The 53063-nt window shown below is 71.2% G+C and carries 45 protein-coding genes (1 of these 45 cut by a window edge); 33 read left to right on the top strand and 12 right to left on the bottom strand.

The window, feature by feature from the left end:
* Nucleotides 1-135: 135 nt before the first annotated feature.
* Entirely contained in the window at nt 136-786 is a 651-nt protein-coding gene (locus ACFY36_RS50240) for a hypothetical protein (protein WP_499753028.1), read from the bottom strand.
* Nucleotides 787-864: 78 nt separating this feature from the next.
* Here ACFY36_RS50240 and ACFY36_RS50235 point away from each other — a divergent pair, with 78 nt between their 5' ends.
* Genes ACFY36_RS50235 through ACFY36_RS50225 form a run of 3 tightly spaced genes read left to right on the top strand, consistent with a single transcriptional unit; the run spans nt 865 to nt 5185 of the window.
* Complete coding sequence (locus ACFY36_RS50235) at nt 865-3495, top strand: valine--tRNA ligase (RefSeq protein WP_499753027.1); 2631 nt, start codon at nt 865-867, stop codon at nt 3493-3495.
* Complete coding sequence (locus ACFY36_RS50230; protein ID WP_499753026.1) at nt 3492-4817, top strand: bifunctional folylpolyglutamate synthase/dihydrofolate synthase; 1326 nt, start codon at nt 3492-3494, stop codon at nt 4815-4817. Before ACFY36_RS50235 ends, ACFY36_RS50230 begins: the two co-directional genes overlap by 4 nt.
* Entirely contained in the window at nt 4814-5185 is a 372-nt protein-coding gene (locus ACFY36_RS50225; RefSeq protein WP_499753025.1) for a DUF4233 domain-containing protein, read from the top strand. The genes ACFY36_RS50230 and ACFY36_RS50225 overlap by 4 nt, the downstream gene beginning before the upstream one ends.
* An 18-nt stretch (nt 5186-5203) precedes the next feature.
* On the opposite strand, the gene ACFY36_RS50220 is transcribed toward ACFY36_RS50225, so the two are convergent.
* The gene (locus tag ACFY36_RS50220; RefSeq protein ID WP_499753024.1) at nt 5204-8053 is read right to left on the bottom strand and encodes a VOC family protein; all 2850 of its coding nucleotides are present in this window, start codon (nt 8051-8053) and stop codon (nt 5204-5206) included.
* Nucleotides 8054-8246: 193 nt separating this feature from the next.
* Here ACFY36_RS50220 and ndk point away from each other — a divergent pair, with 193 nt between their 5' ends.
* Entirely contained in the window at nt 8247-8663 is a 417-nt protein-coding gene (gene ndk / locus ACFY36_RS50215) for a nucleoside-diphosphate kinase (RefSeq protein WP_499753023.1), read from the top strand.
* A gap of 68 nt (nt 8664-8731) precedes the next feature.
* Here the strand turns inward: ndk and ACFY36_RS50210 are convergent, their stop codons facing one another.
* Genes ACFY36_RS50210 through ACFY36_RS50195 form a run of 4 tightly spaced genes read right to left on the bottom strand, consistent with a single transcriptional unit; the run spans nt 8732 to nt 12305 of the window.
* Entirely contained in the window at nt 8732-9517 is a 786-nt protein-coding gene (locus ACFY36_RS50210) for an ABC transporter permease (protein WP_499753022.1), read from the bottom strand.
* Nucleotides 9514-10284: an ABC transporter permease gene (locus ACFY36_RS50205; protein ID WP_499753021.1), complete on the bottom strand. Its 771-nt coding sequence runs from the start codon at nt 10282-10284 to the stop codon at nt 9514-9516. Before ACFY36_RS50205 ends, ACFY36_RS50210 begins: the two co-directional genes overlap by 4 nt.
* A complete protein-coding gene (locus ACFY36_RS50200) occupies nt 10281-11258 on the bottom strand; it encodes an ABC transporter ATP-binding protein (protein WP_498695232.1) in 978 nt (325 codons plus the stop codon). Before ACFY36_RS50200 ends, ACFY36_RS50205 begins: the two co-directional genes overlap by 4 nt.
* A gap of 30 nt (nt 11259-11288) precedes the next feature.
* Nucleotides 11289-12305: an ArsR/SmtB family transcription factor gene (locus tag ACFY36_RS50195; protein ID WP_499753020.1), complete on the bottom strand. Its 1017-nt coding sequence runs from the start codon at nt 12303-12305 to the stop codon at nt 11289-11291.
* 60 nt (nt 12306-12365) lie between these two features.
* Here ACFY36_RS50195 and ACFY36_RS50190 point away from each other — a divergent pair, with 60 nt between their 5' ends.
* From ACFY36_RS50190 to ACFY36_RS50180, 3 genes are all read left to right on the top strand, one after another.
* Entirely contained in the window at nt 12366-13892 is a 1527-nt protein-coding gene (locus ACFY36_RS50190) for an alkaline phosphatase D family protein (RefSeq protein WP_499753019.1), read from the top strand.
* A 206-nt stretch (nt 13893-14098) separates the two neighbouring features.
* Nucleotides 14099-17215, top strand: a complete 3117-nt coding sequence (gene ileS, locus ACFY36_RS50185) for an isoleucine--tRNA ligase (RefSeq protein WP_499753018.1) — start codon at nt 14099-14101, stop codon at nt 17213-17215.
* A 157-nt stretch (nt 17216-17372) separates the two neighbouring features.
* Nucleotides 17373-18044, top strand: a complete 672-nt coding sequence (locus tag ACFY36_RS50180) for a lysophospholipid acyltransferase family protein (protein WP_498657653.1) — start codon at nt 17373-17375, stop codon at nt 18042-18044.
* Here ACFY36_RS50180 and ACFY36_RS50175 read toward each other — a convergent pair.
* The gene (locus ACFY36_RS50175; protein WP_499753017.1) at nt 18041-19261 is read right to left on the bottom strand and encodes a hypothetical protein; all 1221 of its coding nucleotides are present in this window, start codon (nt 19259-19261) and stop codon (nt 18041-18043) included. The genes ACFY36_RS50180 and ACFY36_RS50175 overlap by 4 nt on opposite strands.
* A gap of 166 nt (nt 19262-19427) precedes the next feature.
* On the opposite strand from ACFY36_RS50175, the gene ACFY36_RS50170 reads away from it, so the two are divergent.
* From ACFY36_RS50170 to ACFY36_RS50120, 11 genes are all read left to right on the top strand, one after another.
* Nucleotides 19428-20225 carry an alpha/beta fold hydrolase gene (locus ACFY36_RS50170; RefSeq protein ID WP_499753016.1) on the top strand — a complete coding sequence of 266 codons (798 nt, stop codon included), beginning with the start codon at nt 19428-19430 and terminating at the stop codon, nt 20223-20225.
* Nucleotides 20226-20235: 10 nt separating this feature from the next.
* Entirely contained in the window at nt 20236-22740 is a 2505-nt protein-coding gene (locus ACFY36_RS50165; RefSeq protein WP_499753015.1) for a SpoIIE family protein phosphatase, read from the top strand.
* Nucleotides 22737-23081, top strand: a complete 345-nt coding sequence (locus ACFY36_RS50160; RefSeq protein ID WP_499753014.1) for an STAS domain-containing protein — start codon at nt 22737-22739, stop codon at nt 23079-23081. The genes ACFY36_RS50165 and ACFY36_RS50160 overlap by 4 nt, the downstream gene beginning before the upstream one ends.
* A gap of 19 nt (nt 23082-23100) precedes the next feature.
* On the top strand, nt 23101-25047 hold the full coding sequence (locus ACFY36_RS50155) for a TIGR03960 family B12-binding radical SAM protein (RefSeq protein WP_499753013.1): 1947 nt from the start codon (nt 23101-23103) through the stop codon (nt 25045-25047).
* On the top strand, nt 25047-25826 hold the full coding sequence (locus tag ACFY36_RS50150) for a TIGR03936 family radical SAM-associated protein (RefSeq protein WP_499753012.1): 780 nt from the start codon (nt 25047-25049) through the stop codon (nt 25824-25826). The genes ACFY36_RS50155 and ACFY36_RS50150 overlap by 1 nt, the downstream gene beginning before the upstream one ends.
* Before the next feature lie 153 nt (nt 25827-25979).
* Nucleotides 25980-29489, top strand: coding sequence for an Rne/Rng family ribonuclease (locus ACFY36_RS50145; protein WP_499753011.1), 3510 nt, complete (start codon nt 25980-25982; stop codon nt 29487-29489).
* A 117-nt stretch (nt 29490-29606) separates the two neighbouring features.
* Entirely contained in the window at nt 29607-30134 is a 528-nt protein-coding gene (locus tag ACFY36_RS50140) for a hypothetical protein (RefSeq protein WP_499753010.1), read from the top strand.
* Between the two features lie 167 nt (nt 30135-30301).
* The gene (rplU, locus tag ACFY36_RS50135) at nt 30302-30616 is read left to right on the top strand and encodes a 50S ribosomal protein L21 (protein ID WP_360251737.1); all 315 of its coding nucleotides are present in this window, start codon (nt 30302-30304) and stop codon (nt 30614-30616) included.
* A 13-nt stretch (nt 30617-30629) separates the two neighbouring features.
* Nucleotides 30630-30887 carry a 50S ribosomal protein L27 gene (gene rpmA / locus ACFY36_RS50130; RefSeq protein ID WP_499753009.1) on the top strand — a complete coding sequence of 86 codons (258 nt, stop codon included), beginning with the start codon at nt 30630-30632 and terminating at the stop codon, nt 30885-30887.
* Between the two features lie 77 nt (nt 30888-30964).
* Nucleotides 30965-32470: a GTPase ObgE gene (obgE, locus tag ACFY36_RS50125; RefSeq protein ID WP_499753008.1), complete on the top strand. Its 1506-nt coding sequence runs from the start codon at nt 30965-30967 to the stop codon at nt 32468-32470.
* A gap of 60 nt (nt 32471-32530) precedes the next feature.
* Nucleotides 32531-32929, top strand: coding sequence for a GNAT family N-acetyltransferase (locus ACFY36_RS50120; RefSeq protein WP_499753032.1), 399 nt, complete (start codon nt 32531-32533; stop codon nt 32927-32929).
* On the opposite strand, the gene trpS is transcribed toward ACFY36_RS50120, so the two are convergent.
* Nucleotides 32918-33892 (bottom strand): tryptophan--tRNA ligase, encoded by a 975-nt coding sequence (trpS, locus tag ACFY36_RS50115; RefSeq protein ID WP_499753007.1) that lies wholly within the window; start codon nt 33890-33892, stop codon nt 32918-32920. The two genes, ACFY36_RS50120 and trpS, sit on opposite strands and share 12 nt — an antisense overlap.
* Before the next feature lie 202 nt (nt 33893-34094).
* On the opposite strand from trpS, the gene pepN reads away from it, so the two are divergent.
* The 7 genes from pepN (at nt 34095) to ACFY36_RS50080 (ending at nt 41147) form a co-directional block, all read left to right on the top strand.
* Nucleotides 34095-36590, top strand: coding sequence for an aminopeptidase N (gene pepN / locus ACFY36_RS50110; protein ID WP_499753006.1), 2496 nt, complete (start codon nt 34095-34097; stop codon nt 36588-36590).
* 52 nt (nt 36591-36642) lie between these two features.
* On the top strand, nt 36643-38148 hold the full coding sequence (locus ACFY36_RS50105; protein WP_499753005.1) for an ATP-binding protein: 1506 nt from the start codon (nt 36643-36645) through the stop codon (nt 38146-38148).
* A gap of 14 nt (nt 38149-38162) precedes the next feature.
* The gene (gene nadD / locus ACFY36_RS50100) at nt 38163-38750 is read left to right on the top strand and encodes a nicotinate-nicotinamide nucleotide adenylyltransferase (protein WP_498695253.1); all 588 of its coding nucleotides are present in this window, start codon (nt 38163-38165) and stop codon (nt 38748-38750) included.
* Between the two features lie 62 nt (nt 38751-38812).
* The gene (rsfS, locus tag ACFY36_RS50095; RefSeq protein ID WP_498657666.1) at nt 38813-39202 is read left to right on the top strand and encodes an RsfS/YbeB/iojap family protein; all 390 of its coding nucleotides are present in this window, start codon (nt 38813-38815) and stop codon (nt 39200-39202) included.
* The gene (locus ACFY36_RS50090; RefSeq protein ID WP_499753004.1) at nt 39199-39828 is read left to right on the top strand and encodes a histidine phosphatase family protein; all 630 of its coding nucleotides are present in this window, start codon (nt 39199-39201) and stop codon (nt 39826-39828) included. The genes rsfS and ACFY36_RS50090 overlap by 4 nt, the downstream gene beginning before the upstream one ends.
* Nucleotides 39829-39862: 34 nt before the next feature.
* Nucleotides 39863-40273 (top strand): hypothetical protein, encoded by a 411-nt coding sequence (locus ACFY36_RS50085; protein WP_499753003.1) that lies wholly within the window; start codon nt 39863-39865, stop codon nt 40271-40273.
* 28 nt (nt 40274-40301) lie between these two features.
* Nucleotides 40302-41147 (top strand): DegV family protein, encoded by an 846-nt coding sequence (locus ACFY36_RS50080; protein ID WP_499753002.1) that lies wholly within the window; start codon nt 40302-40304, stop codon nt 41145-41147.
* On the opposite strand, the gene ACFY36_RS50075 is transcribed toward ACFY36_RS50080, so the two are convergent.
* Together ACFY36_RS50075 and ACFY36_RS50070 are read right to left on the bottom strand one after the other, a co-directional pair.
* Entirely contained in the window at nt 41144-42286 is a 1143-nt protein-coding gene (locus ACFY36_RS50075) for a DUF1444 domain-containing protein (RefSeq protein WP_499753001.1), read from the bottom strand. The two genes, ACFY36_RS50080 and ACFY36_RS50075, sit on opposite strands and share 4 nt — an antisense overlap.
* A gap of 4 nt (nt 42287-42290) precedes the next feature.
* Complete coding sequence (locus tag ACFY36_RS50070) at nt 42291-43052, bottom strand: putative protein N(5)-glutamine methyltransferase (RefSeq protein ID WP_499753000.1); 762 nt, start codon at nt 43050-43052, stop codon at nt 42291-42293.
* A 406-nt stretch (nt 43053-43458) separates the two neighbouring features.
* Between ACFY36_RS50070 and ACFY36_RS50065 the strand changes: the two genes are divergently transcribed.
* From ACFY36_RS50065 to ACFY36_RS50045, 5 genes are all read left to right on the top strand, one after another.
* Nucleotides 43459-44277, top strand: coding sequence for a ComEA family DNA-binding protein (locus ACFY36_RS50065; RefSeq protein ID WP_499753031.1), 819 nt, complete (start codon nt 43459-43461; stop codon nt 44275-44277).
* Nucleotides 44274-46601 carry a ComEC/Rec2 family competence protein gene (locus ACFY36_RS50060; RefSeq protein WP_499752999.1) on the top strand — a complete coding sequence of 776 codons (2328 nt, stop codon included), beginning with the start codon at nt 44274-44276 and terminating at the stop codon, nt 46599-46601. The genes ACFY36_RS50065 and ACFY36_RS50060 overlap by 4 nt, the downstream gene beginning before the upstream one ends.
* 7 nt (nt 46602-46608) lie before the next feature.
* The gene (locus ACFY36_RS50055; RefSeq protein ID WP_499752998.1) at nt 46609-47145 is read left to right on the top strand and encodes a GNAT family N-acetyltransferase; all 537 of its coding nucleotides are present in this window, start codon (nt 46609-46611) and stop codon (nt 47143-47145) included.
* A 240-nt stretch (nt 47146-47385) separates the two neighbouring features.
* Nucleotides 47386-48363 (top strand): DNA polymerase III subunit delta, encoded by a 978-nt coding sequence (gene holA, locus ACFY36_RS50050; protein WP_499753030.1) that lies wholly within the window; start codon nt 47386-47388, stop codon nt 48361-48363.
* Nucleotides 48360-48848, top strand: a complete 489-nt coding sequence (locus ACFY36_RS50045; protein ID WP_499752997.1) for a hypothetical protein — start codon at nt 48360-48362, stop codon at nt 48846-48848. Before holA ends, ACFY36_RS50045 begins: the two co-directional genes overlap by 4 nt.
* A gap of 118 nt (nt 48849-48966) precedes the next feature.
* On the opposite strand, the gene rpsT is transcribed toward ACFY36_RS50045, so the two are convergent.
* Nucleotides 48967-49233 carry a 30S ribosomal protein S20 gene (gene rpsT / locus ACFY36_RS50040; RefSeq protein WP_097320282.1) on the bottom strand — a complete coding sequence of 89 codons (267 nt, stop codon included), beginning with the start codon at nt 49231-49233 and terminating at the stop codon, nt 48967-48969.
* Between the two features lie 147 nt (nt 49234-49380).
* Nucleotides 49381-50355, bottom strand: a complete 975-nt coding sequence (locus ACFY36_RS50035) for a phosphotransferase family protein (protein ID WP_499752996.1) — start codon at nt 50353-50355, stop codon at nt 49381-49383.
* A gap of 54 nt (nt 50356-50409) precedes the next feature.
* Here ACFY36_RS50035 and ACFY36_RS50030 point away from each other — a divergent pair, with 54 nt between their 5' ends.
* The 3 genes from ACFY36_RS50030 to lepA all read left to right on the top strand — a co-directional run.
* The gene (locus ACFY36_RS50030; RefSeq protein ID WP_499752995.1) at nt 50410-50943 is read left to right on the top strand and encodes a DUF4240 domain-containing protein; all 534 of its coding nucleotides are present in this window, start codon (nt 50410-50412) and stop codon (nt 50941-50943) included.
* A gap of 378 nt (nt 50944-51321) precedes the next feature.
* Nucleotides 51322-52128: an MOSC domain-containing protein gene (locus ACFY36_RS50025; protein WP_499752994.1), complete on the top strand. Its 807-nt coding sequence runs from the start codon at nt 51322-51324 to the stop codon at nt 52126-52128.
* Between the two features lie 186 nt (nt 52129-52314).
* Nucleotides 52315-53063, top strand: partial view of a translation elongation factor 4 gene (gene lepA, locus ACFY36_RS50020; protein ID WP_499752993.1) — the 5' end (the start) only. It continues 1132 nt past the right edge of the window; only the first 749 of its 1881 coding nucleotides appear in the window; its start codon is at nt 52315-52317; the stop codon falls past the right edge of the window.

The raw sequence follows: 53063 nt of genomic DNA, 5'->3' as shown, positions 1-53063 counted from the left end.
ACTGCACTCGGGAGGGTGTGGGAGAGTAGGACGCCGCCGGACTCAACGTGAAACAGTAGGCCCACCCTTCGGGGTGGGCCTACTGTCGTTTCCGGGTCTTTTTGAATGAGCCGGCCCAGAAAGGGCCGGCCGAGTTCAGCGTTTCTGGACGGTGGAGCGGATCTCGCGGAGAAGCGGGGCGGCTTCCGGCTCCGTACGGCTGGGGAACATCGCCATGGCCAAGCTGCCGTGGTCGGCCCAGCCGCAGACGGTCAGCTCTCCCTCGTCGGTCTTCGTCGAGCCGCACTTCATGGTGCCGCCCAGCGGGCCGGCGTCGACGTCGTGCAGGCCGGTCACGGCGCCCTCGGCGTCGGAGATCAAGCCGAAGGCCGTCTCCAGGTCGTTCGACGGGGTCCAGAACAGGCCGGTGCCGCCCAGGAAGAGCACGTTCTTCTCGGTGGTGTCGCGGTAGACCGCGCCCACCGCCTTGTCCAGCTCGACGTCCGCGGACAGGGCCGTCGACAGGTATTCGGCCGTCTCCTTGCCCGAGGCGCTGTCGTCCAGGCGGAGCTCGCCGATCTGGGCGGGCGTGGAGAGGGTGGCGTCCTTCTCCGTGTAGATCTGCCAGCCCGTACGGCCGAAAGCAACCGCACCCGCCAAACCCACCGCAAGCACCGCGCCGATGGCGATGCGGCGTACCGGCAGACGCCGGCGCGGGGGATCGGCCTCCTCGGCGAGAGAAGCAGGAGGGCGGTCGACAGTGCCGATGTCGATCGGGTGAGACTCGGCGGAGCCGGAATCGGACATCCGGCGAGCCTAGCAATCCCGGTCGCCAGTGGGTGGTGCGAATTCGGAGTTGCTCTGCGACATCCGTAGACTTGTCGGGTGACCGATGCGACCGAGACCCGCACCCCCGACAGCCGGCCCACTGGTGGCCTCTCAGCCCAGTACCAGCCGGGCGAGGTAGAGCAGCGGCGGTACGAGAAGTGGGTATCGGAGGGCTACTTCACCGCGGACCCCAAGAGCGACAAGCCGCCGTTCTCCATCGTCATCCCGCCGCCCAACGTGACCGGATCGCTGCATGTCGGGCACGCGCTCGACCACACCATCCAGGACACGCTGGCCCGCCTCAAGCGCATGCGCGGCTACGAGGTTCTGTGGCTGCCCGGCATGGACCACGCCGGCATCGCCACGCAGAACGTCGTCGAGCGTCAGCTCGCCTCGCAGCAGCTGTCCCGGCACGACCTCGGGCGCGAGAAGTTCGTGGAGAAGGTCTGGGAGTGGAAGGCGCAGTCCGGTGGCGCGATCCTCGGGCAGATGCGCCGGCTCGGCGACTCCGTCGACTGGTCGCGTGAGCGGTTCACCATGGACGAGGGCCTGTCGCGGGCCGTGCAGACGATCTTCAAGCGGTTGTACGACGACGGGCTCATCTACCGGGCCAACCGCATCATCAACTGGTGTCCGCGCTGTCTCACCGCGCTCAGCGACATCGAGGTCGAGCACACCGACGACGAGGGCGAGCTCGTCTCGATCCGGTACGGCGAGGGCGAGAACGCGATCGTCGTGGCCACCACCCGGGCCGAGACCATGCTCGGTGACACCGCCGTGGCCGTCCACCCGGACGACGAGCGGTACAAACACCTGATCGGCACCGAGGTCGAGCTGCCGCTCACCGGGCGGCGCATCCCGATCGTGGCCGACGAGCACGTCGACCCCTCGTTCGGCACCGGCGCGGTCAAGGTGACCCCGGCCCACGACCCGAACGACTTCGAGATCGGCCAGCGGCACAACCTGCCCAGCATCACCATGATGGACGAGCGCGCGGTCGTCACCGTGCACGGCCCGTTCGAGGGGCTCGACCGTTACGAGGCCCGGCCCGCCATCGTCGCCGCGCTGCGCGAAGAGGGCCGGATCGTCGCCGAGAAGCGGCCCTACCTGCACTCGGTCGGCCACTGCTCGCGCTGCAAGACCACCGTCGAGCCGCGGCTGTCGCTCCAGTGGTTCGTCAACACCACGCCGCTGGCCCAGGCGGCCGGCGACGCGGTGCGCGACGGCCGGGTCACCATCGAGCCGGCCGAGCTGTCCAAGCGCTACTTCGCGTGGGTCGACAACATGCACGACTGGTGCATCTCGCGTCAGCTGTGGTGGGGTCACCGCATCCCGGTCTGGTACGGGCCCGACGGTGAGGTCGTCTGCGTCGGCCCCGACGACGAGGCGCCGACCGGTGAGGGCTGGAAGCAGGACGAGGACGTGCTCGACACGTGGTTCTCGTCGGCGCTGTGGCCCTTCTCGACCATGGGCTGGCCCGAGCGTACGGCCGAACTCGAGAAGTTCTATCCGACCAGCGTCCTGGTCACCGGCTACGACATCCTCTTCTTCTGGGTCGCCCGGATGATGATGTTCGGGTTGTACGCCATGGACGGCGTCCAGCCGTTCGACGTGGTCAACCTGCACGGCATGGTCCGCGACGGCCACGGCAAGAAGATGTCGAAGAGCTTCGGCAACGTGGTCGACCCGCTCGACTGGATCGAGCGGTACGGCGCCGACGCCACCCGCTTCACGCTGGCCCGCGGCGCCAACCCCGGCTCCGACGTGCCGATCAGCGAGGAGTGGTGCCAGGGTTCGCGCAACTTCTGCAACAAGCTGTGGAACGCGACCCGCTTCGCCCTGATGAACGGGGCCACGGTCGAGGGGCCGCTGCCTGAGCAGTCGGAGCTGTCGGCGATCGACAAGTGGATCCTGTCGCGCCTGCAGCACGTCATCGGCGAGGTCGACCAGTACTTCGAGACGTACGAGTACGCGAAGATCTGCGACACGCTCTACCACTTCGCCTGGGACGACGTCTGCGACTGGTACCTGGAGCTCTCGAAGCCGGTCCTCGCCGAGGGCGGCGAGACGACCAAGCGGGTGCTCGGCCACGTGCTCGACCAGCTGCTGCGCCTGCTGCACCCGGTCATCCCGTTCGTCACCGAGGAGCTGTGGATCGCGCTCACCAACGGCGAGACGGTCACCCGGGCCGAGTGGCCGGTGGCCGATCCGGCGCGGATCGACGACGCCGCCGAGGAGGAGCTGGCCGCCCTGCAGAAGGTGGTCACCGAGGTCCGGCGGTTCCGTTCCGACCAGGGGCTCAAGCCGAGCCAGCGGGTCAGCGCGGCGCTCACCGGCCTGGGCAACGTCGGCATCGACACGCACGAGCCGCTGATCCGCTCGCTGGCCCGGCTCGACCGGCCGGCGGCCGACTTCACGGCGACGGCGACGCTCGCGGTGTCCGGCGCGATCACGGTCGACCTGGACACGCGGGGCGCGATCGACGTCGCGGCCGAGCGGGCCCGGCTCGAGAAGGACCGCGCGGCGGCCGAGAAGGAGGCGGCGCAGTGCCGGGCCAAGCTCGGCAACGAGTCGTTCGTCGGCAAGGCGCCGGAACAGGTCGTGGCGAAGATCAAAGACCGCTTGAGTACGGCTGAGGCCGACCTCACGCGAATTGCGGCCGCCCTCTCAGCGTTGCCTACATCATGAGCACGTACGAAGAGGTGGTGGCCGCGCTCGACGGGCGCGGCTTCACCCGCATGGCGTTCGACATGCAGAAGATCCGGGACCTCATGGACGTGCTGGGCAGCCCTCAGCGCGCCTTTCCGGCGATCCACCTGACCGGCACCAACGGCAAGACCAGCACGGCCCGCATGATCGACGCGGTGCTGCGGGCGCACGGCCTGCACACCGGCCGGTACACGAGCCCGCATCTGGAGACGGTTCGCGAGCGGATCAGCCTCGACGGAGAGCCGATCTCCGAGGAGCGACTGGCCGCGACGTACGACGAAATCAGCCCTTTGTCTGATCTCATCGACGCGCGGAACTCGGAGCCGCTGACCTACTTCGACATGACCACCGCCATGGCGTACGCCGCGTTCGCGGACGCGCCGGTCGACATCGCGGTCGTCGAGGTCGGGCTCGGCGGTGAGGAGGACGCGACCAACGTCATCGACGCCGGCATCTGCGTGATGACACCGATCGGGCTCGACCACACCGAGTGGCTGGGCGACACCATCGAGGACATCGCCTGGGCCAAGGCCGGCATCATCCACAAGGGCGCGACCGTGATCACGGCGGTGCAGACCGAGGAGGCCATGCGGCCCATCCTCGAGCGCACGGCCGAGATGGGCGCGACCCTGGCCCGCGAGGGCCGCGAGTTCGGCGTGGTCGAGCGGACCCAGGCCGTCGGCGGCCAGGTGCTCACCCTTCAGGGGCTGGGCGGGGTGTACGACGAGATCTTCCTGCCGCTGTTCGGCGCCCACCAGGCGCAGAACGCGGCGATGGCCCTGGCCGCGGTCGAGGCGTTCCTCGGCGCCGGCAAGGGCAAGCAGCTCGAGCTCGAACTGGTCCGTGAGGGCTTCGCCCAGGTCGACTCCCCGGGCCGGCTGGAGCGGGTCCGGAGCGCGCCGGCGATCCTGCTGGACGGGGCACACAACCCGCACGGCATGGCGGCGACGGTGACCGCGCTGGAGGAGGAGTTCGCCTTCCGGCACCTGGTGGCGGTGGTCGCGGTCTTCGCCGACAAGGACGTCTCGGGCCTGCTCGACCTGCTGGAGCCGGCGGCGGCGCGGATCGTGGTGACGCAGAACAGCTCGCCCCGGTCGATGCCGGTCGACGAGCTGGCGCAGATCGCGTCGGAGATCTTCGGCGAGGACAGGGTCACCGTGGCGCAGAACATGCCGGACGCGATCGAGGAGGCCGTGGTGCTGGCCGAGGAGGACACGTCGGGCGAGCTGAGCGGCGTCGGGGTGCTGGTCACCGGCTCGGTGGTCACGGTCGCGGACGCCCGGAAGCTGCTGAAGCGATGACCTCTGAGCAGACCCCTAGGTCGGGGCTCAAGAATCCCCAGGCGGCCGTACGGGGCATGGGCGCCGGCACGCTCGTCATGGAGGCCATCATCCTGTTGCTGGCCATCCAGCCGATCCGCATCATGGGCGGCAACCTGACCGGCTGGGGCATCGCGTCGGTGATCGGCCTGGCCGTGCTGGCCATCGCCCTGTCCGGAATGATGAAGCGCTCGTGGGCCTGGCCGGCCGGCCTGGTCCTGCAGATCCTGCTGGCGGCCAGCGGCTTCTTCCACTACTCGCTGGCCATCCTCGGCCTGATCTTCGGTGCGGCCTGGATCTACGCCCTCACCGTCCGCCGCACGATCCTCGGCCGGCCCGGTCTGCTCTGACCGGGCCGACCCGGGCACTCAGTGGATGGCCCGCCACTGGGTGATGGCGATGTTGTGGTCGTCCGGGTCGCGGAAGGACGCCGACCACAGCTCCAGCCGGTCACCCCGGTTGACCGGCCGGGGAGCGTGCACGAACTCGACGCCTTTGGCGCGTAGCTCCTCGTAGACGGCCTCGACATCACCGACCTCGAGGTTCAGGTAGATCAGCCGCCCTGCCTCGGCCGACAGCCCGTGCACGGTGCGCAGCACCAGCCGGGTGTCACCGGAGGCCAGCACGGCGCTGCCCTCCCCATGGTCGATCTCGTAGAACCCGAGCGTGTCCCGGTAGAACCCGATCGACCGCCCCAGATCGGTGACCAGCACGGTGATCCCCACGCCGTGAATGGCCCCGGCGGGCCCGGGCCGAGCACTCGGATAGGCGGTGATGAGGTCGGCCGCGCTCTCGTCGGGCTCGCGGGTACCACCCAGCCCGGCCCAGGGGCTCTTGCCGGCCCCACCGGCGGCCGCAGCGGCGGCCGCGGCTTCGGCCAGAGCGGCTGCCGCGGGACTCGGGGCATGGGGCCGGGGCGCCGAAGTCTCCTCGACATCCACGCTCGTCCGAGCGCCGTGCTGCTCGGAAGCGCCGCCGAACGACACGGGAACGGCGGCGGGCCGGTCCGCCGGGTCTTCTGGGCCGTCCGGGATCGTGGCCGCGGCCGCCGCGGCGGGAGCGGGCGGGCGGGCGCCCGGCGGCTCGGGAACGGTAGCCGCACCCACAGCAGCGGTCGCCGCGGCAGGCGCGCCGGCGGTGGTGCTGCTTGTGGCGCGTTCCCCGGCTGGGCCTGCGGCGGTATGTGGTGTGGCGGGTTCGCCGGCTGGGCCTGCGGCGCTGTGCGCTGTGGCGGGTTCGCTGGTAGGGCCTGCGGCGGTATGTGGTGTGGCGGGTTCGCCGGTTGGGTCTGCGGCGCTGTGCGCTGTGGCGGGTTCGTCGGTGGGACGGTCGCCGGTGGGCTGGTCGTCGCGGTCCTGGTCGTGTTTGCCGGCCTTCTTCACGGCCGCCACGGCGGCTGCGGCCACGGCGCCGACGGCGGTGGCCAGTAGGCCGTGCTTCGGCTCGGGCTGGGGCGGGGCTTCCGGCGTTCGGGCTTCGGCGGTCCCGGTCTCGTCGGCCACGGGAACGGCGGCGATTCGAGCGGAGCCTGGCTCGGGGTCCTGGTCGGGGTCCCGCTCGGGGCCGGGCTCCGGCTCCCAGGGGACCGCGGCGACGCCCTCGTCCGTCATGCCGGAGGACGCCGTGGGACCGGAGAAAGCCGAGGTGTCCGAGGTTGGGGACGGCTTTTCGGTGGGGGAAGGTGCGCTGGCGTCGTGGGCCGCGTTCGAGACGAAGCGGGTCGAGGCGTGGATCGGGGCGGTCCGGGGCTCGGCCGACGGGTCCGGGACGGTCTCGCCGGACACCGGCTGGGCCTGGGCCGGCGCTTCAGACTGTGCCGCGACGGGATAGGCGGCGGCGCGGTCGGCAGTGGCAGCGCCGGCAGTGGCAGCGCCGGCAGTGGCAGCGCCAGCGGCGGCGGCGCCAGCGGCGTCAGGGCCAGCGGCGTCAGGGCCAGCGGCGTCAGGGCCAGCGGCGTCAGGGCCAGCGGCGTCAGGGCCAGTGGTGGCAGGGCCGGTGGTGGCGGGCTCGGCGGTGGCGCTGGTGGTGGGGCGATTGGGGATTGTCTCGGCCGGTGGGGCTATCAAGTCGTCTTGTAGCGCGGCGGCGGCGTGCGGGGTCGTCTCCGGGGCCGGTTCGGGGTTGGCGTCCAGCGGGAGGTCGATCTCGTCGTCGACGGATGGGCGCGGGGTCGACGGTGAGGGCGCCGTGGGTGGTGGGGTCGACGGCGGCGGCGCGGTGGGGAACGAACCCACCGGTGACGGTGTGGCCGGGGCCGACGTCGGCACCGGCTCGGGGCGCTGGGGCTGTGCGGGCGGCTCGTCCAGCGGGATGTCGGTGGGGAGCTCGTCGTCGGGGTGTGGTTCGCGCTGCGTGGGGGTGGTGGTCGTGCGGGTCTCGGGGTCGGCGGTGGCCGTGGCCGTGCTGCTGCGGTGGGGGTGTGGGCTGGGGCGGCGCGTGCCCGGCGTGGAGGCCGCTCCGGCCGCGGCGCCCGCGGCGGCGGCGCCGGCTGTGGCGGCGACCGTGGGGGTGTCGGACTCTGCCTTCTGGGCTCGGCGGGGCAACGTCTGCGGGGTGTCGTCGTGGTCGACGAACTCGCCCTCGACCACCGGGCCGGCTGGGGTGTCGCGGACCACGACCTGGGTGTCGTCCAGGGCCGGCGGGGGCGGTGAGGCCGACGGCGGCGGCGGGGGCGGTGGCTCGTCGGGGCCCCGGCCCCACTGGCGGTCGCGGGTCTTCCACGGCGGGGGCTCGAAGTCGTCGAGCAGGCCGGTGTCGTCGTCGGCCTGGGCCTCGTAGTCGTCGTAGTCGGGCATGGCCGGCGGGGGCGGATCTTCGCCGCGGGCGCCGGGCACGGCGTCGTCCCAGTTGATCCGGACGCGGCGCATGTCGTCGACGTCGACCGTGATGGGCAGCGTGTCGCCGGGGGCGGGCCACTTGACGACCGGGACCTTCGACTCGTTGATCTCCACCTCGGAGGTGGGCAGGCCGGGGGCGACCACCACCGCCATGATGCGGGCCCGGCCGTACACCGCGGCCGACGCGGGCGGCGGCGAGATCGACCGGACCTCGGCCGTGCCCGTCACCCAGGCCCGGGCGCCGCGGCGCACCACATTGACGGAGCCGAGCGCGACCGCGAGGACGAGCAGGACGATGCCGAATATGACGACGCCCATGCTCGGCATGCCGAGCCCCAGCGCCACCACGAAGACCGCGATCGTTCCCGCTACCGCCGCCACCAGCTTCCGTGCCGGTGCGATCGGACGGCCGGTCTGGTTTGCCAATGTGGACCTCCCGCTCGTTACCGTCAGGTTATTGCCCGGCGCCACCGGAGGGAAAGTGCGGCAGGTCCGGCGTTGTCGCTTGCCGGATTCCCGGTACCGATAGGCTGAACCTCCCGCGTGTCGCGCTTTGCTTCAAAGGAGAAACACCGTGTCCAGCAACACCGAGCGTTCGCTCGTGCTCATCAAGCCCGACGCCGTCCGTCGCGGACTGCTCGGCGAGGTGCTCTCCCGCTTCGAGCGCAAGGGCTTGGTCATCGAGGCGCTGGAGCTGCGCACCATGGACGCGGCCCTGGCCGACCAGCATTACGCCGACCACGTGGACAAGGCGTTCTACCCGCCGCTCAAGGAGTTCATGACCTCGGGCCCGCTGGCCGCGCTGATCCTCAGCGGCGACGAGGTCATCGACGTGGTCCGGGCCATGATCGGCGCGACCGACGGCCGCAAGGCGGCCGCCGGCACGGTCCGTGGTGACTTCTCGCTCTCCAACCGGGAAAACCTCGTGCACGCCTCCGACTCACCGGAGAGCGCGAAGCGCGAGATCGACCTCTGGTTCCCCAGCCGCTGAGCGAGACCAGCCGCTGAGCGAGACCAGCCGCTGAGCGAGACCAGCCGCTGAGCGAGACCAGCCGCTGGTCAGAGCGTGTCGAGGCTGGCGCGCCGACGCGACTCGGTCTCGAAGATCTTCAGCAGGATGACGGCCGCGGCCGCGTAGACGGCGCCGACCAGCAGTTCCCGGCCCAGCGCGGGCGCGGCCGCCGCGAATCCGTCCCCGGCCGCGAACGAGCGGGCCGCGGACGCCGCGTGCGTGATCGGCAGCCACTGGCCGACCGCCACCATCCAGCCGGGCAGGCCCGAGGCGGGCACGTTGACGCCGGTGAGCAGCAGCAACAGCGCCACGGCGACGTTCGACACCACCCACACGTCGCGGAACCGCAGCCCGAGCGCGCCCAGCGTCAACCCGAAGAACCCGCAGGCCAGCGACCCGACCGCCATGGACAGGAACAGCCCCGGCAGCGCCGACACGGGGATGCGCAGCCCGAGGAGCAGCGCGCCGACCGAGAGCGTCACGACGGCGATCAGAAGACCGTTTCCGGCGTACGGCAGAACGCGCCCCCAGAAGATCGCGGTCCGGCTTCGAGGCGAGAGCAGCACATGCCCGAGCGTGCCGAAGCGCCGCTCGTTCGCCACCGCCATCGTCCCGCCGAACACGCAGGCCAGCGACGCCGTCAGCACCGCGTTCCCGACGATGTAGAAGCGGTCGTCGGCCACCTGCAACTGGCGGCCCAGATAGGCGAAGAACAGCAGCTGGAACAGCGGCCCGACCAGCAGCGTGCCGACGAACATGCCCGGCGTGGTCCAGTTGAACAGCGCGCGATAGGCGATCGTCCCGCCCACGGTCATCAGTCTGATCGTCTTCATGCGAGCGCCAGGGTCGCGGCCGCGCGAGCGCGGCGTTCGACGTGTCCCATGACGAAAAAGCCGATCAGCAGGCAGGCGAGGCTGATCGCGAGGCAGAGCGCCACCGACGGCCAGACCGGCCCGCCACTGGTGGCCTCGCGCAGCGCCCGGGCGCCCCACGTGGTCGGCAGGATCGCCGCGACCGGCACGGTCCAGGCCGGCAGCACGGTGATCGGCACGAGCATGCCGGAGACCAGCCAGACCGGATATTCGAGCGTGTTGGCGAGCGCGTTGGCGTTGCGCATGAGCACGAACGTCGCGGCCAGGAGCAGGCCGAACATGCCGAGCCCGATCACGCACACCACCGCCGCCACCACGAAGGCGACCGGATGGGCGAAGTCGAGCCTGATGCCGTACAGCAACCGGCCCCAGGCGAGCGTCGCGAGCAGAGCGTAGGTCCCGGTGACGCCGGTGGCGATGGTGATCGGCAGGACGACCAGGGCCGGCCGGCGCGGCGCCAACATGATCATTTCGAGGGTGCCCTGCCAGCGCTGGTTCTGGATGGCGCCGCCGGAGCCGAAGAGCACCGACGACCAGACGCCCATCACGCCGGCGCCGACCGCGGCCTCGAGCAGGCGGTGCTGCTCGCCGCCGGAGCGGAACAGGTAGACCGCGAGCGTGGCCTGCACGACCGGCACGACCAGGGCGATCGCCACCTCGAAGGGTGACCGGCTGATCTGCTTGGCGTGCAGCAGCGTCCCCACCGTGAGCAGACGGAGAGTGTTCATGCCGCGCTCACGATCGCCACGTACGCGTCCTCGAGCGTGGGTTCGCGGCTGTTCACGCGGCCGAGGCGGATGCCGGCCAGCTCGCGCAGCACGTCGCCCTGCACGTCCACGTGGGCGTCCGAGTGCACGGTCAGCAACTGCAAGGAGCCTTTGACTTCAACTGCGGTTTCCCGTACGCCCGGAAGACCGCGCAACGTGTCGACCGCGGTGTCCGGGACGCCGTACGCCTCGACCTCCACCACCCGGAAACCGTCCGCGTGTTTCCGCAGCTCGGCCGGGGTGCCCAGGGCCTGGATGCGCCCGTCCGAGATGACCGCGATCCGGTCGCAGAGCTCGTCCGCCTCGGCCATGTAGTGCGTGGTCAGCAGCACCGTGGTGCCGGTCGCGGCGAGGTCGCCGACCGTGCGGCGCAGCTCGCGCGCGGCCACCGGGTCGACGCCGATCGACGGCTCGTCCAGGAACAGCACGTCGGGCGAGTGCAGCAGCCCCCGGGCGATGTGCAGCCGCTGGCGCATGCCGCGCGAGTATCCCTCGACCCGCTCGCGCTCGCGCCCGGCCAGGCCGACCAGGTCGAGCAGCTCGGCGATGCGGCGCTTCTGCTCGCGGGGCGCCACCCCGTACAGCTCGGCGAAGTACCGCAGGTTGTCCAGGGCGGACAGCCGGTCGTAGAGACCGCGGTCGCCGCCGAAGACGTAGCCGATGCGCCGGCGTACCTCCCTGGTCTGCTTGACCACGTCGAACCCGCCCACCCGGGCCGTGCCCGAGCTCGGGATGAGCAGGGTGTTGAGCATCTTGATGGTGGTGGTCTTGCCGGCGCCGTTCGGCCCGAGCAGGCCGAACAGCTCGCCGCGGCCGACCTCGAAGGTCACACCGCGGACGGCCTCGACCTGCGTGCGCTTGGGCTTGAGCCAGCCCGTCCGCGCCCGGTAGGTCCGGCGTAGATCGTCCGCCTCGATGGCGTAGTCGCTCCCCATGTCCCGAGACGGTAGGGAAGCGCGGGCGGTCTAGGAAACGAATTCGGTCGCGGCCGAATCCCCGCCAAGGAGATTGACGAGCGCCACTCCGGCCGGCTCGAGCTCGTAGAGCACCCGGCGCCCGGCCCGGCGGCGGTGGACGACCCCGGCCGCCAGCAGGTTCGACAGGTGCTCGGAGACCGTGCTCGGAGCCAGGCCGAGCGCGGTCGCGAGGCCAGTGGTCGTCGCCGGGGTCGTCAAAGCACGCAGAACGACCGCTCGACCTCGGCCCAGCAGCACCGCCAGTCGATCTTCGGCGGCGCCGGCCAGAGGGCCGGGACTGTCGGCCAGCACCGCCGCGCCCCGCGACTGGTAGGTGACCATCTGGATCGAAGGGTGGTCGCCCGAGCAGAGCAGCGCGCCCCGCGAGAAGATCAGCGGGACCAGCAGCAGACGCTGGTTGACCGCCTCCATCTCCTGGTCGAGCGGCTTGATCAGGGTGAGCACGGGCCGTTCCCAGCGGATCCGCTCGTGCAGCCGGGACAGCAGCGCGTCCGGCCCGTCGGCGGCCAGCGCCCGGGCCCGCAGCAGCACCTCCTCGTCGAGCGCGGCCCGCATGGCCGGCCAGTAGGGCGCGATCGCGGCGTCCCAGTACGCCTGCATGCCGTCGGCCAGCCGGGCCAGCGCGGCCCGCCGGTCGTCGCGGAACGGCCGGAGGAGCGGAGGCAGCTCGCCGTCCGGATAGTGCTTGGCCAGCTCGAAGTCGATCACGTCATCGGGAGTGGCCCGAAGCTCGTCGAGCTGCTCCTCGATCGTCGGCAGCGGTGACGTGGGCAGCGGCGCCAGAAAGTCGGGCGACACCGAGGGCAGCCGCATGTGCAGCGTGGCCGGCGCGGTGGCCGGATCGGTCCGCAGGATCTCGCGGGCGCGGCGGGCCCACCCCTCGTACGGCCACGGCGGAGAAGGGTGGCGCTGGAGCAGGTAGAGGCTGACCACGGCCTCGGTCAGCGGGCTGATCGCGATCCGGGTGCGGGCCAGCGTGGGTTCATCGATCTCGATGCGGATCACGTACCCGATTTTAGGAGACGGCCACCCGTGGGCCATGTCCGATCGATAGGCATCGTGGTTATGACGAGTCTGTCCCGACGGAACCTCCTGCGCGCCGGCGTCGCCGGCGGCGTGGCCGGGGTTCTGTTCGAAGCGCCCGCGTTCTCCTCGGCCGGCACCCGCCCGGTCCTCACCCACGGCGTGCAGAGCGGCGACGCCACCGCGAGCTCGGCCGTCGTCTGGAGCCGGGCCGACCGGCCCGGGCGGCTCTGGGTCCAGGTCAGCCGCCGTACCGACTTCCGCGGCTCCCGGGTGGTCCGCGGCCCGATCCTCACCCCGGACACCGGCCTGACCGGCAAGCTGAGGCTGGGCCACCTGCCCGCCGGCAGCAAGCTGCACTACCGCGTGCGTGCCGAGAGCCTGGACCGGCCGGGCCTGTTCAGCGCGCCGCTGACCGGCTCGTTCACGACCGCGCCGGTCCGCCGCGAGGACATCCGGTTCGTCTGGACCGGTGATGTGGTCGGACAGGGCTGGGGCATCGACCCGGCGTACGGCGGACTGAAGATCTTCGAATCGATGCGGCGGCGGAGGCCGGACTTCCTGCTGCACAGCGGCGACACCGTGTACGCCGACGGACCGCTGGCCGAGAGCGTGACGCTGCCCGACGGGCGGGTCTGGCGCAACGTGGTGACCGAGGAGAAGCTCAAGGTCGCCGAGACCCTGGACGAGTACCGCGGCCAGTACGCGTACAACCTGCTCGACCCGGCCTACAAGGCGTTCGCGGCCGAGGTGCCGCAGCTCAACCAGTGGGACGACCACGAGGTCACCAACAACTGGTATCCGGGGGAGATCCTGGACGACGCCCGGTACACCGAGAAGCGGGTCGACGTGCTGGCCGGGCGGGCCCATCAGGCGTACCACGAATGGGTCCCGACGCCGGCGGGCCAAGGCCCGGTCTACCGCAAGATCTCGTACGGGCCGCTGCTGGACGTCTTCGTGCTCGACATGCGCACCTACAAGGACGTCAACGACGGCAACACGTACGCCGACCCGAAGCGCGGCCTGCTCGGCGCGAAGCAGCGCGAATGGCTGATCCGCGGCCTGCGCGAGTCGCGGGCGACCTGGAAGATCATCGCCAACGACCTGCCGATCGGGCTGGTGGTGCCGGACGGCGCGGCCGCGCAGGAGGGCGTGGCCCAGGGCGACCCGGGCCGGCCGTTGGGCCGCGAGCTGGAGTTCGCCCAGGTGCTGCGGGAGGCGCACCGGCACCGGGTCTCCGGCATCGTCTTCCTGACCGCCGACGTGCACTACACCGCGGCCCACCACTACGACCCGGCCCGGGCCGCCGTGCAGGACTTCACGCCGTTCTGGGAGTTCGTCTCGGGTCCGGCCCACGCCGGCGCGTTCGGGCCGAACGCGCTCGACGGCACCTTCGGCCCCCAGACCGTCTTCGTCAACGCCCCGCCGGTGGCCAATACGTCGCCCGCGTCCGGGTTCCAGCACTTCGGCGAGGTGGAGATCGACGGGCGGACCGGCGCTTTCACGGTCCACCTGCGTGACCGGGACGGTAAGTCGCTCTGGTCGACCACCCTGGAGGTAATGCGGTAGTTGGGATCCGGTGACGGCCGGTATCGTTGTCTTGCACAAGGGCGACGATCCGGCCATCACCGGGGAGCCTCCGGAAGAACGGGCTTGTCAAAGCCTCATTAGAACCGGGCAGGAATGAGCGGGCGGTCGTCAAGACCGTCAAGCGAGGTGGTACCGCGGGCGTGGAGCTCGTCCTCGCAGTCCAGACGACTGTTGGAGGACCACCGATGGCCTATCCCCAGCACACCGACGCCACGGGCGTCCCGGCGAGCCCGGATCTGCCCGCGGTCGAGCGCGCGGTCCTCGACCACTGGGAGGCGGACAAGACCTTCGAGGCCTCCGTCGACCAGCGCCCGGCCGGGGAGGACGGCGCCAACGAGTACGTCTTCTACGACGGCCCGCCGTTCGCCAACGGCCTGCCGCACTACGGGCACCTGTTCACCGGCTACGTGAAGGACCTGGTGCCGCGCTATCAGGCCATGCGGGGCAGGCACGTCGAGCGGCGCTTCGGCTGGGACACCCACGGGCTGCCGGCCGAGGTCGAGGCCGAGAAGCAGCTCGGCATCACCACCAAGGCCCAGATCGTCGAGCTCGGCATCGACAAGTTCAACGAGGCCTGCCGTACGTCCGTGCTGGCGTACACCAAGGACTGGGAGCGCTACGTCACCCGGCAGGCCCGGTGGGTCGATTTCGAGAACGACTACAAGACGCTCGACCCGGCCTACATGGAATCGGTCATGTGGGCGTTCAAGACCCTGCACGACAAGGGCCTGGTGTACGAGGGCTTCCGCGTCCTGGCGTACTGCTTCCGGTGTGAGACCCCGCTGTCGAACACCGAGACGCGCATGGACGACGTCTACCGCGACCGCACCGACCCGGCCCTGACGGTGACGTTTCGCCTGGAGACCGGCGAGAAGATCGCGGTCTGGACCACCACGCCGTGGACGCTGCCCTCCAACCTCGCGCTCGCGGTCGGACCCGGCATCGAGTACGCAGTGCTGGAAAAGGAGGGCGAGAAGCTCATCCTCGGCGCGTCGCGGGTGGCCGCCTACGCCAAGGAACTGGAGGGCTGGGAGCAGGTCGGCACGGTCCTCGGCAGTGAGCTGGCCGGGCGTCGGTACACGCCGCTGTTCGACTTCCTGGTCGAGGCGGGCGGGCCCAACGCGTTCCAGGTCCTCGCGGCCGACTACGTGACCGACGAGGACGGCACCGGCGTCGTCCACCAGGCGCCGGCGTTCGGTGAGGACGACCAGAACGTCTGCAACGCGGCCGGCATCCCGACCGTGGTGACCGTCGATGACCACACCCGGTTCACCTCGCTCGTGCCCGAGTGGCAGGGCGTGCAGGTCTTCGACGCCAACAAGCCGATCATCGCGGTTCTGAAGGAGCGTGGCGTCGTCCTGCGGCACGAGGGCTACACGCACTCGTACCCGCACTGCTGGCGCTGCGACACCCCGCTCGTCTACAAGGCGGTGTCGTCCTGGTTCGTCGCGGTCACCAAGTTCCGCGACCGCATGGTCGAGCTCAACCAGGAGATCACCTGGACGCCCTCGCACATCAAGGACGGCTCGTTCGGCAAGTGGCTGGCCAACGCCCGCGACTGGTCGATCTCCCGCAACCGGTTCTGGGGCTCGCCGATCCCGGCCTGGAAATCCGACGACCCGAACTATCCGCGGGTGGACGTCTACGGCTCCTACGAGGAGCTGGAGCGTGACTTCGGGGTCAAGGTCAAGGACCTTCACCGGCCGTACGTCGACGAGCTGACCCGCCCCAACCCGGACGACCCGACCGGCAAGTCGGTCATGCGCCGCGTGCCCGAGGTGCTCGACTGCTGGTTCGAGTCCGGGTCGATGCCGTTCGCCCAGGTGCACTACCCGTTCGAGAACAAGGACTGGTTCGAGCACCACTACCCGGGCGACTTCATCGTCGAATACATCGGCCAGACCCGCGGCTGGTTCTACACCATGCACGTGCTGGCCACGGCCCTGTTCGACCGGCCCGCGTTCCGCAACTGCCTCAGCCACGGCATCCTGCTCGGCGAGGACGGGCGCAAGATGTCCAAGTCGCTGCGGAACTACCCGGACGTCTACAAGGTCTTCGACTCGTACGGCTCGGACGCCATGCGCTGGATGCTCATGTCGTCGCCGGTGCTCCGCGGTGGCGACATGGCCGTCACCGAGGTGGCCATCCGCGACTCGGTCCGCCAGGTGCTGCTGCCGCTCTGGAACGTCTGGTACTTCTTCAGCCTCTACGCGAACGCGTCGGGCCACGAGGCGACCTTCCGGACCGACTCGCAGCACCTGCTGGACCGCTACATCCTGGCCAAGACCGGCGAGCTGGTCACCGACGTGCAGCGGCAGATGGACGAGTACGACATCTCGGGCGCGGCGGGTTCGGTCCGGTCCTATCTCGACGCGCTGACCAACTGGTACGTCCGCCGCTCGCGGGACCGCTTCTGGGCCGGTGATCGGGACGCGTTCGACACCCTGGCCACCGTCCTCGAGACGGTGTGCCGGGTGGTGGCGCCGCTGGCGCCGCTGACCGCGGAGGAGATCTGGCGTGGGCTCACCGGTGGCCGCTCGGTGCACCTGACCGACTGGCCCTCGGCCGCCGCGCTGCCGGCCGACCACGACCTCGTCGCGTCGATGGACGCGATCCGCGACGTGGCCTCGGCCGCGCTGTCGCTGCGCAAGGCTCGCGCCCTGCGGGTGCGGCTGCCGCTGGCCCGGCTCACCGTGGCCACCGGGCGGGCGCCGGCCCTGTCCGGCTTCGCCGACCTGCTCGCGGACGAGGTCAACGTGAAGGAGGTCGTCTTCACGGAGGACGTGACGGCGTACAGCCAGAAGGTCTTGACCGTCGTGCCCCGAGCCCTGGGGCCGCGCCTCGGCAAGCAGGTCCAGCAGGTGATCAAGGCGGTCAAGGCCGGCGAGTGGGAGCTGGTCGACGGCGCGCCGGTTGCGGCCGGGGTGACCCTCCAGGAGGGCGAGTACGAGCTGAAGCAGGTCGCCTCCGACGTCGAGAACTCGGCGCCGCTGCCGGCGGACGGGGGAGTCGTCGTGCTCGACACGGCGGTGACCCCCGAACTCGCGGCCGAAGGGCTGGCCCGGGACGTGATCCGGGTCGTGCAGCAGGCCCGGCGCGACGCCGGCCTGGACGTCTCGGACCGCATCGCGCTGGTGGTCTCGGCCTCGGCGCCGGTCCAGGCGGCGGTCGAGGCGCACCGGGACTTCGTGGCCGGGGAGACACTGGCCACCGCGCTCACGTTCGCCGGCGATGTGGGTGGTTTCGCAGGTGAGGTCGGCGACGGCGAACAGGTGACGGTCTCGGTGACCCGAGCGCACTAAGCTGTGAAACTAGCGACCGGACCCGGACATTTCATCCCTTCTACGGTGAATGTCCGGGTCCGTCGGCAAGCTCGACAGGGACTTCCCTGGTGACGTCCGCTACCCTCACAGCCGCCCCCCACCGTTTTCGCACCACCCCGTTCCGGAGGAACCCCCGTTGCCGCTGCTCTATACGATCGGCAAATTCACCGTCGGCAATGCGCTGAAGATCGGCTGGCGACCGCGTGTCGAGGGCCTCGAGCACGTGCCGAGGACGGGCGGAGTGATCTTCGCCAGCAACCACCTGTCGGTGGCCGACGAGCTCTTCATCGGCGCGGTCGTGCCGCGGCACCTCTGCTTCTGGGCCAAGTCCGATTACTTCGACGGCACCGGCCTCAGCGGCTGGTTCACCCGCAACCTGCTCAACGGCCTGGGCGCCGTGCGGGTCGAGCGGGCCGGTGGGCGGGCCGCGCTGGCCGCCTTCGACGGCGCGATCCCGGTGCTCAAGGGCGGCGACGCGGTGGTCGTCTATCCGGAGGGCACGCGCTCGCCCGACGGCAAGCTCTACCGCGGGCGTACGGGCGCGGCCCGGCTCGCGCTCGCGGCCGGTGTGCCGATCATCCCGGTCGGCTGCCTCGGCACCGAAGAGGTGCAGCCGATCGGCCAGCCCTATCCGACGCCCCGCCTGCGCGGCGGCTCGGTCACCCTCAAGTTCGGCAAGCCGATCGACCCGGCGGGCCGCTCGGACGACCGCACCTCGCTGCGCGAGCTCACCGACGAGGTGATGGCCGAGATTCAAAAGCTGACCGGCCAGGAGTACGTGCCCCGCTACGCCCCCAAGAAGGCCTAACTCTTCGTCAGTACGGCTTCACGGAGGCGGGCGACGAGGTCGGCGCTGTCCTGGATCGAGCGGCGGGTGAGCAGTACGGTGGCCAGGCTGCCGTGGTCGGCCCAGGCACAGACCACGACCGTCGAGCCGTCGTCGCGGCCGACGCCGCAGCTCTCGTGCGCGCCGAACTCGCCGAGGTCGAAGTCCCGCACGTCGGAGAGCTTGTATTCGTCGGCGACCTGCTCCAGGTGGGCGCCGACGTCACTGCCGGGCGTGAGGCGGAAGCCGGTCATGCCGAAGACGGTGACCCGCTTGCCGCGGTCGTCCTTGTACTCGCCGGCGAAGCTGCCGGACCCGGTGTCCTGGGTGTCGCGCAGCTGAAGGTCGGCGAAGGACTCGGGCAGCACGGCGGTGACCGGATATTGGGCGGACGAGAGCTGGTAGGCGCCGAACGGCACGCCGCAGCAGCAGGCCACGCTGAGCAGGCTGAACAGCGCCAGACGGCGTCCCCACCGGCGCTTGCGGCGCGGCGGCGGCAGCGGGCGGGCCACCGGGCGCGGCGCCCACGGCGGCGGCGCGGGCAGCGATCCACCGGCCCGCGGGCCCGGCTGCGGCCGCGACTGTGGCCTCGGCGGTGGGCCTGTCGGCGGCCTCGGTGCCACGGCCTGGCGCTGGGCTGCCTGGCGCTGGGCTGCCTTGCGCTCCCGCCTGCTCTGCTTGCCGGGCTTGGGCGGCAGCGGCGGGCCGGTTACCGGGTGCGGGCTGGCCGGGTACGGGTTAGCCGGGTGCGGGTCGGCCGGGTGCGGGCCTGTCGCCGAGGGTGGCGGGACCGGGCTGGGCGGGGCCGCGATCGGGGGCCGGCTCGTGAAGGTGGGCGGCTGCGGCGGCTCGGCCGTCGTCGGCGACGGGGGCTCGACGCGCGTCGGGGGCGGGGCCTCGATGTGGGGCGGGGCCTCGACCCGGGTTGGCGGCATCGGTGACTCGGGGACCGCCGGGAACGGATCGAGCGGAGTGTCGTACTCGGCCCACGGGTCGACGGCCGGAGTGGACAGGCGGTCGTCCTCCGGTTCCGTGTCGCGCTGCCACCACCGCTTCCTCGGCTCGGGTGGCACCACGGCCGCGGACCCGCTCCAGCGGGCCGGCGCGTCCACCGTGGAGGGTTCCGCGCCGTCCGCGATTGTGGTCGGGTCGGGCATCCCGGCCGCCGGCGTGCTGTCGCCCGGCTGCTGGCCGTCCATCTCCTCGATCTCCTTCGCTGCCGGCCGTGATCTCCGGCGAGGGGTCTTGTCCCAGGTTAAATGCGGTTCGCCACTCCCTCGAACCGTACGAAGTCGAATCCGGATGCAAATGCCGGACAACCAGGGCGATGTGCGGAACGCTCTGGAGCCGTATGGTTACCGGGACATGAGAACGACACAGAGAAACGCCGTCACGTTGACCGGCAACGGCACCGGTCAGCCGATGGTGTTCGCACATGGCTATGGCTGCGACCAGAACATGTGGCGCCTCGTCGCTCCGGCCTTCGCGGACAACTATCGGCTCGTCCTCTTCGACCACGTCGGCAACGGCAAGTCCGACCTGTCGGCGTACGACGACGATCGCTATTCGACCCTCAGCGGCTACGCCGACGACATCCTCGAGATCCTGCACGAGAACGACCTGTGGGACGTGGTGTTCGTCGGTCACTCGGTGAGCGCCATGATCGGCGTGCTCGCCGCCGTCAAGGAGCCCGAGCGGTTCGCCAAGCTGGTGCTGGTCGGCCCGTCGCCGCGGTACATCAACGAGCCCACCGAGGACTACGTGGGCGGTTTCCAGCGCGCCGACATCGAGTCCCTGCTCGACTCGCTCGACAGCAACTACCTCGGCTGGTCGAGCACGATGGCGCCGGTGATCATGGGCAATCCGGACCGGCCGGAGCTGGGCGAGGAGCTGACCAACAGCTTCTGCCGCACCGATCCCGAGATCGCCAAGAAGTTCGCGCGGGTCACGTTCCTGTCCGACAACCGCGATGATCTGCTCAAACTGCGTACCCCCGCCTTGATCCTGCAATGCTCGGATGATGTGATCGCTCCCGACATCGTCGGCGACTACGTTCACAAGCACACGGCCGGCAGCACCCTGGTGCGGCTGAACGCCACGGGCCACTGCCCCAATCTGAGCGCCCCGGACGAGACGATCGACGCCATGAAGGCCTGGCTGTAAGAAGCGGACCGTGAGTGACTCTGGTGGGCCGGACGTGACGCAGGAGTTGCGGCTGCCCTGGGACGAAGACCCCGACGACCTGTACGAGCACGCGCCGTGCGGGTACCTGACCACGCTTCCCGACGGCACCATCGTCCGGGTCAACCAGACCTTCCTGACCTGGACGGGATATACGCGCGGCGAGCTGGTCGGTCACCGGCGCTTCCGTGATCTGCTGAGCTCCGGCGGGCAGATCTACCACGAGACCCATTACGCCCCGCTGCTGCGCATGCAGGACGAGGTGCACGAGCTGGCCTTCGACGTGGTCTGCGCCGACGGCCGCCAGCTGCCGACCCTCGTGAACTCGACGCTGGGCCGCGACGAGGCGAAACAGCCGCGCGCGATCCGCACGATGATCTTCAACGCGACCGAGCGGCGGCAGTACGAGAAGGAGCTGCTGCTCGCCCGCAACATCGCCGAGGCGTCCGAGCGCCGCGTCCGGGTGCTCCAGCAGATAGTGGCCGACCTGTCGGCCGCGCCGACCGAGGCCGAGGTGGCCGAGTCGGTGGTGCGCGCGCCCGAGGCCGCCTTCGGCGCCGCCAGCAGCAGCATCTATCTGGTCGACGTCGAGCGCGACCAGATCGTGGCCGTGGCCTCGACCGACCCGACCACCGGCAACTGGGACGACATGCCGCGCTCGTCGCCGCGCGCCGTGGCCCGGGTCGCCGAGCGCGGCGACCTGCACGTGGTGGGCTCGATCACCGAGGCCAAGGAGCACTTCCCCGACCTGGTCGACTCGATGCGGCGGTCCGGGCGCAACACTGTCGTATTGTTGCCCTTGACCACAGGTCCGACCGACGAGCAGGCCGGCATCGTCACGCTGGGCGTGCTCGCGTTCAGCTTCAAGGGCGAGCACAAGCTCAGCGACGGCGAGCTGCGCGTGGTCCGGCTGCTCGGCCAGCAGGCCGGTCAGGCGCTCGACCGGGCCCGGCTCTACGACGACGTCCGCCGCCGCGAGGAGCGCAGCCAGTTCCTGGCCGAGACGACCGGCGCGCTCGACGAGGTCTACCGTCTCCAGCCCCGCATCCGGCGGCTGCTCGACCGGCTCGTGCCCGAGATCGCCGACTGGGCCGAGGTGCGCCTCCAGGTCGGCGCCGTGCCGCTCGAGGAGCCCAAGGGCAGCCCGGCGCCGGACGCCGAGCTGCTCCAGAAACGCCTGGGCAAGGTGGCCGCGAGCGGCGAGCCGATCTTCCCGGGCGAGGACGACGCGCTCGACTGCTCGGTGCTGCCGCTGACCGCCCGCGGGCTGGTGCTGGGCACACTGGCGCTGCGGATGGCGCCCGACCGGCGCGACGCCGCGGCCGAGCGGGCCTTCCTGTCCGACCTGGCCGACCGGGCCGGGCTGGCGCTGGAGAACGCCCGGCTCTACGAGCAGGAGCGGCAGATCGCCCGCACGCTCCAGCGCAGCCTGCTCGCCGGCGACCTGCCCAGCGGCGACAACCGCTTCGCGGTCGAGACCTTCTATCAGGCCGCGGCGCAGGACCTCGAGGTCGGCGGCGACTGGTACGACGTGTTCCAGATCAACGCCGACAAGCTGGCCGTGGTGGTCGGCGACGTGGTGGGCCGGGGCATCGACGCCGCCACCACGATGGGCCAGCTGCGCAGCGCGGTCCGCGCCCTCGCCTCGAACGAGGACGGGCCGGCCCGGCTGATCGAGGGCCTCGACCGGTTCTGCGAGCGGGTCGAGGCGGCCCGGATGGCCACGGTGGCGTACGCCGAGATCGACCTGGCCACCGGCGAGATGGCGTACTGCTGCGCCGGTCATCTGCCCCCGCTGCTCCTCCAGCCGGCCGGCTCACCCGAGTTCCTGATGGACGCGCGCTCGGCGCCGATCGGCAGCCGGGCCGGCAACATGAGCCGGACCGAACACCGTCGCCGGCTGCCCGCCGGCAGCCGCATGCTGCTCTACACCGACGGCCTGATCGAGCGGCGCAGCCGCAGCATCGACAAGGGCTTCGAGATCCTCGCCCGCGAGTACGCGCGGCGGCGCGACGCACCGCTCCAGGGCCTGGCCGCCGGGCTGGCCGACACCCTGGTCGGCAAGGACCACGCCGACGACGTCTGCATGCTCTGCCTGACGCTCGGCACCGAGGAGCGCATCGAGCGCACCATCGGCGCCGACCGCATGCAGATCGCGCTGCTCCGGGCCGACCTGCGGACCTGGCTGGTGGCGCACGGCGTCGGTCCCGAGGGCCGCGACGCGGTGCTGCTGGCCTGCTCCGAGGCGGTGGCCAACGCCATCGAGCACGGCTACCGGGACGACCCGTTCGGCATGATCGACGTGGTCGCGACGGTGACCGAGGACGCGGTCGAGGTGCGCGTCACCGACCGCGGCACGTGGCGCGGCCCGCTCGGCGACGTCTCCCGGGGCCGGGGCCTCCAGCTGATCAGGGAGTCGATGGACCAGGTGCTGTTCGACCGCAGCGACGGCACCACGGTCACGATGAGGCGGCGCCGCGGGGAGGACGACGAGTGACCGATCAATGGGTCAAGTTCTCGAAATTCGGCGATGCCGAGCTGGTCAGCCTCACCGGCGAGATCGACCTGGCCAACGCCCCCGAGATCGGCAAGGCGATCGTCAAGCGGGTGCAGTCGGCCGGCAAGGTGCTCATCGACCTCACCACTGTCTCTTTCCTCGACAGCGCCGGCGTACGGCTGCTGGACGCCCTGGTCGGCGACCTGTCCGACCATGGGACCCCCACTCGGCTGGTCGTCGGCGAGCGCGGGGCCGCCCGGATGACGCTGCAATTGTGTGCTTTCCGGGAGGACGTGCTGGCCACCGACCTCGACCGGGCGGCGGCGGATCTCCAGTCATAACCGCGTACCCTGGAGCCCCATGAGCGTACGTTCCGTCTTCCCGCAGCTCGAGCAGCTGCTGCCCCGGGTCAGCAAGCCGATCCAGTACGTGGGCGGCGAGCTCGGCGCCGTCGTCAAGGACTGGGACGAGACCACGGTCCGCTGGGCCCTCATGTACCCCGACGCGTACGAGGTGGGCCTGCCCAACCAGGGTGTCCAGATCCTGTACGAGGTGCTCAACGAGCAGCCCGACGTCCTGGCCGAGCGCACCTACGCGGTCTGGCCCGACCTCGAGGCGCTGATGAAGGAGAACGGCGTACCCGCCTTCACCGTCGACGCGCACCGCCCGGTGCGGGCGTTCGACGTGCTCGGCCTCTCCTTCGCCACCGAGCTCGGCTACACCAACATGCTCTCCGCCCTCGACCTGGCCGGCATCCCGCTGGACAGCGCCGACCGCACCGAGGACGACCCGATCGTCCTGGCCGGCGGCCACGCCAGCTTCAACCCGGAGCCGATCGCCGACTTCATCGACGCCGCCGTGCTCGGCGACGGCGAGGAGGCCGTCCTCGAGATCACCGGCATCATCCGGGAGTGGAAGGCCGAGGGCCGCCCGGGCGGGCGCGACGAGCTGCTGCTGCGCCTGGCCCGCACCGAGAGCATCTACGTCCCGCGCTTCTACGACGTCGACTACCTGCCCGACGGCCGCATCCAGCGCGTCGTGCCCAACCGCCCGGACGTCCCGTTCCGGGTCGCCAAGCGCACGACCATGGATCTCGATGCCTGGCCGTACCCCAAGAAGCCCCTGGTCCCGCTGGCCGAGACGGTCCACGAGCGCTATGCGGTGGAGATCTTCCGCGGCTGCACCCGCGGCTGCCGCTTCTGCCAGGCCGGCATGATCACCCGCCCGGTCCGGGAGCGCTCGATCACCACGGTCGGCCAGATGGTCAAGGAGGGCCTCGAGTTCTCCGGCTTCTCCGAGGTGGGCCTGCTCTCGCTGTCCAGCGCCGACCACTCCGAGATCGGCGACATGTGCTCCGGCCTGGCCGAGCAGTACGCGGACACCAACGTCTCGCTGTCGCTGCCGTCGACCCGGGTCGACGCCTTCAACATCGACCTGGCCCAGGAGCTCTCCCGCAACGGGCGCCGCACCGGCCTCACCTTCGCCCCCGAGGGCGGCTCCGAGCGCATCCGCAAGGTCATCAACAAGATGGTGACCAAGGAAGACCTGATCCGTACGGTCGTCACGGCCTACGGCAACGGCTGGCGCCAGGTGAAGCTCTACTTCATGTGCGGCCTGCCCACCGAGACCGACGAGGACGTCCTCGAGATCGCGCACATGGCCCACGAGGTCATCAAGGCCGGTCGCGAGGCCGCCGGCACCAAGGACATCCGCTGCACGGTGTCGATCGGCGGGTTCGTGCCCAAGCCGCACACCCCGTTCCAGTGGGCCGCCATGGAGCGCCCCGAGGTGATCGACGCCCGGCTCAAGATGCTCAAGCAGGAGATCAACAGCGACCGCGGGCTGGGCCGGGCCATCGGCTACCGCTACCACGACGGCGAGCCCTCGCTGATCGAGGGCCTGCTCTCGCGCGGCGACCGCCGGGTCGGCGCGGTCATCCGCCGGGTCTGGGAAAAGGGCGGCCGATTCGACGGCTGGAGCGAGCACTTCTCGTACGCCCGCTGGGTCGAGGCCGCGGCCGAGGTGCTGCCCGGCTTCGGCGTCGACCTCGACTGGTTCACCACCCGCGAGCGCGAGCAGCTCGAGGTGCTGCCCTGGGACCACCTCGACTCGGGTCTCGACAAGGACTGGCTCTGGCAGGACTGGCAGGACTCCCTGACCGAGTACGAGCAGGACGACTGCCGCTGGACCCCGTGCTTCGACTGCGGCGTCTGCCCGTCGATGGACACCGAGATCCAGATCGGCCCGACCGGCAAGAAGCTGCTCCCGCTGACCCCGGTCAAGAACGCCCTCGGGGTGTCGGCCTGATGGCTCCTCCCAAGAACCAGCCGGTCGGCGGCCAGGCCCCGGTGGTCCAGCGCGTCCGGCTGCGCTACGCCAAGCGCGGCCCGCTGCGGTTCACCTCGCACCGCGACTTCGCCCGGGCCTTCGAGCGCGCGCTGCGCCGCGGTGGCGTACCCATCGCGTTCTCACAGGGCTTCACCCCCCACCCCAAGATCTCGTACGCCAGCGCGGCCCCGACCGGAGTCGGCAGCGAGGCCGAATATCTGGAGATCGGCCTCCAGGCCGAGGTCGACCCGGAGAAGCTGCGGGTCGCCCTCGACGCGGCCCTGTCGCCGGGCCTCGACGTCCTCGAGTCGGTGATCGCGCGGGAGGGCGGCGGCAGCCTGGCCGACCGGATCGACGCCTCACACTGGCGTCTCGAGCTCCCCACGGTCGACCCGGCCCAGGCCGAGGCGGCCGTCAAGGCGTTCCAGGACGCCGAAGAGGTGCTGGTCGAGCGCATGACGAAGCAGGGCAAGCGCACCTTCGACGCCCGTCAGGCAGTGACACGCATCGCTGTGACGCAGCAGTCCGACCTACCTTCCGGGGCGGACGGCACACCGTGTGCGATAATCGACCTTGTCGTACGACAGGTGACGCCCGCCGTGCGACCCGATGACGTCCTTTCCGGCCTGCGCGCGGTAGCGGGCCTGGAGCCGCCGGTGCCCCCACGGGTGACCCGGCTGGCCCAGGGCATGCTCACCGCGCAGGGGGAGATCGTCGATCCGTTGGACGCGGATCGCGAGCCAGCCCTTCCTGGGTAAGGACGCCTCCATCGGAGGGCGCTGGCTGTTGCCGGCGTCCCTTGACAGACTTCGGAAGCCTGTCCGCTTACCCGGCGGGACCGAAAAACTTGCGGCGACCCTGCGTGGCAGCGCTCAAACGCGCCCGGGGCCGCCAGAACTGGAGAGCGCCCCATGCTCGATAACGAGCCCCGAGACAACTCGGGAGACCAGGGCGGTGAGCGGGACGGAGCAGTCACTCCGCCCGACGCCACCGCAGCCACCACTCCCGCGCGCCGCACGCGTGCCCCGCGCCGCAAGGTCGCGGCACCGGCGGCCAAGCCCCCGGCCGACGCCCCCGGCGCCGACCCGGGCGCGGCCACCGAGGCCACGGCCGCTTCCGGCGCGGCCGGCGCCGCTTCCACCGGCGCCGCTTCGACCGCCGGTGGAGCCGCCGGCGCTGCGGCGCCCGCCGATCCCATAGCCACGGGTGACGAGGCCGTCACCCCGCCGGCGGCCGAGGAAGCCCCGGTCAAGCCGGTGAAGCGGACCCGCCGCAAGGCCGCGGCGCCCGCCGCCGCGCCCGCGGCCCCCGCTGAGGACCCCACTCCGGCCGAGGTGCCGGCGGGCGAGGCCGCTCCGGCCGCGCCGGTGAAGCGCACCCGCCGTAAGAAGGCGGCCGCTCCGGCGGCGGCCGAGGCGCCCGTCGCCGAGCCGGCCCCGGTCGAGCCCGTCGTCGCCGAGGCCGCGCCGCTGGAGCCCCTCGCCGAGACGCCGGCCCCTGCCGCGTCCGCTGCTCCTGCTACGTCCGCTGCTGAGACCCCGGCCGCGAACCTTGTCGCGGGCGAGGAGCCGGTCGTCGAGGATCCTGAGGCCGAGGAGGACGAGGGGGCCACCGTCATCGGTGTGCTGCCTCTGGACGCTGACTTCGTCGAGGAGAAGCCGGCGCCTCGTAGCCGCCGGCGGGCCGCGGCTTTGCCGCCGGCCGTGCTGTTCATGCCGCCGGACCCGACCGAGGCCGAGGCGGCGCCCGCGCCGGCCCGCCGCACCCGTCGTGGCGCGGCGAGCGTTCCCCCGGCGATCGCCCCCGAGGTCGCCGAGACCGAGGCCGCGCCCGTTCGCCGTACGCGTCGTGGCGCCACCAGCGTTCCGGCCGTCGCCGAGGCTGCCGAGACCGAGGCCGCGCCCGTTCGCCGTAGCCGTCGTGGCGCCACCAGCGTCCCGCCGGTCGCCGAGGACGTGGACGAGCCGATCGGTGAGGCCGAGGCCGAGGTCGCCGACCTGCCCGTCGTCGAGGAGCCGGCCGAGGGCACCCGCCGCACCCGCCGCCGCCGTCGTGGCGCCGCCGAGGAGCAGCCGGTCGAGGCCGAGGCCGTCGACACCGAGCCGGTCGTGGACGAGGCCGACGAGACCGCCGACGACGTCGAGGACGGCGTCGACGACGACTCCGACGATGACGACGACTCCGCGAGCGGCCGCCGCCGTCGCCGCCGGGGGCGCCGTGGCCGTGGCCGCGGCAAGGGCCCGGCCGACGAGGCCGACCAGGACGAGAACGACCAGGACGACGAAGACTCGGACGAATCGGGCGCCGAGGCGTCGGCCGACGAGGACGACGACGAAGGGGACGGCGAGGGTGTCACCCGCCGCCGCCGGCGTCGGCGCCGCAAGGGCTCAAGTGGTGACGGCGAGACCGGCGGCATCGAGGACGGTGTGCACACCGTCGTGCGGGTGCGCGAGCCGCGCCGCACCGACGAGGTGCAGGGCGTCTCCGGTTCGACCCGGCTCGAGGCCAAGCGCCAGCGCCGCCGCGACGGCCGTGAGCAGCGCCGGACCCGGCCGCCGATCCTGAGCGAGTCGGAGTTCCTGGCCCGCCGCGAGGCCGTCGACCGGGTCATGGTCGTGCGCCAGAAGCCGGACCGGATCCAGATCGTCGTGCTCGAGGACGGCGTGCTCGTCGAGCACTACGTCTCCCGCAGCACCTCCGGCACCATGGTCGGCAACGTCTACCTCGGCAAGGTGCAGAACGTGCTGCCGAGCATGGAGGCGGCGTTCGTCGACATCGGCCGGGGCCGCAACGCGGTCCTCTACGCCGGCGAGGTCAACTGGGACGCCACCGGCCTGGAGGGCCGGGCCCGCTCGATCGAGCAGGCGCTGCGCTCCGGCGACTCGGTGCTGGTGCAGGTGACCAAGGACCCGATCGGGCACAAGGGCGCCCGGCTGAGCAGCCACATCGCGCTCTCCGGCCGGCACCTGGTCTACGTGCCGAACGGCAACGCCTCCGGCATCAGCCGCAAGCTGCCCGACAACGAGCGGAAGCGTCTCCGGGACGTACTGAAGAAGCTCGTGCCGGACGGCGCCGGCGTCATCGTCCGGACCGCCGCCGAGGGTGCGAGCGAGGACGAGCTGGCCCGCGACGTCAAGCGGCTGCAGGCCCAGTGGGAGGACATCCAGCGCAAGTCGGCCGAGGGCCACGCGCCGGCCGCCCTCTCCGAGGAGCCCGACCTGGTCATCCGGGTCGTCCGGGACCTCTTCAACGAGGACTTCCGCGAGCTGATCGTGCAGGGCGAGCAGGCGTACAACGAGCTCGAGGGCTACCTCGAGTCGGTCTCGCCCGACCTGCTCGACCGCATGCACCGCTACACCGGCACGGGCGACGTCTTCGCCGACAAGCGGATCGACGAGCAGATCCTCAAGGGTCTCGACCGCAAGGTGTTCCTGCCCTCGGGCGGGCACCTGGTCTTCGACCGCACCGAGGCGATGACCGTGGTCGACGTCAACACCGGTAAGTACACCGGCGCGGGCGGCAACCTCGAGGAGACGGTGACCCGCAACAACCTCGAGGCGGCGGAGGAGATCGTCCGGCAGCTGCGGCTGCGCGACCTCGGCGGCATCGTGGTCATCGACTTCATCGACATGGTGCTGGAGAGCAACCGCGAGCTGGTGCTGCGGCGGCTCACCGAGTGCCTGGGCCGTGACCGCACCAAGCATCAGGTCACCGAGATCACCTCGCTCGGCCTGGTGCAGATGACCCGCAAGCGGATCGGCGCGGGCCTGCTCGAGGCGTTCAGCGAGACCTGCGACCACTGCAAGGGCCGCGGCGTGCTGATCCACACCGAGCCGGTGCCGGAGAAGCGCGCGAACGGCGCGGCGAACCAGGTCAAGGCGGTCGCCGCGGCCACCACGACCGCGCCGCCGGCGCCCCAGCAGCAGCAACAGCCGGCCAAGGAGGGCAAGTCCCGGCGGCGCCGGGGCGGCGGCGACAACGCGCCGGCGGCCGAGGCCGTGGTCGAGCCTGCTGTGGTCGAGCCCGCCGTGGTGGAGAGTGCCGTGGTGGAGAGTGCCGAGGTCGAGGCGCCGGTGGAGAACCCGCCGGCGACGCCGACCGAGGTCGTCCTCAGCGAGCCCGGTGAGAGCCCGATCGCGCTGGTGGCCGAGCTGCCGCCGGTGCACGGGTCGGGCATCGTCACGCCGGGGGCCAAGCTGACCGCGGCCGAGCCGGACGACGACTACGACATCAGTGGCTACGACCTGTCCCGCTACGACGCGGCGGAGCCGGGGCCCGAGGCCGAGCCGCTGCGCCTGACCGGCGCGGACGACCCGGACGCGGCCGACGACGATGACGAGGACGACGACGAGCCGGTGGGCGCCGGCGCCGGGCGGCGCAGGTCGCGCCGCGGGGGCACGCGCAGGCGTACCCGTCCCTGATCAGTAGGAGGAAAGGGCGGTTCGGTAAAGAAAGTTTACTACCGAGCCGCCCTTTTCCATCGACGTCGGTTACCCTCGCGGGATCGATCCCCGTTCCCCCCGAGGAGCCGAGTCCCCATGCGTCTCACCCTCCCGGCCCTCGCGGCCGTGACCCTTCTTTCCCTCGCCGCCTGCTCGGGCCCCGCGGACGACAGCTCCGCTGGTCAAGGTCCGGCGGGGCAGGCTCCGGCGGCCACTCCGGGCGCCTCCGTGGCCCCGGTTCCACCGGCTCCGGTCGACCCGTCCGCCGCGGCCTCGGCCGACGCGGCGCTGGGCGGCGACACCGAGGCCATCTGCGCGCAGGCGGGCCGGGTCAGCACGACCTTCGGCGAGACCTTCATCGCCGACCTGAAGCTCCAGATCGACGCCGCCGGTCAGGGTGCGGCGGCCAAGCAGCAGGCCGACCAGAAGATCGAGCGGGACGTCACGAGCTACTCGTACGCCCTGGCCGACATGGCCAAGCTGACCTCCGACCCGGCCCTGAAGAAGGCGCTGACCGACATGAGCAAGCAGGTCACCGCGCTCAAGGGCGATCTCATCAAGATCAACGCCGAGAAGATGTCCCAGATCACGGGTACACTCGACAAAGCGTGCGGAAAGGGCTGACGCTCCTCCCCGGTTTGGGGAAGGGGCCGCTGATGAAGTACGCTTTCGGACGGCGCTTTTCCAGCGTCGTGTTCCCGTGTCTGCCCTTCATCTCAGAGCGCGGCCGGGACAGCAACATCCGCCAAGCAGTGTTCTTTCGCTGCGTAAGTCTCAGGGAGTCCGCGTCGATGTACGCGATCGTCAAGACCGGCGGCAAGCAGTACAAGGTTGCCGAGGGCGACGTGATCGAGGTCGAGAAGCTCGTGGGTGCGCCCGGCGATGCCTTGACGCTCGCCGCGGTCCTCCTCGTCGACGGTGACAACCTGGTGACCGATGCGGCCAAGCTTGCCAGCGTGACGGTGTCCGGCGAGATCGCCGAGCACACCAAGGGTCCGAAGATCCGGATCCACAAGTTCAAGAACAAGACCGGCTACCACAAGCGCCAGGGTCACCGCCAGCCGCTGACCCGCGTCAAGGTGACCGGCATCAAGAGCGGGAAGTAGGGGCGGATCACTCATGGCTCACAAAAAGGGTGCTTCCAGCTCGCGCAACGGCCGTGACTCCGCCGCCCAGCGGCTCGGTGTCAAGCGGTTCGGTGGCCAGCTGGTCAGCGCGGGCGAGATCCTGATCCGCCAGCGTGGCACGAAGTTCCACCCGGGCGAGCTCGTCGGCCGTGGTGGCGACGACACGCTGTTCGCCCTGGCGAGCGGCAACGTCCTGTTCGGCACGAAGCGTGGTCGCAAGACCGTCAGCATCGTTCCGGCTGCGGAGTAAGTTTTCAAGAAGCGGGCCGCGGACCCTCGGGGTCCGTGGCCCGCTTTCTTTTTTGTTTCATCGAAGGAGTTCGAGCAGTGACCACGTTCGTCGACCGCGTCGTGCTGCACCTGCAGGCTGGTGACGGCGGGCATGGCTGTGTCTCGGTGCGCCGCGAGAAGTTCAAGCCGCTCGGCGGCCCCGACGGCGGCAACGGCGGGCACGGCGGCGGCGTCACGCTGGTCGTCGACCCGCAGATCCACACGCTGCTCGATTTCCACTTCCACCCGCACGTCAAGGCGTCCAACGGCGTCGGCGGGGCCGGCGCCAACCGCGACGGCGCCAACGGCAAGGACCTGGTGCTCAAGGTGCCCGACGGCACGGTCGTGCATACCGCCGACGGCGAGGTGCTGGCCGACCTGATCGGCGCCGGCACCACCTTCGAGGTGGCTCGTGGTGGCCGCGGTGGCCGGGGCAACGCCTCGCTGGCCAACACCCGCCGCAAGGTGCCGGGCTTCGCCGAGCTCGGTGAGCCGGGCGACCAGCTCGACGTCGTGCTCGAGCTCAAGAGCGTGGCCGACGTCGGCCTGGTCGGCTTCCCGTCGGCCGGCAAGTCCTCGCTCATCTCGGTCATCTCGGCGGCCAAGCCGAAGATCGCCGACTACCCGTTCACCACCCTGGTGCCCAACCTGGGCGTGGTGCAGGCGGGCGACCAGACCTTCACCGTGGCCGACGTGCCCGGCCTCATCCCGGGCGCGGCCACCGGCAAGGGCCTGGGCATGCAGTTCCTGCGGCACATCGAGCGCACCTCGGTGCTGGTGCACGTGCTCGACGCGGCGGCGCCCGAGATCGAGCGCGACCCGCTGGCCGACCTCGACGCGATCGAGGCCGAGCTGTCGGCGTACGGCGGTCTCGAGGACCGGCCGCGGCTCGTCGTGCTCAACAAGATCGACATCCCGGACGGCCGCGACCTGGCCGAGATGGTCCGCCCCGACCTCGAGGCCCGCGGCTACCGCGTGTTCGAGGTCAGCGCGATCACCCGCGAAGGGCTCAAGGAGCTGACGTACGCCCTGGCCAAGGTCGTCGAGGAGCACCGGCTGTCCCGGCCCGAGCCCGAGCCGACCCGCGTCGTGGTGCGCCCGCAGGCGATCGACGACTCCGGCTTCACCGTGGAGCGCGACGACGAGGGCGTCTTCGTGGTGCGCGGCGCCAAGATCGAGCGCTGGGTCCGGCAGACGAACTTCGACAACGAGGAGGCCGTCGGCTATCTGGCCGACCGGCTGGAGCGCGTCGGCGTCGAGGACACGCTGGTCAAGAAGGGCGCCCAGGCGGGCGACCCGGTGCGGATCGGCGAGCGCGAGTTCGACTGGCACCCCAACGCCGGCGAATACGTGGCCGGCCCGCGCGGCACCGACGCCCGCCTCGAGGAGGAGAACGGCCGCGCCTCGGCGGCCCAGCGCCTCGCGGCCCGCAAGGCCCGCCGGGTCCGCGGCGACGACGAGCTGCTGCACATGGCGGCCGACGGCACGGTCACGAGCGTCTCCAACGCCAAGCGGCCCGTCCTGGTCGAGGACGACGTGGATGAGGACGACACCACCGAATAGGCCGTCGTCCAGATTGCGTCAACCATCCGGAAACGGACGTCGCTTAGAGTCACGGCCGTGATGATCGAAGCGCGGCCCGCCCTTGACCCCGAGCTCGCCGCGCTGGTCGCGGCCCAGCAACACGAGCTGCGCTCGGTGGACTTCACCCCCGACGATGACGCTACGTACCTGGTGGCGGTCGTGGACGGCCGCGCGGTGGCCTGCGCGGCCTGGCGGCCGACCCTCGACCCCGGGATCGCCGAGCTCCAGCGCGTCTACGTGCGCCCGGCGTTCCGGGGGCGTGGCATCGCCCGCCAGCTGATCGTCTGGATCGAGGAGGAGACCCTGGCCGCGGGCCGCTCGATCATCCGGCTCGAGGCCGGGCCGTGCTCACCCGCGGCCACCGCCCTCTTCCAGTCGTCGGGTTACGACCAGGTCGACGGCGCCTTCGTGAAGCGCGTGGCGCAGTTAGTCCAATAGGCCCAGGGCCGCGCGCACCCGGCGTACGGTCTCCTCCGCCCTTGGGCGCACCCGGGCCCGGCCCTCCGCCAAGATCTTCCGGACGTGGCCGGGGTCGTCGGAAAGCTCGGCGTGACGCGCCCTGACGGGCGCGAGGACCGCCTCGATCGCGTCGGTCACCTCGCGCTTCAACTGGCCGTACGAGGTGAACGAGCCCGGCTTCCCGCCCGTGCAGGCCCGGAGGATCTCCAGCAGGTTGGTGACACCGGGCTGGTTCGCCGGGTCGTGGCGGACGACGCCGACGGTGTCGGTGATGGCGCGCGAGACCTTGCGGCGGATCACGTCGGGTGGGTCGAGCAGCCCGATGCGGCCGGCCGGGTTGGTGGAGCTCTTGCTCATCTTGCGGGTGGGGTCGGTGAGGTCCATGAGCCGCTCGGCGGCGCCGGGGCGGATGGCCTCGGGCACGGTGAACGTGGGGCCGTAGCGGTTGTTGAAGCGGACGGCGATGTCGCGGGCCAGTTCGAGGTGCTGGCTCTGGTCGTCGCCGACCGGCACGTGGTCGATGTCGTGCAGCAGGATGTCGGCCGCCATCAGCACCGGATAGGTGAGCAGGCTGAGCCGCACCGGGCCGCCGCCGGCCGATTTCTCCTTGAACTGGATCATCCGGGCCGCCTCGCCGTATCCGGTGACGCATTCGAGCAGGTAGTGCAGCTCGGAGTGCTCGGGCACCTGCGAGTTGGCGATCAGGGCGGTGCGCTGGGGGTCGACGCCGGCCGCCAGCAGCAGCGTGGCGACGTCGACGGTGTTGGCCCGCAGCCGTTGTGGATCATGTTCGACCGTGAGCGCGTGCAGGTCGGCGATCATGGCGATCGAGTCGGTGGTGGCCGGGTCGTCCTGAGCGGCCACGAGCGGGCGCATGGCGCCGAGCAGGTTGCCGAGGTGCAGGTTGCCGGTGGGCTGGAAGCCGGTGAGTCGGCGGGTCATGACGGGTCCTTCCGGATCGGGGCGACACCCTCCGGAGAGCCGTGCAACGAGGAACGGCCGCCCGAAGGGGGCGGCCGTTTCTGCGCGATGGGGTAGCCGCCCTCTAGGGCAGCCACCAGTTGAGGTTCGCGCGACGCATGAACCCACCATAGCAACGGGGTGGTGGTGTGAAGCCAGTGTGAATACCGGCATGATGGTCGTCATGCCGAGCCTGACCCGCGCCGAGGCCACCGCCCGCGCCGCCACCGTCGACGTCCACGAGTACGAGATCGACCTCGACCTGACCGCCGAGGGCGACACCTTCGGCGCCCGCACGGTGGTGCGTTTCTCGTCGCGGCCCGGCGCCTCGACCTTCCTCGAGTTCGAGCCGGTCTCGGTCGCCTCGATCACGCTGAACGGCGTGCCCGTGCCGCCCGCGGCCATGGACGGCGAGCGGCTGCACCTGAGCGACCTCGCCGAGCACAACGAGCTCGCGGTCGACGCGGTGATGCGCTACTCGAACACCGGTGAGGGCCTGCACAAATACGTCGACCCGGCGGACGGCTCGACGTACCTCTATCAGCACATGTTCATCAACAACGCCGGCCGGATCCTGCCCAGCTTCGACCAGCCCGACATGAAGGCGTCGTTCCGGGTCAGCGTGACCGCGCCGGCCGGCTGGCTGGTGGCCGCGAACGGGCCGCTGGTGGCCGGCAAGGACGGGCGCTGGGAGTTCGCGCCGACCAAGCCGATCTCGACCTATCTGTGCTCGCTGATCGCCGGCCCGTACCACTCGGTCACCGCCGAGCACGACGGCATTCCGCTGGCCCTGTACGCCCGCAAGGCGCTGGCCGAGCCGCTCGAGGCCGAGGCGCCCGAGATCTTCGAGGTCACCCGGCAGTGTCTCGACCGGTTCCACGAGATCTTCCACATCCGCTACCCGTTCGGGCACTACCAGCAGGCGTTCGCCCCCGAGTTCAACTTCGGCGCGATGGAATATCCCGGCCTCGTGGTCTTCCGCGACGAGTTCATCTACCGCTCGGCGGTCACCGAGAGCGAGCGCGAGCACCGGGCCAACGTGATCGCGCACGAGATGGCACACATGTGGTTCGGCGACCTGGTCACCATGGCCTGGTGGGACGACCTGTGGCTCAACGAGTCGTTCGCGGAATATCTGGGCACCCGGATCGCGTCCGAGGCGACCCGCTTCCCCGACACGTGGACCACGTTCGCGATGCAGCGCAAGGCCTGGGGCCTGCGCGCCGACCAGCACCCGTCCACCCACCCGGTGGCGCCGGCCGAGGTCGCCGACACCGACCAGGCGCTGCTGAACTTCGACGGCATCTCGTACGCCAAGGGCGCGGCCGTGCTCAAGCAGCTCGTCGCCTGGGTGGGCGACGAGGCGTTCCTGGCCGGGGTGAACGCGCACTTCGAGGCGCACGCCTACGGCAACGCCACCCTGGCCGACCTGCTCACGGCGCTGTCGGCGGCGAGCGGGCGTGACCTGACCACGTGGGCCGCCCTCTGGCTGCGCCGGGCCCAGGTGAACACGTTGCGGACCGAGGTGGTCCGGGAGGCCGGGGCGTACGCCTCGGTGGCCGTTCTCCAGACCGCGCCGGAGCAATATCCGACGCTGCGGCCCCACAAGGTCGGCCTCGGGCTGTACGACCGGTCGGCCGACGGCGCCGTGGTGCTGCGCCGGCGGGTCGAGGTCGAGGTGCAGGCGACCGGGCGGACCGAGGTGCCCGAGCTGGCCGGCGAGCCGGTCGCCGACCTCCTGCTGCTGAACGACGGCGACCTGACGTACGCCAAGATCCGGCTCGACGAGGAGTCGACCGCGGCCGTGCCGGCCCTGCTGCCCCTGATCGACGACTCGCTGGCCCGGGCCGTGCTCTGGGCCTCGACGCTGGACGCGGTGGTCGACGGCGAGCGCCCGGTGGCCGAGCTGGTCACGCTCGTGCTGGCCGCGCTGCCGGTCGAGTCCGAGGTCGTGGTGGTCGAGGACGTGCTGCGGGCCACCCGCAGCCTGGTCGACCGCTATTCGACGCCGGAGACGCGCCCGGCCGCCCTCGAACTGGTCGCGCAGGCGGCCGACCGGCTGCTGGCGGTCTCCGAGGCGGGCGGATCGCGCCAGCTCGCGGCGGCCCGCGGCCTGATCGGCGCCACCGTCGACGTGAAGCGCCTGGCCGGCTGGCTGGAAGGGCGCGAGGTGCCGGAGGGGCTGGCGATCGACGCCGACCTGCGCTGGCTGATCGTCTATCGGCTGGCCGTGCTCGGCGCGGCCGACACCGCGATGATCGACGCGGAGTTCGAGCGCGACCGCAGCGCCACCGGCGAGCAGTGGGCGGCCCGGTCGCGGGCGGCCCGGCCCGACGCCGGGGCCAAGGCGGCCGCCTGGGAGTCGATCATCGGCGACACCAAGCTGTCCAACCGGCTCGTCGAGATGACCGCCTCGGGCTTCTGGCAGGCCGAGCAGCTCGACCTGATCCGCCCGTACGTGGCCCGCTACTTCGCCGAGATGCCCGAGATGATGCGGGTGCGCAGCGGCATGAGCGCCGAGAAGACGGCCGCCTACGCGTTCCCCAACATCATGGTGGAGGCGGAGACCCGGCGGCGCGCCGCCGAGCTGCTGGCCGCGGGCGATCTCGACCCGATCCTGCGGCGCGTGGTCCAGGACGCCGACGACGATCTCCGCCGGGCGCTCGCTGCGCGCTTTTGACCTTTCGCCACGCTTTCAGCCGATACCCTCGGAGATCATCGGGGGTGAAGGCGTGGAGTGGTCCGAGGAACTGGCCGGTGGCCTGCTGCAAGCCGCCCCGGACGCCATCCTGGTCATGTCCGGCAACAGGATCGTGCTGGCCAACGACCGGGCGGTGGAGCTGTACGGCTACACGCGGGACGAACTGGTCGGCCTCGACGTCGACGCGCTGATCACCGATGACGCCCGGATGATGCTCCCCGAGCGCCGCAAGCGCATCGAACAGGGACATCCGGGCCCGATCGGGGCGGTCACCACCACCGTCCGCCGGCGCGACGGCTCCGAGGTGCCGGTCGAGTCGTCGGTGTCGATCGTCGACACGCCGCAGGGGCGGCTCGCCCTGGCCGTGGTCCGCGACCTGTCCGAGCGGAACCGGGCCGAGCGCGAGAAGGCCCGGCTCCGGGCCGAGGCGCAGACCCACCGCAGCCAGCGGCTGGAGAGCCTGGGCCAGCTCGCGGGCGGCATCGCGCACGACTTCAACAACATGCTCGGCGTGATCGTCAACTACGCGAGTTTCGTGGTCGAGGAGGCGGAGTCGGCCGAGCCGGACGTGAAGATGATCGCGGCCGACGCCAAGCAGGTCATCAAGGCGGGGGAGCGCGGCACCGATCTGACCCATCAACTGCTGGCTTTCGCCCGGCGCGAGGTCGTACGGCCTCAGGTGCTCGACCTGAACAAGGTGATCGCCGCCGTGGAGGCGATGCTGCGGCGGTCGATCGGCGAGCACATCACGCTGATCTTCCGGCCCGAACCGGACCTGCCGCCGGTCACGTGCGATCCCGGGCAGATCGAGCAGTTGCTGGTCAACCTGGCGCTGAACGCGCGCGACGCGATGCCGTCGGGCGGGAATCTGGTGGTCGACACCGGACGGTACGGCGATCAGGTGCGGCTGAGGGTGAGCGACTCGGGCAAGGGGATGACGCCGGACGTGGTGGAGCGGGCCTTCGAGCCGTTCTTCACCACGAAGGCGAGCGGGGAGGCGACCGGGCTGGGGCTGGCCACCGTCTACGGCATCGTCACCCAGGCGGACGGCGAGGTCAGCATCACGTCCGAGCCCGGGCTGGGCACGACGGTGACGGTCCTTCTGCCCGCTTCCTCCACCGTCGAGGCGTCGCCGGCCGTCGTGGAGCCGGCCGCGGACACCCAAGGTCACGGAGAAACGCTGCTGGTGGTCGAGGACGAGGCGGCGCTGCGAGATGTCGCCGGACGAATCCTGTCCGGCGCCGGCTATCAGGTGCTCAAAGCGGAATGTGGCACACAGGCGCTGGATGTGGCTTCTCAGCATTCCGGACAGATCGACCTTCTGCTGAGCGATGTGGTGATGCCCGGAATGCTGGGCAAGGAGCTTGCCGAGCGGTTGGTACGGGAGCGCCCCGATACCCGGGTGCTCTATACGTCCGGATACGCCCAGCCCGTACTTCACTCGCAGGGAACGCTCGATCCCGGTGTCGCTCTCCTAGAGAAGCCCTTCACGGCGGATGACCTGCTCACCGCCGTACGAAAGCGCCTGGATGGTTGATCTATATTTTCCCGATGCACCGCGGACGCCGGATAGGCATCATGGGTGGGACCTTCGATCCCATCCATCATGGGCACCTTGTCGCCGCCAGTGAGGTGCAGGCGCGCTTCGATCTGGACGAGGTCGTGTTCGTGCCGACCGGTCAGCCGTACGAGAAGGGCAAGGTCTCGCCGGCCGAGGACCGCTACCTGATGACGGTGATCGCGACCGCCTCGAACCCGCGCTTCCACGTCAGCCGGGCCGACATCGACCGGGACGGTCCCACCTACACCATCGACACCCTGCGTGACATGCGGGCGATCTACGGCGCCGACTCGAAGTTGTTCTTCATCACGGGCGCCGACGCCCTCTCGCGCATCCTGGGCTGGAAGAGCGCCATGGAGATGTTCTCCCTGGCCCACTTCGTCGGTGTCACCCGGCCCGGCTTCGAACTCACCGACGAGCACCTGCCGCGCGACAGCGTCACGCTCGTGGAGGTGCCGGCCATGGCCATCTCGTCGACCGACTGCCGCGCGCGGGCGACCGCCGGCAAGCCGGTCTGGTACCTGGTGCCGGACGGCGTCGTTCAGTACATCAACAAGCGTGGGCTCTATCGGGGCTAAGGGAATGTCATACCCGTGTGAGAGGCTTGAAGTCACCTGGACACCTACCCGAGGGGACTTTCTTGTCCGTTACCGAACGCGCTCTTGAACTGGCGATGACGGCCGCCCAGGCCGCCGCCGACAAGAAGGCGCAGGACATCGTCATCATCGACGTCGCCGACCAGCTCTACATCACCGACGCCTTCGTGATCGCCTCCGCGTCCAACGAGCGTCAGGTGATCGCCATCGTCGACGCCATCGAGGAAGCGCTGCTCAACCTGCCGGAGAAGGCGAAGCCGGTCCGCCGTGAGGGTGAGCGCCAGGGCCGCTGGGTCCTGCTCGACTACGTCGACATCGTCGTGCACATCCAGCATGCCGAGGAGCGCGAGTTCTACGCCCTCGACAAGCTGTGGAAGGACTGCCCGACCATGCCGTTCGTCGACCGCGACCTGGCCGACGCGGAAGCGCAGTGACCCGCCTGATCGTCTGGCGGCACGGCAACACCGACTGGAACGCGGGCTCCCGCGTCCAGGGGCAGACCGACGTGCCGCTCAACGATCTCGGCCGCCAGCAGGCCGTCGACGCCGCCGAGCTCCTGATCAAGTTCAGGCCCGACGCGATCGTGGCCAGCGACCTGCTGCGCGCCTCCGACACCGCGGCCGCGCTGGCCGCGCTCAGCGGGCTGTCGATCACGTTCGACAAGCGGCTCCGCGAGCGCTATTTCGGCGCCTGGCAGGGTCTCACCATGACCGAGGTCGCCGAGCGATTCCCGGCGCAGCACGCGGCGTGGAAGGCCGGCCAGGAGGTCGGCGGTGAGGTCGAGACGCTCGAGGCGCTGGGCGCCCGGGTCGCCGACGCGCTGCGCGAGGCGGCCGCCTCGGTGCCGTCGAACGGTACGGTCGTGGTCGCCACCCACGGCGCCGCCGCGCGCCAGGGCGTGGCCCGGGTGCTGGGCTGGTCGATGGAGCAGGTCCGGACGTTGCGCGCGCTGCAGAACTGCCACTGGGTCGAGCTGACGCACGACGACGACCGCGGCTGGCAGCTGGCGACGTACAACGTCGGTCCTTTCGCCGAGCGTCCGTCTCCGCCGCCGGTGTAGGGAACCCCCGAAGATCCGGTAGCGTCCAAGCATCATGCTGACGACTCGTGCCGTTCCTGCCGTATTGCTCCTCGTGCTGGCCGCGGGCTGCGCCAGCAGTGACCCGGCCGCCGCGCCGGCGCCCGCCTCCCCGCCTTCCGCGTCGGCCTCGGATGTGATCGACCTGCCCGTGCCGACCAAGCCGTCCGGTCCCACCGGCGAGCCCAGCCAGCCGGCCGCCGGGGCCAAGACGCTCACGGGCACGGTGACGGCCGGCGTCGAGCCCAACTGCCTGATCCTGAGCGACTCCTCCGGGTCCTATCTGCTGATCTTCGACGACGCGGCGATGCGCTCCGACGCCACGGTCGGCCGCAAGGTCACGGTGGCCGGGCAGACGAAGGAGGGCATGATGTCGACCTGCCAGCAGGGCACACCCTTCCTGGTGACGTCGATCCGCGCGGCCTGAGCTCAGCGGGTGCTGTTAACGTGCCCGCATGCCCGTCGCGGTCGTCACCGACTCCACCGCGTACCTCCCTGCCGAGCTCGACGGCACCTATGACCTGACGGTCGTGCCGCTGACCGTGGTCATCAACGGCGTGGACGGGCTCGAGGGCCTCGAGATCCAGCCGTCGGAGGTGGCGAAGGCGCTGGGCGGGCGGCGCGCGCAGGTGAGCACGTCACGGCCGGCGCCGGAGCAGTTCGCGACGGCGTACAAGGAGCTGCTCGAGGCCGGCGCGGACGGGATCGTCTCGGTCCACCTGTCGGCGAAGCTGTCCGGCACCTACGAGGCGGCGGCCCTGGCGGCGGCCGAGATCGGCCCGTCGGTGCGGGTGGTGGACAGCGGCACGACGGGGATGGGTCTCGGTTTCGCGGCGCTGGCGGCGGCCAAGGCCGCTTCGGAGGGTCAAGACCTTGAGGGTGTACGCCGGGAAGCGGTGGCCCATTCGTCGAGGGTGAGCACGCTCTTCTACGTCGACACCCTGGAGTTCCTGCGCCGAGGGGGCCGCATCGGGGCGGCGCAGGCGCTGCTCGGCACGGCCTTGTCGGTGAAGCCGATCCTGCACGTGGTGGACGGCTCGATCGTGGTGCGGGACAAGGTGCGAACGGCGGGCCGGGCCTTGGCCAAGCTGGTCGACTTCGCGGTCGAGGCGGCGGGCGAGGGCGACGTCGACATAGCGGTGCACCATTTGGAGGCGGAGGACAGGGCAACGGCCTTGGCCGACGCGGTGGCGATGCGCCTGGGCGACAGAATGCGCGACTGCTACATCACCGAGATAGGCGCCGCGGTCGCCGCCCACGTGGGCCCCGGCCTGGCCGGCGTGGTGGTGCACCGCCGCTAGGAGCTTTCGGGCCACCCGTCGGCGGCCCAGCGCTGCGGTTCGAACCCGGCCGCTTTGCGAAGGCACCCGGCCAGCTCTTCCCAGGCAACAGTGCGGTCGCCGACCTGAACTTGATCCGCCTTCGGCAGAAGAGCCGGTTCATCACGAGCCCAGACAGCCCGCGTACGCCACCCACTCGCTTCATCCCCGGCAAGCTCAACATCCGCGACGACCACACCAGCGCCCACAACGCCCGCCCCGCCCGCGCCCGCCCCGCCCGCGCCCGCCCCGCCCGCGTTCGCGCCGCTTTCCTTTCGCGCCGGCTTATCCGATATTTCGGCTTTTTGTAGTGCGTACTGCTGGATGGCGAGGATGCACTTTGCTCGGGCGACGGTCTGGTGCAAGGGATGAGGGTGAGGGGCGGCGTAGGGGATCGTGCAGCCGTGGGCGTCACTGACGTACGCCATGGGGGTGATCGGTCTCAAGGATTTTGCGTAGATCTCCTCGGCCTGGGCGAAGAGGGCCGGGAGATGACGGCTGCCGTCGGCGGTCACCAGGAGGGTGCCCCGTTCGGGGGCGAAGGCCACGGGGGAGCCGCCCACCTGGGGGGCCAGGCGTTCCAGCCAGTGTTCCAGCAGCAGGTGGGAGACCCAGTAGGAGTCGCCGTCGTCGACGAAGTGGACCACTACCGGCTCGGTGGCCTCGCCCTGGAGGACGGCGCCGGACAGGTTGGCCCGGGCGGCGGCGAAGACGTCGGCTGGGCGTACGCCCCACTTCTCGGGCTGGTCGGCCGTCACGTAGATCATCGTCTCCGGGTGGTCGACGACGACGTGCTCGTAGAGGAACGGGAGCACGGGGCGGCGCAGCGGGTCGCCGGGGGTGACGCCGCGCAGGACCGGGCGGAGCAATGGACGTACATCTGACCAGGCCGGAGGAAGGACGGCCGGGAGAAGACCGGCCAGATGATGGTCTATGTCCTTTTTCTTGCGGCTGGTGAAGTGGGCCAGCTCGACGATCGTGGGAGCGTCGTCGCCGGGCGGGGTCCAGCGCAGCTGGAAGGTGTGCGCGTCGTAGCGCACGCCGGTGACGCCGGCGTGACGGAGACGCCGCATGACCCGGGCGGCCAAGCGCGCCCGGGCAAGCCTTCGCAGCAAGCCCACCGCGCTACTCCCTCTTTCGTGCTCGGACCACTCGCGCTTCGAGATCTTCGTCGTAGATCACGTCGGCGTCCAGACCCTGGAGGGTCACGGTCCGGACAGCGGCTTCCTCTTGCGCTTCGGTGATTTCGGAGAGGAGTACGCCTCGGGGGGCGAGCCACATCGTGGCCTGCCCGGCGACGCGGCGGAAGATGTCGAGACCGTCGGGGCCACCGTCGAGAGCGGTTCCGGGCTCGTGGTCGCGGGCCTCGGCGGGGAGCAGGGGGATGTGGGCGGTGGCCACGTACGGGACGTTGGCCAGGATCACGTCGAATCGTAGGGCCGGGGGAAGCGGGTCGAAGAGGTCGCCCTGATAGACGTTGGTCAGGCCGTTGTCGCGGGCGCAGGACACGGCTACGGGATCTATGTCCGAGGCGTACAGCTCGATGTCCTTGTGGTGTGCGACGGCCAGACCCAGGGCGCCGGAGCCGCAGCAGAGGTCGAGGACCAGGCGGGGGTTCTCGGCGAGCGCGACGCGGACCAGGAGTTCGCTGCGGACGCGGGGGACGAAGACACCCTTGCGGAGGGTGACCCGGATGCCGGCGAAATCGGCGTAGCCGACGACCTGTTCGAGGGGCTCGCCCTGGGCGCGGCGGGCGACCAATGAGGCGAGTGCGTCGTCGTCGGCGGCGGCCGCGCCCAAAATGTCGGCCTCGTCCTCGGCGAAGACACATCCGGCGGCGCGGAGCCGCTCCACGGCCGTGGCCAGCGCGGATTCGGTGATTGTCACGGTTTTCCCATAGCACGGTCGGAGTGGGGTCGGTGGGTTATCCACAATGCACCGCTGTCCACAGGGCGCGAAGCGCGGGGTCGCCGAAATCCCTAACGTCCAGGCCGTGCGAGAGCGGAAGAACGCGGACGAGGTCGTCGCCGAGAGGCTGCGGTCGGCTTTGGCGCCCGGCCCGGACCGGGGGCTGGCCGACCTCGCGGCGGTGGGCGAGCCACTGAACTGGTCGGACATCATCCCGGCGTGGCCGGATGATGTCGACCTCGACCCGGCGCCGCCGGCGGCCAAGTCGTCGGCGCCGACGTCGGTTCCGCCCGGGCCGGTTCCGGCGGGGTCGGCGTGGGCGACGCCGCCTGGTGGCGCTGGTGCGGCGGCGGGCTCGAGTTCGGCCAGGTCTGAGGGGCGGCCCTTGCCGCCGCCGGCCTGGGTTCTGCAGGAGGGGGACGAGCCCGACCCGCCGATACCCTCGTCCCCCTCCACCTCCTTTTCGGGCCCGGCGGCCTCGTCCTCCTACGCGTGGCCGGCGGAGCCGGAAGGGCTCAGCGCGGCCGGCGCATTCGGTGGAGAAGGGCGGCGTTTCGGGCTGGGGGCCTTCGACCCGGGGCGGCGCGGGGTCAAGGCGCTCGCCGTGGTCGCCGTCCTGGTGATCGTGGTCGCCGCCTTCCTGGCCTGGCGGGCCCGCCCTCAGGTGGACTCGGTGGAACCGCCTGTCTTCGAGTCGGCGCCGTCCACCGACGACACTGCCGGCGAGAACACGGTGGCGTCGGGGACGGCCTCCAAGTCGGCTGAAGTGGTTGTCGCGGTGGGTGGCAGAGTGCGCCATCCGGGCCTGGTGCGCCTTGCCGCCGGTGCCCGGGTGGCCGACGCCCTCAACGCCGCCGGCGGCACCGACCCGGGCGTCGACGTGGCCATGCTGAACCTGGCCCGCAAGGTCGTCGACGGCGAACTGATCCTCGTGGGTGTCACCCCGCCGCCCGGCGTCGTGGTGCCGACCGGGCCGGCGGCTCCCGCCGCGGGCGGGACGCCAGCTCCCGGCGCCCCGGTCAACCTCAACACCGCCACCCTGTCCGACCTGGACACCCTGCCCGGCGTGGGACCGGTCCTGGCCCAGCGCATCCTCGACGCCCGGGACGCTCAGGGCGGCTTCAAGTCCGTCAGCGATCTCCGCAAGGTCGACGGCATCGGGGACGCGCGCTACGAGCAGCTCAAGGATCTGGTGACGGTATGACGGATGTGGCCGATCTTCGGCTGGCCGGGTTCGCGCTGGGGACGTGGCTGTCGTCGCTGGCCGCTCTCCACCTCTCGGCGCTCTCGGGGGTGCTTCTCGGTGCGGCCGCCGCCCTGCTGGCCGGGTTGGTCGGCGCGCGATCCATGGGGTGGTTGAGGGCCGCTCGGTGGGTCGTCGTGGCCTCGTTGCTCGGGGTGGCCTGTGGGGGCGTGGCTACCGGGGCGCGGGTCAGCGCGCGGGAATCGGAGGTGTTGGTTGCGCTTGTGCGGGCGGGTGAGCCCGTACACCTGGAAATGGTTGTCAAGGATGACCCTCGGGCTCTGCGGGGGACGCCGGGGATGCCGCCGACCTATCTCGTCGCGGTCGACCTGGTGAGAGTGCGGGCGGACGACGCGGCGGCCGTGCGGTTGTCGGCTCGCGGGCTTGTCCTGGGGAGTGACCCGGGGTGGCGAGGACTGTTGCCGGGGCAGCGGGTGGAGGCCCGGGGGAAGCTCCTGCCGCCGCGTGGGGGTGATCTGCGGGCGGCGGTGGCGTCGGTGCGGGAGCCGCCGGTGTTGCGGGGCGAGTCGTCGTGGGCGCAGCGGGCGGCGGGTGCGCTGCGGGCGGGGTTGCAGCGGGCCTGCGAGCCGCTGCCCGATCTGCCCGGTGGGCTGCTGCCGGGGCTGGTGGTGGGGGATACGAGCCGGTTGGATCCGGCGCTCGAGGAGGACTTCCGGACGACCGGGATGACGCACCTCAATGCCGTTTCGGGGGCCAACGTGGCGATCGTGCTGGGGGTGGTGCTGTTCGCTGTGCGGCGGACGCGGGCCGGGCCGGTGGTCACAGCGCTGGTGTGTGGCCTGGCGCTGGTGGGGTTCGTCATTTTGGCGCGGCCGTCGCCCAGCGTGGTGCGCGCGGCCGCGATGGGGGCGATCGGGCTGCTGGGGCTGGCTTCGGGGCGGCCGCGGGCCGCGTTGCCGGCGCTGGCGGCGGGGGTGGCCGTGCTGGTCCTCCTCGACCCGGAGCTGGCGGCGGATCCGGGGTTCGCCCTGTCGGTGCTGGCCACGAGCGGTCTTCTGCTCATCGCGCCGGTCTGGCGGGACGGGCTGCGGCGGCGCGGGTGCCCGGCCGGGCTGGCCGAGGCGCTGGCGGTGCCGGCGGCGGCCCAGGTGGCGTGCGGGCCGGTGGTCGCGGGACTGTCCGGCACGGTGAGCCTGGTGGCGGTGCCGGCGAATCTTCTCGCGGTGCCGGCGATCGCGCCGGCCACGCTCTTCGGGGTCGGCTCGGCGGTGTTGTCGCCGTGGTGGCCGGCGGGCGCCGAGTTCACGGCCTGGGTGGGGCATTGGCCGGCGCGGTGGCTGGTGCTGGTGGCCACGTACGGCGCCCGGGTGCCGGCGGGTGCGCTGCCCTGGCCGGGTGGGGTGGCCGGGGCGGTGCTGCTGGCCGTGGTCACGGCCGGGCTGCTGGTGGCGGCCCGGCGGCCGCTGATCCGGCGGCTGGTCACGGTGGTGGCGCTGGGCGGCATCCTGGGGGCGCTGCCCGTGCGGCTGCTGGCGTCGGGGTGGCCGCCGTCGGGCTGGGTGGTGGTCGCGTGCGCGGTCGGGCAGGGGGACGCCATCGTCCTGCCGGCCGGGAAGGGCGGCGCGGTGGTCGTCGACGCCGGGCCGGAGCCGAACGCCGTCGATCACTGCCTGCGGCGGCTGGGCGTACGGCGAATCGTGCTGTTCGTGGCGAGCCACTTCCATGTCGATCACATCGGCGGCGTGACCGGGGTCTTCCGCGGGCGCGAGGTGCTCGCGGTCGCGGGGCCGGACTGGCCGGAACCACCGGCCGGGCGGTCCGCGGTCGCGGCGGCTGCCGGGCGGGTGCCGTTGCGGGTGGTCCGGCACGGCTGGACGTACGAGGTGGCGGGCCTGGAACTGACGGTTCTGGGGCCGGTCGCGCCGATGCGGGGCACGAACTCCGACCCGAACAACAACTCGCTGGTGCTGCGGGCGCGGGTGAACGGGCAGACGGTCCTGCTGGCCGGGGACGCCGAGACCGAGGAACAGGAGGATCTGCTGCGTCAACTGGGGCCGGAGGCGGTGCGGGCCGACGTGCTCAAGGTGGCTCACCACGGGTCGAGTTTCCAGTCGCCCGAGTTCGTCGACGAGATCGATCCGGACGTGGCACTGGTGTCGGTGGGGCGCGACAACGACTACGGCCATCCGAACGCGTCCCTGCTGGCGCGCCTGACCCGCGGCGGTGCGCGCGTGCTGCGTACGGACCTGTCGGGCGACATCGCGGCGGTGGACACCGGCCGTGGCCTGGCCGTGGTGGCCCGGGGCAGTCCGCCGGACGCATGATCGAGGGGTGGAGCTTGAAGTGATCGAGGCGGGGGAGATCCGGCTGCGGCCGTTCAGGGTGGCCGACATTCCGTGGGTGTACGAGGTGTCGCTGGACCCGGCCGTGCAGAAGTACCTCCAGATTCCGGTTCCCTATCGGATGTCGGATGCGGACTACTTCGTACGGGAGATGGCGATCGCGGCCTGGGATCGGGGGCAGCGGGCCGAGTTCGTCGTCGAGCGTGTGACCGAGGACGTGCCCTTGGGCCGGGTCGGGTTCGGGCTGGACGGGAGCGGGGCGGCGCAGATCGGCTATTGGATGGATCCGAAGGCGCGCGGGCGTGGGCTGGCCACGGCGGCGGTCCGGGCATTGTGCGGGTGGGGGTTCGGCCCGCTCGGGCTGGGGCTGATCGAGTGGCGGGCCGAGGTGGGCAATGTCGCGTCGCGGCGGGTCGCCGAGAAGGCGGGCTTCCGCTACGAGGCGATCCTGCGGCAGCGGCTCGTGCACCGGGGCGTCCGGGTCGACGCCTGGATCGGGTCGATGCTGCCGTCCGATCTGCTCTGACGCCGGCGTGGTGACGACACGCCCGGGGTCGTCCATTCGGGCACTGCTTGTGGCGGGGGACGGGGGTCGATGGACATTCGGGTCGAGGTGGGCGGCCGGGCGGGGTATGCGGCCTGATTGCGTCACGGTGTTGTGGCCGGGGATATGGCACAACACCGATATGTCGGCTTTCGCATTCCCTGGCGGGTGCGGGTGCGCTAAGGAGTGAGCCACACGGAAACGTCAGCCCCTCGTGCGACGATATTGGACGTGAACACCGCGCCTCCCCCGCTCCTGCTCGTCCAAGGCGATGAGGAACTACTCGCCTCCCGTGCGATCACCGCGGCGGTCGAGGGGGCGCGTGCGGCCGATCCCGACTCCGACGTCCGGGAGTACGAGGCGGGCGCGCTGTCGGCCGGCGAGGTGGCCGAGATGCTCAGCCCGTCCCTGTTCGGCGGGCGGCGCGTGCTGGTCGTCCGCAGTGGACAGGACGCACGGAAAGACTTGACGGCGGCCCTGGTGGCGTACGCCAAGAATCCCGACCCCGAGGTTTCGCTGATCGTCTCGCACCTCGGCGGGGCCAAGGGCAAGGCGCTGGCCGACGGGCTCAAGTCGGCCGGGGCGACGGTGGTGGCCGCGGCGAAACTCAAGGGCGACCGGGAGCGTGTCGCGTTCGTGCGCGACGAGTTCCGGCGCAACGGCGGGCGGTGCGACGAGGCGTCCGCGGCCGCGCTGCTGGCCTCGGTCGGCAACGACCTGCGGGAGATCGCGGCGGCCTGCTCGCAGTTGATGGCCGACACCGACGGCAAGATCACGGAGGCCGTGGTCGCGCGGTACTACAAGGGCCGGGCCGAGGTGAGCGGCTTCACGGTGGCCGACGCCGCGATGGTCGGCGACGTTCCAGGGGCGCTCGAGGCGCTCCGGTGGGCCCTGCACGTCGGCGTCGACCCGGTGCCGATCGCCGACGCCATCGCCGACGGGGTGCGGACCGTGGCCAAGGTCGCCTCGGCCGGGCGCGGCAACCCGTACCAGATGGCCAGCTCTCTCGGCATGCCCGCCTGGAAGATCCAGCGGGCGCAGGAGCGGGCCCGCGGCTGGACGCCCGAGGGCCTGGTCGACGCGATGCGGGCGGCCGCCGACTGCAACGCCGCGGTCAAGGGCGGGGCCGAGGACCGTGGATACGCGCTCGAGCGGGCCGTCTTCGCCGTCGCCGCGGCGCGCCGGGGTGGTGGCCGATGACCGTCGTGCATCAGCCGCTCTATGCTCGCCTGCTCCGGCTGCGCCACGTCGCGCCGAGCGGGTTCCTGTGTTTCGTCTACCTCGAGGGCGCGGTCGCCCTGGGCATTCTGCTCGCCCTGGCCGAGCTGGTCAGCTGGTGGGGCGTGCTGGCGTTGCCGGCCACGGTCGCGGTGATGGTCAAGCTGAACGACGTCATCGCGGGCTCGCTGATCCAATCGCGCTCCGCCGTTGCCCATCCGGCGGCTGCCCGATCGTCTGCCGCTCGTGAAAGGGCCGGCGTGGGTGAGGGGCCGTCACTGCGGCCGGCCACCGCGTACGGGCCCGTCGAGCACACGCCGGCGGTGCGGCTGCCCGAGGACGCCACGCGGCGACTCCCCGGTCTGATCGACAGCGGCCGGGGTGCGCCCGTCAAACGGCCCTGGGTCGAGAAGGCCGAGGCGCAGCAGCAGTGGATCCGTCAGTCGGCCACCCGCCGATACGAGTAAACGACACCGGGCACCGCCGTGGACCTTGTGGTCCGGCGATGCCCGGGTGCGGTCTTGCGGCGTACAGCCAAACGCTCGGCACCTGACTGGGTCAGGCCGCCGAGCGGATCAGCGATGATCAGGCCGAGAGCGCCGCGACGCGCTTGGCGATGGCCGACTTGCGGTTCGCCGCCTGGTTCTTGTGGATGACACCCTTGCTGACGGCCTTGTCCAGCTGACGGGAAGCGTCACGCAGCAGCGTCGTAGCGGTCTGCGTGTCGCCGGCCTCGCTCGCCTCATTGAGCTTGCGGATCACGGTCTTCAGCGACGACTTGACCGACTTGTTGCGCAGCCGGGCCTTCTCGTTCTGCCGGTTGCGCTTGATCTGGGACTTGATGTTCGCCACGCGACAGCCTTGTCCTGACTAGTTGTTCGGAAACGGTCTCAGCGGGGTGGCCCCAAGTCTCTGTCGAAACAGCGATCAACGGCGCGTCACCACACGCGAAGGACCAGATTACCAGCCCTCGGGCGCGCCGCCAAAACGGTGCCCAGCTCAGGACCGCCAGCCGCGTCGTTCGGCGAGCCAGGACAGCGCCTGCTCGCCGCTGAAACGCTGATGCTGACGGCTGTGCGGGGAGGCGCTGCTCGGCCCGCCGCCGGCTCGTACGAGCCAATAGCCGGCCAGCGCGGCGAGGGCGCCGTCGACCCCTTCCGGTGGGGCGTTCCATTCCCGGAGGTACGTCTCCACGTCGAGCCCACTCGCGAAGGCGGTCACCAGCAGCGTCACGGTGTCGAACCAGGGCGCTCCGAGGCAGGGCCACGTCCAGTCGCAGAGGCGGGCGGCACCCGTACCGTCGATCATGATGTTGTCGATCCGCAGGTCACCATGCATGAGGCCGGAGCCGGCGACGAGGTCGGGGGCGGCCCGTTCGAGCTCGGCCAGCTCGGCCAGGCGGTTGGGGGCAACGGTGTCCCGGGCGGTGTGCGGCATCGGCTCCCGGCCGGCGGCGATCTCCGACCACCAGGACATCTCGGCCCGGAGGATCTCCGGCAGGGGCGGGACGCCGCTGGCCAGCAGCTCGTCCGAGGGGGTGGCCAGGGCGCGCGCGGCGGCGGACCAGGCCGACAGCGAGGCGTCCAGCTCGGCCGGCGACCAGGGCAACGCGGGCACGTGCCCGTCGACGGCCTCCAGGCACAGCGTGAAGTAGCCGGCCTCGGCGATCGACCATAGCGGTCGTGGCGCCGCGACCCCGGGTGGCAGCAACGACGTGATCCAGCCCTCGCGGGCGTACCACTCGGAAGTGGGGTCCTTCAGGGGCGCGGCCTTGACGAAGAAGGCCGGTCCGCCGGCGGTGGTGAGGACGGCGGCGAAGGCCCGGGTGAAGCCGCCGCCGGCGCTGCGCGCGGCGACGACCGGCGAGCCGAGTCTCGCGGTGATCGCCTTACGGACGCTTTTCGGCAGGTCAGACCAGTTCGGCCGTACGGCTGTGGCGCCGTACGGCACGTCGGGAAGTGAAATCGGCCGCACGGCACCATCCTGCCGCGCGCGTTTTTGTCGTACCCCGCTGGCAGGATCCTCGTCATGAGAACCGACGACTTCTGGGCGGTCATCGGCCGAGCGACCGCCGACCGGCCCGCCTCGCCCGCCGAGGTGGCCAAGCGGGCCGCCGCCGACCTGGCGACCCGCGATCCGGAGGAGATCGTGGCCTGGAGCCGACATCTCGACAAGGTCATGGTCGCCTCGGGCACGGCCGACCTGTGGGCGGCGGCCTACCTGATCAACGGCGGCTGCGACGACGAGGGCTTCGACAGCTTCCGCGGCTGGCTGATCGCCCACGGCCGCGACGCGGTGGCGCGCTCCGTGAAGACCCCCGACTCGCTGGCCATGGTCCAGGTGATCAAAAACGCGGCCGACTCCGGCGCCGTCTTCGAGGCCGAGGAGGTGCTGCACATCGCCGCCGACGCGTACGCGCAGGCCACCGGCCAGGAGCTCCCGGCCGAGGAGAGACCAGCGACCAGACCCGACGCCGGCGACCTGTGGGATTTCGACAACGAGGAGGAAATGCAGCGACGCCTGCCCAAATTGTCCGCCTTGTTCCTGGCCCCACCGGACTGACAGCCACCCGCCCCTTCGTCGGCTGCCCCGTCCTGAGCCGGGCCGCCCTCGCCTTGCCCGGCTGTCCGTACCCGGACAGCTCTCGCCTACCCGTGCCACTGCCCCGCCGCCCTAGCTCGCCCGCCTTCGCCCACCCGTCCGCCTTCGCCCACTCACCCACCCGCCTGCCTTGGCCGCCCGCCTCCGCCCGCCCGTCCGCCCGTCCGCCCGTCCGCCTTCGCCCACTCACCCACCCGCCTGCCTTCGCCCGCCTGTACTCGGATGTGCTCTTTCGGCTACCTCCGCCGGCGCCTCGTTCGGGCGTGGCGCCACGGTGGGGTGTTCCGGGGTGCGGGAAATGGGTCGAGCGGGCCGGAGGGGGTCGGCGAGACTCGGCGCATGAGTCTTCTGCGGGGAACGGTCGCTTCGGTCAGTTGCAACGATGTCTACTCGTTCACCAAGCCGGTGCGGGACGAGATCGTGCTCGTGGCCGGGATCGGGGTCGAGGGTGATGTGCACGCCGGGGTGAACGTGCGGCACCGGAGCCGGGTGAAGGCCGATCCGACCCAGCCGAACCTGCGGCAGGTGCACCTGATCCACCAGGAGCTGTTCGACGAGGTTGGCGAGAAGGGCTATTCGGTCGAGCCCGGCAATCTGGGCGAGAACGTGACGACCAGCGGCGTCGACCTGCTAGGGCTGCCGCTGGGCACGATCCTGCGCTTCGGCCCGCCGGCGGCGGACCGCTCGGGGCCGGAGGGCTCGGACGGCGCCGCTGGGCTGGGCGGCGCTGTGGGGGCGGGCGGCGCTGAGGCTGGCTCGGCTGTGGGGGCGGGCGGTGCTGAGGCTGGCTCGGCTGTGCTGGCTGCGGTGTTGGGAGCAGCTGCGGCGGCGGTGCTCGATGAGGCTACGGCGGCGGCTGCTGATGCGGTGGCTTCGGCGGCGGCGCGTGATGACGCGGCCGTGGCTTCGGGGGGAGGAGACCCGCGGGCGGCGGTGATTGTGGCGGGGCTGCGGAATCCGTGTGTGCAGATCGACCGGTTCCGGCGTGGGCTGCTCAAAGAAGTCGTCGGGCAGGACGGTGATGGCAACGTGGTGCGCAAGGGTGGCGTGATGGGCGTGGTGTTGCGGGGCGGGGTGGTTCGGGCCGGTGATCAGATCAGCGTGGAGTTGCCGCCCTCGCCGTTCGTTCCGTTGGCCAAGATTTAGGTTTCGGGGATCTGAGCAGGCAGAACGGCGCTGCGGGGCGGGCCGGGGCGCGTGCGGGTCACAAGAGTTCCGTCGGTGGGGGAAGTGCGGTTGAACGGGTGTGAGCGGGGGCCACGCGCGGGCGTGGGACGATAGAGCGCGTCGGTGGCTCGCCGGCGTCGTGAAGTTTGAGAAGAACGGAAGATCGTGCCTGGACCGCTCGACCCCGGCGTGAACGTGATCGGCAACACCGATCCCGCTCGGATCCGCAACTTCTGCATCATCGCCCACATCGACCACGGCAAGTCGACGCTGGCTGACCGCATGCTGCAGATCACCGGGGTGGTCGACCCGCGTCAGATGCGTGCTCAGTATCTCGACCGCATGGACATCGAGCGCGAACGCGGCATCACGATCAAGTCGCAGGCCGTGCGCATGCCCTGGACCGTTCGCGATGGCGAGCGTACGGGCGAGAGCGCCGTTCTCAACATGATCGACACGCCGGGGCACGTCGACTTCACGTACGAGGTCTCCCGCAGTCTCGCCGCCTGTGAAGGCGCCGTCCTGCTCGTCGACGCCGCGCAGGGCATCGAGGCGCAGACCCTCGCCAACCTCTACCTGGCGATGGAGAACGACCTGCACATCATCCCGGTGCTCAACAAGATCGACCTGCCGGCCGCTCAGCCCGAGAAGTACGCCGAGGAGCTGGCCAAGCTGATCGGCTGCGAGCCCACCGACGTGCTGCGGGTCTCCGGCAAGACCGGCGTCGGCGTCGACCACCTGCTCGACGAGATCGTCCGGCAGTTCCAGCCGCCGGTCGGTGACGCCCAGGCTCCGGCCCGCGCGATGATCTTCGACTCGGTGTACGACGTCTACCGGGGCGTGGTCACCTACGTCCGGGTCATCGACGGGCGCATCGAGGCCCGCGACCGGATCAAGATGATGTCCACCGGGGC

It is taken from the genome of Actinoplanes sp. NPDC000266, assembly GCF_042899005.1.
Lineage (GTDB): Bacteria > Actinomycetota > Actinomycetes > Mycobacteriales > Micromonosporaceae > Actinoplanes.
Note: the sequence above shows the minus strand (reverse complement) of the source record. Positions and strands in the feature narration are given on the sequence as shown.

Coding starts and splice junctions, on each gene's coding strand:
- ACFY36_RS50085 (WP_499753003.1), top strand. CDS start 39,863: ATGCTGACGACTCGTGCCGTTCCTGCCGTATTGCTCCTCGTGCTGGCC.
- ACFY36_RS50120 (WP_499753032.1), top strand. CDS start 32,531: ATGATCGAAGCGCGGCCCGCCCTTGACCCCGAGCTCGCCGCGCTGGTC.
- ACFY36_RS50060 (WP_499752999.1), top strand. CDS start 44,274: ATGACGGATGTGGCCGATCTTCGGCTGGCCGGGTTCGCGCTGGGGACG.
- nadD (WP_498695253.1), top strand. CDS start 38,163: ATGCACCGCGGACGCCGGATAGGCATCATGGGTGGGACCTTCGATCCC.
- ACFY36_RS50230 (WP_499753026.1), top strand. CDS start 3,492: ATGAGCACGTACGAAGAGGTGGTGGCCGCGCTCGACGGGCGCGGCTTC.
- trpS (WP_499753007.1), bottom strand. CDS start 33,892: ATGACCCGCCGACTCACCGGCTTCCAGCCCACCGGCAACCTGCACCTC.
- ACFY36_RS50210 (WP_499753022.1), bottom strand. CDS start 9,517: ATGAAGACGATCAGACTGATGACCGTGGGCGGGACGATCGCCTATCGC.
- ACFY36_RS50140 (WP_499753010.1), top strand. CDS start 29,607: ATGCGTCTCACCCTCCCGGCCCTCGCGGCCGTGACCCTTCTTTCCCTC.
- ACFY36_RS50205 (WP_499753021.1), bottom strand. CDS start 10,284: ATGAACACTCTCCGTCTGCTCACGGTGGGGACGCTGCTGCACGCCAAG.
- ACFY36_RS50200 (WP_498695232.1), bottom strand. CDS start 11,258: ATGGGGAGCGACTACGCCATCGAGGCGGACGATCTACGCCGGACCTAC.
- ACFY36_RS50155 (WP_499753013.1), top strand. CDS start 23,101: ATGAGCGTACGTTCCGTCTTCCCGCAGCTCGAGCAGCTGCTGCCCCGG.
- ACFY36_RS50170 (WP_499753016.1), top strand. CDS start 19,428: ATGAGAACGACACAGAGAAACGCCGTCACGTTGACCGGCAACGGCACC.
- rplU (WP_360251737.1), top strand. CDS start 30,302: ATGTACGCGATCGTCAAGACCGGCGGCAAGCAGTACAAGGTTGCCGAG.
- ACFY36_RS50045 (WP_499752997.1), top strand. CDS start 48,360: ATGACCGTCGTGCATCAGCCGCTCTATGCTCGCCTGCTCCGGCTGCGC.
- ACFY36_RS50150 (WP_499753012.1), top strand. CDS start 25,047: ATGGCTCCTCCCAAGAACCAGCCGGTCGGCGGCCAGGCCCCGGTGGTC.
- ACFY36_RS50190 (WP_499753019.1), top strand. CDS start 12,366: ATGACGAGTCTGTCCCGACGGAACCTCCTGCGCGCCGGCGTCGCCGGC.
- ACFY36_RS50145 (WP_499753011.1), top strand. CDS start 25,980: ATGCTCGATAACGAGCCCCGAGACAACTCGGGAGACCAGGGCGGTGAG.
- ACFY36_RS50080 (WP_499753002.1), top strand. CDS start 40,302: ATGCCCGTCGCGGTCGTCACCGACTCCACCGCGTACCTCCCTGCCGAG.
- pepN (WP_499753006.1), top strand. CDS start 34,095: ATGCCGAGCCTGACCCGCGCCGAGGCCACCGCCCGCGCCGCCACCGTC.
- ACFY36_RS50030 (WP_499752995.1), top strand. CDS start 50,410: ATGAGAACCGACGACTTCTGGGCGGTCATCGGCCGAGCGACCGCCGAC.
- ACFY36_RS50225 (WP_499753025.1), top strand. CDS start 4,814: ATGACCTCTGAGCAGACCCCTAGGTCGGGGCTCAAGAATCCCCAGGCG.
- ACFY36_RS50240 (WP_499753028.1), bottom strand. CDS start 786: ATGTCCGATTCCGGCTCCGCCGAGTCTCACCCGATCGACATCGGCACT.
- ACFY36_RS50025 (WP_499752994.1), top strand. CDS start 51,322: ATGAGTCTTCTGCGGGGAACGGTCGCTTCGGTCAGTTGCAACGATGTC.
- ileS (WP_499753018.1), top strand. CDS start 14,099: ATGGCCTATCCCCAGCACACCGACGCCACGGGCGTCCCGGCGAGCCCG.
- rpmA (WP_499753009.1), top strand. CDS start 30,630: ATGGCTCACAAAAAGGGTGCTTCCAGCTCGCGCAACGGCCGTGACTCC.
- ACFY36_RS50175 (WP_499753017.1), bottom strand. CDS start 19,261: ATGGACGGCCAGCAGCCGGGCGACAGCACGCCGGCGGCCGGGATGCCC.